Annotated in this window: 55 protein-coding genes and 2 pseudogenes (2 of these 57 only partly in view); 22 read left to right on the top strand and 35 right to left on the bottom strand. The window is 64.9% G+C overall.

The features are described from left to right. The 4 genes and pseudogenes from PEP31012_RS11980 to PEP31012_RS11960 form a co-directional block, all read right to left on the bottom strand. Positions 1-522, bottom strand: the 5' portion of a protein-coding gene (locus PEP31012_RS11980) for a DNA internalization-related competence protein ComEC/Rec2 (protein ID WP_484549314.1). It extends 2,337 nt beyond the left edge of the window; only the first 522 of its 2,859 coding nucleotides appear in the window; the start codon lies at positions 520-522; its stop codon lies beyond the left edge, outside the window. 423 nt (positions 523-945) lie between these two features. Then, a pseudogene (locus tag PEP31012_RS11970) lies at positions 946-1,731 on the bottom strand (TatD family hydrolase); the annotation flags it as partial. Positions 1,732-1,982: 251 nt separating this feature from the next. Further along, a complete protein-coding gene (gene lolD / locus PEP31012_RS11965) occupies positions 1,983-2,708 on the bottom strand; it encodes a lipoprotein-releasing ABC transporter ATP-binding protein LolD (protein ID WP_150589554.1) in 726 nt (241 codons plus the stop codon). Then, complete coding sequence (locus PEP31012_RS11960) at positions 2,701-3,954, bottom strand: lipoprotein-releasing ABC transporter permease subunit (protein ID WP_150589553.1); 1,254 nt, start codon at positions 3,952-3,954, stop codon at positions 2,701-2,703. Before PEP31012_RS11960 ends, lolD begins: the two co-directional genes overlap by 8 nt. 229 nt (positions 3,955-4,183) lie before the next feature. On the opposite strand from PEP31012_RS11960, the gene PEP31012_RS11955 reads away from it, so the two are divergent. The 5 genes from PEP31012_RS11955 to lysS all read left to right on the top strand — a co-directional run bounded on the left by PEP31012_RS11955 (position 4,184) and on the right by lysS (position 10,258). Next, positions 4,184-5,263 (top strand): regulator, encoded by a 1,080-nt coding sequence (locus PEP31012_RS11955; protein ID WP_150589552.1) that lies wholly within the window; start codon positions 4,184-4,186, stop codon positions 5,261-5,263. Continuing rightward, entirely contained in the window at positions 5,260-6,957 is a 1,698-nt protein-coding gene (gene recJ, locus PEP31012_RS11950) for a single-stranded-DNA-specific exonuclease RecJ (RefSeq protein ID WP_150589551.1), read from the top strand. Before PEP31012_RS11955 ends, recJ begins: the two co-directional genes overlap by 4 nt. A 152-nt stretch (positions 6,958-7,109) precedes the next feature. Further along, positions 7,110-8,214, top strand: a protein-coding gene (prfB, locus tag PEP31012_RS11945; protein ID WP_174978208.1) for a peptide chain release factor 2 whose coding sequence is annotated in 2 segments (ribosomal slippage) — positions 7,110-7,181 and positions 7,183-8,214 — 1,104 coding nt in all. Because the reading frame shifts where the segments join, the coding sequence is not laid out codon by codon here. A gap of 3 nt (positions 8,215-8,217) precedes the next feature. Beyond that, positions 8,218-8,697: an Ivy family c-type lysozyme inhibitor gene (locus PEP31012_RS11940; RefSeq protein ID WP_150589549.1), complete on the top strand. Its 480-nt coding sequence runs from the start codon at positions 8,218-8,220 to the stop codon at positions 8,695-8,697. A gap of 16 nt (positions 8,698-8,713) precedes the next feature. Then, positions 8,714-10,258: a lysine--tRNA ligase gene (gene lysS, locus PEP31012_RS11935; RefSeq protein ID WP_150589548.1), complete on the top strand. Its 1,545-nt coding sequence runs from the start codon at positions 8,714-8,716 to the stop codon at positions 10,256-10,258. Between the two features lie 32 nt (positions 10,259-10,290). Here the strand turns inward: lysS and PEP31012_RS11930 are convergent, their stop codons facing one another. After that, positions 10,291-10,893: a hypothetical protein gene (locus tag PEP31012_RS11930; RefSeq protein ID WP_150589547.1), complete on the bottom strand. Its 603-nt coding sequence runs from the start codon at positions 10,891-10,893 to the stop codon at positions 10,291-10,293. Between the two features lie 376 nt (positions 10,894-11,269). Between PEP31012_RS11930 and PEP31012_RS11925 the strand changes: the two genes are divergently transcribed. Beyond that, positions 11,270-11,971: a glycine zipper 2TM domain-containing protein gene (locus PEP31012_RS11925; RefSeq protein ID WP_150589546.1), complete on the top strand. Its 702-nt coding sequence runs from the start codon at positions 11,270-11,272 to the stop codon at positions 11,969-11,971. A gap of 124 nt (positions 11,972-12,095) precedes the next feature. On the opposite strand, the gene iscX is transcribed toward PEP31012_RS11925, so the two are convergent. The 12 genes from iscX to uvrB form a co-directional block, all read right to left on the bottom strand. After that, positions 12,096-12,287: a Fe-S cluster assembly protein IscX gene (iscX, locus tag PEP31012_RS11920; RefSeq protein WP_017234969.1), complete on the bottom strand. Its 192-nt coding sequence runs from the start codon at positions 12,285-12,287 to the stop codon at positions 12,096-12,098. A 53-nt stretch (positions 12,288-12,340) separates the two neighbouring features. After that, complete coding sequence (fdx, locus tag PEP31012_RS11915) at positions 12,341-12,682, bottom strand: ISC system 2Fe-2S type ferredoxin (protein ID WP_130025554.1); 342 nt, start codon at positions 12,680-12,682, stop codon at positions 12,341-12,343. A 23-nt stretch (positions 12,683-12,705) separates the two neighbouring features. Beyond that, positions 12,706-14,583: a Fe-S protein assembly chaperone HscA gene (hscA, locus tag PEP31012_RS11910; protein ID WP_150589545.1), complete on the bottom strand. Its 1,878-nt coding sequence runs from the start codon at positions 14,581-14,583 to the stop codon at positions 12,706-12,708. 86 nt (positions 14,584-14,669) lie between these two features. Beyond that, positions 14,670-15,200, bottom strand: a complete 531-nt coding sequence (hscB, locus tag PEP31012_RS11905) for a Fe-S protein assembly co-chaperone HscB (RefSeq protein ID WP_150589544.1) — start codon at positions 15,198-15,200, stop codon at positions 14,670-14,672. A 213-nt stretch (positions 15,201-15,413) separates the two neighbouring features. Further along, positions 15,414-15,659, bottom strand: coding sequence for a DUF3565 domain-containing protein (locus PEP31012_RS11900; RefSeq protein WP_150589543.1), 246 nt, complete (start codon positions 15,657-15,659; stop codon positions 15,414-15,416). Then, complete coding sequence (gene iscA, locus PEP31012_RS11895; protein WP_150589542.1) at positions 15,625-15,948, bottom strand: iron-sulfur cluster assembly protein IscA; 324 nt, start codon at positions 15,946-15,948, stop codon at positions 15,625-15,627. The genes PEP31012_RS11900 and iscA overlap by 35 nt, the downstream gene beginning before the upstream one ends. Positions 15,949-15,979: 31 nt before the next feature. Then, positions 15,980-16,387 (bottom strand): Fe-S cluster assembly scaffold IscU, encoded by a 408-nt coding sequence (gene iscU, locus PEP31012_RS11890; RefSeq protein ID WP_017234964.1) that lies wholly within the window; start codon positions 16,385-16,387, stop codon positions 15,980-15,982. An 18-nt stretch (positions 16,388-16,405) separates the two neighbouring features. After that, positions 16,406-17,629 (bottom strand): IscS subfamily cysteine desulfurase, encoded by a 1,224-nt coding sequence (locus PEP31012_RS11885; protein ID WP_150589541.1) that lies wholly within the window; start codon positions 17,627-17,629, stop codon positions 16,406-16,408. 32 nt (positions 17,630-17,661) lie between these two features. Beyond that, positions 17,662-18,189: a Fe-S cluster assembly transcriptional regulator IscR gene (iscR, locus tag PEP31012_RS11880; RefSeq protein WP_150589540.1), complete on the bottom strand. Its 528-nt coding sequence runs from the start codon at positions 18,187-18,189 to the stop codon at positions 17,662-17,664. A 116-nt stretch (positions 18,190-18,305) separates the two neighbouring features. Further along, positions 18,306-20,414: a site-specific recombinase gene (locus PEP31012_RS11875; protein WP_150589539.1), complete on the bottom strand. Its 2,109-nt coding sequence runs from the start codon at positions 20,412-20,414 to the stop codon at positions 18,306-18,308. A gap of 78 nt (positions 20,415-20,492) precedes the next feature. Beyond that, positions 20,493-20,969 carry a low molecular weight protein-tyrosine-phosphatase gene (locus PEP31012_RS11870; RefSeq protein WP_174978223.1) on the bottom strand — a complete coding sequence of 159 codons (477 nt, stop codon included), beginning with the start codon at positions 20,967-20,969 and terminating at the stop codon, positions 20,493-20,495. Next, a complete protein-coding gene (gene uvrB / locus PEP31012_RS11865) occupies positions 20,969-23,053 on the bottom strand; it encodes an excinuclease ABC subunit UvrB (protein WP_150589537.1) in 2,085 nt (694 codons plus the stop codon). The genes PEP31012_RS11870 and uvrB overlap by 1 nt, the downstream gene beginning before the upstream one ends. 319 nt (positions 23,054-23,372) lie before the next feature. On the opposite strand from uvrB, the gene PEP31012_RS11860 reads away from it, so the two are divergent. Both PEP31012_RS11860 and PEP31012_RS11855 read left to right on the top strand, forming a co-directional pair. After that, a complete protein-coding gene (locus PEP31012_RS11860; protein WP_150589536.1) occupies positions 23,373-24,572 on the top strand; it encodes an amino acid aminotransferase in 1,200 nt (399 codons plus the stop codon). A gap of 243 nt (positions 24,573-24,815) precedes the next feature. Beyond that, the gene (locus PEP31012_RS11855) at positions 24,816-26,057 is read left to right on the top strand and encodes a polyhydroxyalkanoate depolymerase (protein WP_150589535.1); all 1,242 of its coding nucleotides are present in this window, start codon (positions 24,816-24,818) and stop codon (positions 26,055-26,057) included. Between the two features lie 110 nt (positions 26,058-26,167). On the opposite strand, the gene PEP31012_RS11850 is transcribed toward PEP31012_RS11855, so the two are convergent. Beyond that, positions 26,168-26,806, bottom strand: a complete 639-nt coding sequence (locus tag PEP31012_RS11850; RefSeq protein WP_150589534.1) for a TetR family transcriptional regulator — start codon at positions 26,804-26,806, stop codon at positions 26,168-26,170. A 104-nt stretch (positions 26,807-26,910) separates the two neighbouring features. Between PEP31012_RS11850 and rsxB the strand changes: the two genes are divergently transcribed. Both rsxB and nth read left to right on the top strand, forming a co-directional pair. Further along, complete coding sequence (gene rsxB, locus PEP31012_RS11845; protein ID WP_150589533.1) at positions 26,911-27,816, top strand: electron transport complex subunit RsxB; 906 nt, start codon at positions 26,911-26,913, stop codon at positions 27,814-27,816. 55 nt (positions 27,817-27,871) lie between these two features. Next, a complete protein-coding gene (gene nth / locus PEP31012_RS11840; protein ID WP_150589532.1) occupies positions 27,872-28,516 on the top strand; it encodes an endonuclease III in 645 nt (214 codons plus the stop codon). Positions 28,517-28,625: 109 nt separating this feature from the next. Here the strand turns inward: nth and PEP31012_RS11835 are convergent, their stop codons facing one another. Both PEP31012_RS11835 and PEP31012_RS11830 read right to left on the bottom strand, forming a co-directional pair. Next, positions 28,626-29,219: a malonic semialdehyde reductase gene (locus PEP31012_RS11835; RefSeq protein WP_150589531.1), complete on the bottom strand. Its 594-nt coding sequence runs from the start codon at positions 29,217-29,219 to the stop codon at positions 28,626-28,628. 91 nt (positions 29,220-29,310) lie between these two features. Then, positions 29,311-30,207: a DMT family transporter gene (locus PEP31012_RS11830; protein ID WP_150589530.1), complete on the bottom strand. Its 897-nt coding sequence runs from the start codon at positions 30,205-30,207 to the stop codon at positions 29,311-29,313. 203 nt (positions 30,208-30,410) lie between these two features. Between PEP31012_RS11830 and PEP31012_RS11825 the strand changes: the two genes are divergently transcribed. After that, entirely contained in the window at positions 30,411-30,842 is a 432-nt protein-coding gene (locus PEP31012_RS11825) for a DUF1841 family protein (protein WP_150589529.1), read from the top strand. 195 nt (positions 30,843-31,037) lie between these two features. Here PEP31012_RS11825 and PEP31012_RS11820 read toward each other — a convergent pair whose 3' ends face one another. Both PEP31012_RS11820 and PEP31012_RS11815 read right to left on the bottom strand, forming a co-directional pair. Beyond that, positions 31,038-31,451 (bottom strand): c-type cytochrome, encoded by a 414-nt coding sequence (locus PEP31012_RS11820; RefSeq protein WP_246171257.1) that lies wholly within the window; start codon positions 31,449-31,451, stop codon positions 31,038-31,040. A 25-nt stretch (positions 31,452-31,476) separates the two neighbouring features. After that, positions 31,477-31,848, bottom strand: a complete 372-nt coding sequence (locus tag PEP31012_RS11815) for a c-type cytochrome (protein ID WP_425494951.1) — start codon at positions 31,846-31,848, stop codon at positions 31,477-31,479. A gap of 281 nt (positions 31,849-32,129) precedes the next feature. Here PEP31012_RS11815 and PEP31012_RS11810 point away from each other — a divergent pair, with 281 nt between their 5' ends. From PEP31012_RS11810 to PEP31012_RS11795, 4 genes are all read left to right on the top strand, one after another. After that, positions 32,130-32,972 (top strand): AAA family ATPase, encoded by an 843-nt coding sequence (locus tag PEP31012_RS11810; protein ID WP_150589528.1) that lies wholly within the window; start codon positions 32,130-32,132, stop codon positions 32,970-32,972. Between the two features lie 13 nt (positions 32,973-32,985). Next, positions 32,986-34,161, top strand: coding sequence for a vWA domain-containing protein (locus tag PEP31012_RS11805; protein WP_150589527.1), 1,176 nt, complete (start codon positions 32,986-32,988; stop codon positions 34,159-34,161). Between the two features lie 80 nt (positions 34,162-34,241). Continuing rightward, on the top strand, positions 34,242-35,438 hold the full coding sequence (locus tag PEP31012_RS11800) for a benzoate/H(+) symporter BenE family transporter (protein WP_150589526.1): 1,197 nt from the start codon (positions 34,242-34,244) through the stop codon (positions 35,436-35,438). A 94-nt stretch (positions 35,439-35,532) separates the two neighbouring features. Continuing rightward, a complete protein-coding gene (locus PEP31012_RS11795) occupies positions 35,533-35,871 on the top strand; it encodes a DUF2322 family protein (protein ID WP_150589679.1) in 339 nt (112 codons plus the stop codon). A gap of 112 nt (positions 35,872-35,983) precedes the next feature. Here the strand turns inward: PEP31012_RS11795 and PEP31012_RS11790 are convergent, their stop codons facing one another. Further along, the gene (locus PEP31012_RS11790; RefSeq protein WP_150589525.1) at positions 35,984-36,826 is read right to left on the bottom strand and encodes a class I SAM-dependent methyltransferase; all 843 of its coding nucleotides are present in this window, start codon (positions 36,824-36,826) and stop codon (positions 35,984-35,986) included. Between the two features lie 409 nt (positions 36,827-37,235). Between PEP31012_RS11790 and PEP31012_RS11785 the strand changes: the two genes are divergently transcribed. After that, entirely contained in the window at positions 37,236-37,916 is a 681-nt protein-coding gene (locus PEP31012_RS11785; RefSeq protein WP_150589524.1) for a type IV pili methyl-accepting chemotaxis transducer N-terminal domain-containing protein, read from the top strand. A gap of 43 nt (positions 37,917-37,959) precedes the next feature. Here PEP31012_RS11785 and PEP31012_RS11780 read toward each other — a convergent pair whose 3' ends face one another. From PEP31012_RS11780 to PEP31012_RS11765, 4 genes are all read right to left on the bottom strand, one after another. After that, the gene (locus PEP31012_RS11780) at positions 37,960-38,511 is read right to left on the bottom strand and encodes a DNA-deoxyinosine glycosylase (protein ID WP_150589523.1); all 552 of its coding nucleotides are present in this window, start codon (positions 38,509-38,511) and stop codon (positions 37,960-37,962) included. 8 nt (positions 38,512-38,519) lie between these two features. Beyond that, complete coding sequence (locus tag PEP31012_RS11775) at positions 38,520-39,116, bottom strand: chorismate--pyruvate lyase family protein (RefSeq protein WP_150589522.1); 597 nt, start codon at positions 39,114-39,116, stop codon at positions 38,520-38,522. Between the two features lie 208 nt (positions 39,117-39,324). Continuing rightward, on the bottom strand, positions 39,325-41,211 hold the full coding sequence (gene htpG, locus PEP31012_RS11770; protein ID WP_150589521.1) for a molecular chaperone HtpG: 1,887 nt from the start codon (positions 41,209-41,211) through the stop codon (positions 39,325-39,327). Positions 41,212-41,464: 253 nt separating this feature from the next. After that, positions 41,465-42,892, bottom strand: a complete 1,428-nt coding sequence (locus PEP31012_RS11765; protein WP_425494954.1) for an aminotransferase-like domain-containing protein — start codon at positions 42,890-42,892, stop codon at positions 41,465-41,467. Between the two features lie 268 nt (positions 42,893-43,160). Here PEP31012_RS11765 and PEP31012_RS11760 point away from each other — a divergent pair, with 268 nt between their 5' ends. The 5 genes from PEP31012_RS11760 (at position 43,161) to PEP31012_RS11740 (ending at position 47,181) form a co-directional block, all read left to right on the top strand. Continuing rightward, entirely contained in the window at positions 43,161-43,514 is a 354-nt protein-coding gene (locus PEP31012_RS11760) for a DUF2917 domain-containing protein (RefSeq protein ID WP_150589519.1), read from the top strand. Between the two features lie 54 nt (positions 43,515-43,568). Beyond that, positions 43,569-44,255 carry a VOC family protein gene (locus tag PEP31012_RS11755; protein WP_150589518.1) on the top strand — a complete coding sequence of 229 codons (687 nt, stop codon included), beginning with the start codon at positions 43,569-43,571 and terminating at the stop codon, positions 44,253-44,255. Positions 44,256-44,328: 73 nt separating this feature from the next. Beyond that, the gene (locus PEP31012_RS11750; protein WP_150589517.1) at positions 44,329-45,225 is read left to right on the top strand and encodes a DMT family transporter; all 897 of its coding nucleotides are present in this window, start codon (positions 44,329-44,331) and stop codon (positions 45,223-45,225) included. 141 nt (positions 45,226-45,366) lie between these two features. Beyond that, positions 45,367-46,557: an aminotransferase-like domain-containing protein gene (locus tag PEP31012_RS11745; RefSeq protein WP_150589516.1), complete on the top strand. Its 1,191-nt coding sequence runs from the start codon at positions 45,367-45,369 to the stop codon at positions 46,555-46,557. A gap of 168 nt (positions 46,558-46,725) precedes the next feature. Continuing rightward, positions 46,726-47,181: a RidA family protein gene (locus tag PEP31012_RS11740; RefSeq protein ID WP_150563077.1), complete on the top strand. Its 456-nt coding sequence runs from the start codon at positions 46,726-46,728 to the stop codon at positions 47,179-47,181. 201 nt (positions 47,182-47,382) lie between these two features. Here the strand turns inward: PEP31012_RS11740 and PEP31012_RS11735 are convergent, their stop codons facing one another. From PEP31012_RS11735 to PEP31012_RS11725, 3 genes and pseudogenes are all read right to left on the bottom strand, one after another. Further along, entirely contained in the window at positions 47,383-48,174 is a 792-nt protein-coding gene (locus tag PEP31012_RS11735; protein ID WP_150589515.1) for an SDR family NAD(P)-dependent oxidoreductase, read from the bottom strand. A gap of 75 nt (positions 48,175-48,249) precedes the next feature. Next, positions 48,250-48,567 (bottom strand): annotated as a pseudogene (locus tag PEP31012_RS11730) (SDR family oxidoreductase); the annotation flags it as partial. Next, on the bottom strand, positions 48,568-49,836 hold the full coding sequence (locus tag PEP31012_RS11725; protein ID WP_150589514.1) for an MFS transporter: 1,269 nt from the start codon (positions 49,834-49,836) through the stop codon (positions 48,568-48,570). Positions 49,837-49,967: 131 nt separating this feature from the next. Between PEP31012_RS11725 and PEP31012_RS11720 the strand changes: the two genes are divergently transcribed. Next, on the top strand, positions 49,968-50,891 hold the full coding sequence (locus PEP31012_RS11720; protein WP_150589513.1) for a LysR substrate-binding domain-containing protein: 924 nt from the start codon (positions 49,968-49,970) through the stop codon (positions 50,889-50,891). Positions 50,892-50,930: 39 nt separating this feature from the next. Here the strand turns inward: PEP31012_RS11720 and PEP31012_RS11715 are convergent, their stop codons facing one another. From PEP31012_RS11715 to PEP31012_RS11695, 5 genes are all read right to left on the bottom strand, one after another. Next, positions 50,931-51,383 carry a CopD family protein gene (locus PEP31012_RS11715; RefSeq protein ID WP_150589512.1) on the bottom strand — a complete coding sequence of 151 codons (453 nt, stop codon included), beginning with the start codon at positions 51,381-51,383 and terminating at the stop codon, positions 50,931-50,933. A gap of 12 nt (positions 51,384-51,395) precedes the next feature. Next, a complete protein-coding gene (parC, locus tag PEP31012_RS11710; RefSeq protein ID WP_150589511.1) occupies positions 51,396-53,732 on the bottom strand; it encodes a DNA topoisomerase IV subunit A in 2,337 nt (778 codons plus the stop codon). A gap of 237 nt (positions 53,733-53,969) precedes the next feature. Beyond that, positions 53,970-54,821 (bottom strand): lytic transglycosylase domain-containing protein, encoded by an 852-nt coding sequence (locus tag PEP31012_RS11705; RefSeq protein ID WP_246171256.1) that lies wholly within the window; start codon positions 54,819-54,821, stop codon positions 53,970-53,972. A gap of 94 nt (positions 54,822-54,915) precedes the next feature. Continuing rightward, a complete protein-coding gene (locus tag PEP31012_RS11700; protein ID WP_425494950.1) occupies positions 54,916-55,332 on the bottom strand; it encodes a DUF4399 domain-containing protein in 417 nt (138 codons plus the stop codon). A 109-nt stretch (positions 55,333-55,441) separates the two neighbouring features. Continuing rightward, positions 55,442-56,589, bottom strand: partial view of a DNA topoisomerase IV subunit B gene (locus PEP31012_RS11695; RefSeq protein WP_150589509.1) — the 3' portion only. It continues 832 nt past the right edge of the window; the window shows 1,148 of its 1,980 coding nt (coding positions 833-1,980); its start codon lies beyond the right edge, outside the window; its stop codon occupies positions 55,442-55,444.

Here is a 56,589-nt window from a genome sequence, read left to right as displayed (position 1 = left end):
TCGCTCCCCGGCGTGCGGACGCCCCGCCTCTGAGGCCGCTCCAGCGGCTCCAGCCGCTCTCGCCGCCATCCCGCCCCGATCCCGTTTGCCACCGAACCGCGATTGCCGCGGCCACACCAACTCGATGTGCTTCGGCACCTGCACCTGAGGGCAAATCGCCGCGTTGGCAGCCGCCTCACGTCGACCGTCGAGCACGTCGGACGTTGCACGCGCCATCGCCGATGCCGGCACCTCACATCCCTCACGCAGGGCGAATGCACGCTCCACGTCAAACGCGAATCGCCATCCATCACCGGTGGAAACAGGGAGCCCGGCAACGATTCCGATGACCGCCACATCGCGGCCCTCCAGCTCGACGGGCAGTCGATCACTCAATCGCGACTCCGCCCGAATCACCGCCCATGAGTAACCGAGGACGCCGGCACAGAGCGCCAGTACCGCCAACCTACCGCGGTGACGCCAGCCGACCCCGGCATGCCCGGCGCCATGCGCAAGGCGAGCGCCGTCTCGGCCCGCCGTCACGCTGGCCTCTGTGGCACCGGGATCGCGTCTTGCCACGGCCCAGATGGCGACACCGGCGCACACAGCAAACACGCTCGCGGCGACTCCGACCGCCGCACCGAACCCTCGCCCCCCAGGCAATACGGACGCCTGCTGCAACCACCAGACACCCGCGACCCACGCAAGCAGGACTAGTCTCACGACGTCACCACGTCATGTATCCACCACCCACGCGACGCCTTGGCCTCAGCGCGCGCGAACGGCAGAGATGTCGGAGTTGTCCGGGTTGTCCGGGTTGTCCGGGTTGTCCGGGTTGTCCGGGTTGCTGGAGTTGCTGGAGTTGCTGGAGTTGCTGGAGTTGTCGGGGTTTTCGGGGTTGTCGCGGTTGTCGGGCATATCGGAGATAAGCGAGACGTCGGCATCCGGCCCGTCGCCAGGCCCCATCGCCATGGCGCCCGACAGACGCGGCAGCACTCGCCATGCGTTATGGCAAGTCGCGTGGGCCAACACCTCAGGCGTCACACGGCGCAGATCCGCCAACACCTGCGCAATGCGCGGCAACTCGACCGGGCTGTTGCGCTGCTTGTAGCGCCATTGCGGCGCAATATCGGGCGCATCGGTCTCCAGCACGAGCGCCTCGAGCGGCATATCCGCCGCGAGACGTCGAATCTGCAAGGCACGGTCGAAGGTCATCTGCCCGCCGAATCCGAGGCAGAAGCCACGTTCGACGAACTTGTCCGCCTGCTGACGGCTGCCATTGAACGCGTGCGCGATGCCACCACGCGGCGTGAAAATGCGCAGTTGCTTGAGCAAGGCATCCTGCGAGCGGCGCACATGAAGGATGACGGGCAAATCGAAGTCGCGCGCGATCTTCAACTGCTCGACATAGAAGAAGTGCTGACGCGCCGGATCCAGCGTCGTGACGAAGAAATCGAGACCGATTTCGCCGATGCCGACAAAGCGCGGATCGCCCATCGCCCGCGCGACGGCACGGCGCAACGTGGCGATGTCCTCGTCGCGCGCACGCGGCGTATAGAGCGGGTGGATGCCGAGGGCATACGCGCCCCCGGGGATCGCACGGGCCGCGGCCCGCGCCGCGTCAAACGTTGCACACTCGACGGCGGGCACCACGAGCCCCGCCACACCGGCAGCAGCGGCATCAGCGATCACGGTCGCGCGGTCGGCGTCAAACTCGGCCGCATCGAGATGGCAATGGGTATCGATCCACATGGTCAAAGGTCCTTGAGCGTCAATTCTACGGGTCGATGACAAGGCTCGCACGCCGTTCTCCCCATGACCATCGGACGACGCCGCGTTACGGTCTAGGACGCAGCCGAAATCGACACGGGCCGGCGACGCGCAAAATGCAAAACGCCGGGGCATTCCCCGGCGTTTCGCTCACATCGTCTTTTACCTTCCGCTCAATTTACGCTCACCTCACCGACCGCTCGCACCAGCGCGCGACCACACTCGGTCAGCGATCATGCCGGCTCCAGTATGCCGTCGCGCAGTCGCAGGGCGCGATCGCAGCGCTTCGCCAGATCGATATCGTGCGTCACGATCACAAAGCTGGTCTTCAGCGTTTCCGACAATTCGAGCATCAGCTCGAACACGGTCTCGGCGGTATGCCCGTCGAGGTTGCCGGTCGGCTCGTCGGCCAGCACGCACGCGGGCTGCGTGACCAGCGCGCGCGCCATTGCCACGCGCTGACGCTCGCCCCCCGACAACTCCGACGGACGATGCTTCATGCGCGAGCCGAGTCCCACACGCTCGAGCATGGCCTGCGCCACCGCGCGCGTCTGCTCGGTCGGCATCCGGCGAATGCGCAGCGGCATCGCCACGTTATCGAGCGCCGAGAACTCGGCCAGCAGATGGTGGAACTGATAGACGAAGCCGAGCGACTGATTGCGCTGCGTCGTCTTCTCGCGCTCACGCAGCGACGAAAACGGCTTGCCGAGCAGCGACACCTCGCCACGCGACGGATCGTCGAGCCCACCCAGCACATGCAGCAACGTGCTCTTGCCCGATCCCGACGCGCCCACGATGGCCACCTTTTCGCCGGGGGCCACGTCGAGGCTGGCACCGTTCAAAACCGTCACATTGAGCTGGCCTTGACGGAACGTCTTGTGCAGATCGCGCGCGCGCAGCACGGGGCCGTCATAGGCAAGGTTTGGCACACCGGCCAACGATCGATTCGCGTTACTCATAGCGCAGGGCCTCCGCCGGTTTGACGCGCGAGGCGCGCCAGCTCGGGTAGATCGTCGCCAGTGCCGAGAGGATGAACGAAATCACCCCGATGCGGATCACGTCCGACGATTGCAGATCCGAAGGCAATTCGGAGATGAAATAGATGTCTTGCGGCAGGAAGTGGACCCCCAGCAAGTGCTCGATGAATGGCACGATGGTGCCGATGTTGACCGAGATCAGGCAGCCCAGCGCCACGCCGAGCAGCGCCCCGGCAAAGCCGATCGTCACGCCCTGCACGATGAAGATCTTCATGATCGAGCCGGGCTGCGCGCCCAGCGTGCGCAGAATGGCGATGTCCGCATACTTGTCGGTCACCGTCATCACCAGCGAGGACACCAGGTTGAAGGCCGCCACGGCGATGATGAGCGTCAGGATGATGAACATCATGCGCTTTTCGGTCTGCACCGCGATGAACCAGTTCTTGTTCTGCTGCGTCCAGTCGCGCACCCACATATTGCCCGAGAGCGTTTTGGCCAGTTCGCGCGCCACGAGCGGCGCCTGCTCCATGTCCTGGATCTTCAGGCGCACGCCGGTCGGTCCGTCGAGCCGGAAGAGCGTCTCGGCATCGTGCAGGTCGATGAGGGCCAGCGAGCTGTCGTATTCATAGTGCCCCGCGGTGAAGACGGCCACCACCGTGAACTGCTTGACGCGCGGCAGCACTCCGGCCGGTGTGATGGTCCCCTGTGGGGCGACGAGCGTGATCTTGTCGCCGATGGTCACGCCCAGCGCCCGGGCCAGTTCGCGACCGAGCACGATGCCGAAGCTGCCCGGTGTGAGGTTGGCGAGCGAGCCCTCGGTGATCTGCTTGCCGAGATCGGACACCTTGGCTTCCTCGCTCGGCACAATGCCACGCAACACCACGCCGCGCACGTTGTCCTCGCGCGTGAGCATGGCCTGCTCGCCCACGTAGGGCGCCGCCGCGATCACGTTCTTGTTCTGCAGCGCTTCGGCCGCCGTGCGGTGCCAGTCGGGCAGATTGCCGTCGACCGCGAAGACCTCGATGTGCGCGAGCACGGAGAGCATGCGGTCCCGAACTTCCTTCTGAAAGCCGTTCATCACCGAGAGCACCACAATGAGCGCCGCCACGCCCAGCGCAATGCCGGCCATGGAGATGAAGGAAATGAAGGAAATGAAACCGTTGCCGGATGATCGTTTGCCGGTGCGCGTATAGCGCCAGCCGATCTGCCATTCGTATGGGAATTTCAAACGGATTCCTGATTCTTGATAAGGATCGATCGGCGCGTACCGGTGCCGGTCTTCACCGGCGCCCAGGGCCCTTGGTACGACGCCGCCATCTGGCCAACACCTGGCCGAACTCCGGCCAGCCCGCGGCCTCCTGCCAATCTTGGCCCGGCCCGACGCACCGCACGTTCAACGCCTGACGTCAGGGTCACCCAACTGCCAGCGCGAAGTTTGCCATACAATTCGCCTCGACATGGATACACCTGCCCTGCACTTTCTCTTGCCGTTCGCGTTGCCCGCGTCGGCCCATTTGCCCGCACTGCTGGCCGACTTGGAGTTGCCTGCGCTCGAAAAGTTGCTCGCGCGCGGCGTCCAGGCGGCGCAGGACGTGCCGGCCGACCCGTTTGTCCCCACGCTGCCGCACGAGCGCTGGCTGACCGAAGCCTTTGGCCTGCCCCGCGGACCGTCGCGTGCCCCGCTCGCGCCGTACATGCGGTTCGAGGACAGCGGCATGCTCGACACCCGGTTCTGGTACTGCGCGCAACCCGCGCACATCCACATCGCCACCGACCATCTGGTGCTCACCGATCCCGCCGAACTGGCGCTGAGCCCCGAGGAATCTGCCGCCCTGTTCGCCACCGCGCATACCCTGTTAGCGGAGGTCGGCGGCGAGTTGCACGCGCCGCGTCCGGACCGGTGGTATCTGAGCGCGCCGGCGTTGGGCGACCTGCTGAGCGCGTCGCCCGCGCGCGCGGCCGGGCGCAACGTCGACATCTGGCTGCCGCAGGGCAAGGCCGAACTGACGTGGCGCAAGTGGCAGAACGAAGTCCAGATGGCCTGGTACGACCATCCGGCCAATCAGGCGCGCGAAGCCCGCGGCCTGCCACCGGTCAATGCGATCTGGCTGTACGGCGGCGGCGAACGCATCGCCGCGCCGCGCCTGAACCGGCCATGCGTGACGATCCTGGCGGACGCCCCCGCCACCCGGGGCCTGGCGAACCATCTGCAAATCGCGCTGCACGGCACGGACGCCGGCCTCGCCGCCGCGAACGGCAGAACCGTCGTGCAGATCGATACATTGACGCCGTACTTCCTGACGGAAGATTGGGCGCGCTGGCGCGATGCTCTCGTCGAGATCGACCGCACGTGGCTGGCACCGGCGCTCGCGCGCGTGAGCAAGGGCCAAGCCCGCGAAGTCTCGCTCACCCTGTGCGGCGACAGCCACAGCGTGACGATCCGCTCGCGCAGCGGCGACCTGCGCAAGTTCTGGCGCCGTCAGGCGCTCGCCAGTCGCGTGGCGGCGTTCTCCCGCCTGGGCGAGGACGTCGCATGACCGACATCGTCACCCGTCAGGTCGACGACGCGACGGCCGACGCCCTCGCGCGCGAGGGCATCCACCCGGTGCTCGCCCGCCTGTTCGCCTCACGCGGCGTGGCCGAGCATGCCGAGACCGAAACGGCGCTGTCTCGCCTGATCCCCCCGACGCAACTGAAGGGCGCGCAGGACGCCGCGGCCTTCCTTGCCGACGCCATCGCCGCCGGCAAGCGCCTGCTCGTGGTGGCCGACTACGATTGCGATGGCGCGACCGCCTGCGCCGTGGCCGTGCGCGGCCTGCGCATGTTCGGCGCCAAGGTCGAGTACCTGGTGCCGAACCGCTTCGAATACGGCTACGGCCTGACGCCGGAGATCGTGGCCCTGGCCGCGCAAGGCAAGGCAGGGCCGCCCGACGTGCTGATCACCGTCGACAACGGCATTGCCAGCCTCGACGGCGTGGCCGCCGCGCAGGCGCTCGGCATCGAAGTCGTGGTGACCGATCACCATCTGCCGGGCAATGAGCTGCCCAACGCACGCTGCATCGTCAATCCCAACCAGCCAGGCTGCGAATTCCCGAGCAAGAATCTGGCCGGGGTCGGCGTCATGTTCTACGTCCTGCTCGCGCTGCGCGCCGAATTGCGCACCCGCGGGGCGTTCGACGCGCGCGAGCAGCCGCGGCTCGACACGCTGCTCGATCTGGTCGCGCTGGGCACGGTCGCGGACGTGGTCAAGCTCGACGCCAACAATCGCATCCTGGTCGCGCAGGGCCTCTCACGCATGCGCGCCGGGCGCATGCATCCGGGCATCAACGCGCTCTTTCGCGCGGCCGCCCGCAACGCGCGGCAAGCGGGCAGTTTCGATCTGGGCTTCGGCCTCGGTCCGCGCTTGAACGCCGCCGGACGCCTCGCAGACATGTCGCTCGGCATCGAATGCCTGCTCACGGACGACGACGCCCGCGCCTGGACGCTCGCGCAGGAACTCGATGCAATGAATCGCGAGCGCCGGGAGATCGAAGCGGGGATGCAGCAGGAAGCGCTGGCCGACCTGGCGCGCTTCGACCCGCGCGCTGCCACCACGCTGTGCGCCTTCAACGAGACGTGGCATCAGGGCGTGATCGGTATCGTGGCCGCGCGGCTCAAAGAGAAGTTCTACCGTCCGACCATCGTGTTCGCCCCCGGCGACGACGCTCAGATCAAGGGCTCCGGCCGCTCGATCCCCGGCTTTCACCTGCGCGACGCGCTCGATCTCGTCACCAAGCGCGAACCGGGTCTCATCGCCAAATTCGGCGGACATGCGATGGCCGCGGGCCTCACGATCGCCGCCGACGCCCTGCCACGCTTCCAGGCGGCGTTCGAAGCCGTGGGACAGGCGTGGCTCGACGAGAAGGCGCTCTCGCGCGTGATCGAAACCGATGGCGATATCGGTGACGAGTGCTTCGTGCCGCCGTTCGTCGCCCTGCTCGACGCGCAAGTGTGGGGACAGGGTTTCCCGCCGCCCGTGTTCTCGGGGGAATTCGACGTGCTCTCGCAAGCCATCCTCAAGGACAAGCACCTGAAGTTGCAGCTCGGTCGCGGGCGCATGCGCTTCAATGCCATCTGGTTCAATCACGCCGATACCCTGCCCAGCCGTGCGCGATTTGCCTATCGACTGGCCGCTGACACGTTCAATGGCGTGTCACGGGTCCAGATGATCGTCGAGCACGCCCAGGGCTGAACGCCGGCCGTGTTGCGTACCGACACGAAATCTGTCCAGCGCGGCCGGCGGTGGGGGCTCCGGAACGCGCCAACCGCCCGGGAAAAGTGGGGGAACCGAGCCTTTGCTGCGCTATAATCGCGGTTTCCCCGAATTCGCACCCGTCATAGCTCATGGAAGCCGAACGCCTTAACGCACTTGAATCCCTGCTCGCCGACCTGCGCACCCGCGTCGGCGAGCTCAGGGGGTATCTTTGACTTCGATGTCAAGCAAGCTCGCCTGACTGAAGTCAACAAAGAACTCGAAGACCCCAACATCTGGAACGATTCCAAGCGCGCGCAGGCACTGGGCAAGGAAAAGAAGGCGCTCGACAGCATCGTCACCAACCTGACCGAACTCGACGCCGGCCTGTCCGATACGCAGGAACTGTTCGACATGTCCCGCGACGAGGGCGATGAAGACTCGTTGCTGGCGCTCGAAAGCGACACGCAGAGCCTCGCCGCGCGCGTGGGCGAGATGGAATTCCGCCGGATGTTCAACAACCCGGCCGACCCGAACAACTGCTTCATCGACATCCAGGCCGGCGCCGGCGGCACCGAGGCCAACGACTGGGCCGGCATGCTGCTGCGCCAATATCTGCGCTACTGCGAACGCAAGGGCTTCAAGGCCGAAGTGCTCGAAGTGTCGGACGGCGACGTCGCGGGCATCAAGAGCGCCTCGCTGAAGGTCACCGGCGATTACGCCTACGGCTATCTGCGGACGGAAACCGGCGTGCACCGTTTGGTGCGCAAGTCGCCGTTCGACTCGTCGGGCGGTCGCCACACGTCGTTCGCCAGCCTGTTCGTGTACCCGGAAGTGGATGACTCGATCGAGATCGACATCAATCCGGCCGACGTGCGCACCGACACGTATCGCGCGTCCGGTGCAGGCGGTCAGCACATCAACAAGACCGACTCCGCCGTTCGTCTGACGCACATCCCGACGGGCATCGTCGTCGCCTGCCAGAACGACCGTTCGCAGCACCGCAACCGTGCCGAAGCGTGGGACATGCTGCGCTCGCGCCTGTTCGAGCACGAGATGCGCAAGCGTCGTGCCGAGCAGGACAAGCTGGAGTCGAGCAAGACCGATGTGGGCTGGGGCCATCAGATTCGCTCTTACGTGCTCGATCAGTCGCGCGTCAAGGACCTGCGCACCAGCGTGGAAACCGGCAACACCGGCAAGGTGCTTGACGGCGATCTGGACGACTTCATCTCAGCGAGTCTCAAGCAGGGAGTGTAAGGAATGGCGTTTGTCCGCACGCTAGCCGTGTGGGTGGTGAGCGCGCTGTGCCTGCAGCGCGCCGCCGTGGCTGCCCCGGCCAGTACACCGGGCGCACCGGGTGCAAGTCCCGACACGGGACCGTACCTGCATGAATTGCTCAAGCGCCCGGACTTCTCGGGGGCCTATGCGCGCATCATCACGCCACGCAATGTTCCCGCGTGGGTGCGTCAGGGCGGGACATCGACGCCGTCGCAACGCGTGAGCGTCGCCGGCAAGCCCTGGTTGCTGGTGCAGAGCTGCAAGCCACACGATTGCCCGAGCGAGTATGTCCACATTTTGTATGAGCCGCGCTCACAGGCGATCGCGGCGCTGTTCGTGCGAGACCCGAGTGCGGCGGCCAATGCCGGTCCGCGTCAGGACCGCACCGAACTGATCTGGCTGGGTGCGCCCGATGGCGTGCTCAAGAATGCCCTGCTGCACACGCTGCGTTTTACCGAATAACCTCATCGCTCGCATCATGACCGATCAAAATACTCCGGCCCACACGGGCACCCCGGCTGGCGACCTGCCGCACGACGACAACAAGCTCATCGCGGAGCGTCGCGAGAAACTGCAGGCGCTGCGTGCCAGCGGCGTAGCGTTCCCGAACGACTTCCGTCCCGAGCAGCACGCCGGCGACCTGCAGGCGCGCTACCAGGATGTGGCGAATGAAGCGCTCGAAGCCGAGCCCGTTCCCGTGTCCGTGGCCGGTCGCATGATGCTCAAGCGTGTGATGGGCAAGGCCGCCTTCGCCACCGTGCAGGACGGCAGCGGTCAGATCCAGTTCTTCATCAGCACTACCGACGTCGGCGCCGATGCCATGACCGCCTTCAAGGGCTGGGACATCGGCGACATCATCGCTGCGAACGGCACGCTGTTCCGCACGCGCACCGGCGAACTGTCGGTCAAGGTGACGGAGCTGCGTCTGCTCGCCAAGGCGCTGCGCCCGCTGCCGGACAAGTTTCACGGCCTGTCCGACCAGGAAACGAAGTATCGCCAGCGCTACGTCGACCTGATCACCTCGCCCGAGACGCGCACCACGTTCCGCGCCCGCGCGAAGGCCATCGCCTCGATGCGCAAGTACATGACGGACGCCGACTTCATGGAAGTCGAGACGCCGATGCTGCACCCGATTCCGGGCGGCGCCGCGGCCAAGCCGTTCATCACGCACCACAACGCGCTCGACATGCAGATGTATCTGCGTATCGCGCCGGAGCTGTATCTGAAGCGCCTGATCGTCGGCGGCTTCGAGCGTGTGTTCGAGATCAACCGCAACTTCCGCAATGAAGGCGTGTCGCCGCGCCACAATCCGGAATTCACGATGATGGAGTTCTACGCGGCCTATACGGACTACCGTTGGCTGATGGACTTCACCGAAGCGCTGATCCGCAACGCAGCGGTCGACGCGCGCGGCACCGCGACCATCGAATACCAGGGCCGCGAACTGGATCTGTCAAAGCCGTTCCACCGCCTGACGATCGTCGAAGCGATCCGCAAGTACGCGCCCGAGTACACCGACGCGCAACTGGCCGATATCGAATTCGTGCGCGGTGCGCTGGGCAAGTACGGCGTGAAGGTCGACGCACCGCAGTTCAAGAACGCCGGCCTTGGCGCGCTGCAACTGGCACTGTTCGAAGAGACGGCCGAGAGTCAGTTGTGGGAGCCGACCTTCATCGTCGACTATCCGGTGGAAGTCTCGCCGCTTGCGCGCGAATCGGATACCGTGCCGGGCATCACCGAGCGCTTCGAGTTGTTCATCACCGGCCGCGAGATCGCGAACGGCTTCTCGGAGTTGAACGATCCGGAAGACCAGGCCGCACGCTTTCGCGCGCAGGTCGAGCAGAAGGACGCGGGCGATGAAGAGGCCATGTACTACGACGCTGATTACATTCGCGCGCTCGAGTACGGCATGCCCCCGACGGGCGGCTGCGGTATCGGCATCGATCGGCTGATCATGCTGCTCACCGACAGCCCGAACATTCGCGACGTGCTGCTGTTCCCGCACCTGCGTCGCGAAGACTGAGCCGGGTAGCCGGCATAAGCGACTCGGAAGGCTCAGAAGGCCGGAACGCCGCGATAGGCGGACGGCCACTCCCCATCGAGCCGCAGCCAACTGCGGGCGATGGGGAGAATCGCACCGCTCGACGCCCCCTCGACCAATTGCCGCAGCGCCAGCGACGACAGCGTCTTGGCGTCGGTCGGAAACGCGAGCAGCAGCGTGCGATTGACGGCGACGGCCGCAAAGTCCGTCACCTCGAAATGCTCGACCATCGACTGGTAGAGATTTCCCAGCACCAGGCCCCCGGCTGGTGCCATCCAATTGCCGCGACAACCAGCGATCGGTGTGCCGTCGTCGAGCCGCGCAATGCCGAACTCGAAGTGACGCGCCGTCCATGCGCGCGAGAGGTTGGATGCGGCTTGCGTAAAGGCTTCCTCGAACGTCAGGCCGGCCGCACATAGATCCTCGCGCTGCAGCCGGCGCAACCCAGCCGGACCGTCGAACACGAGCGTCACGAAGACATCGTCGGAAAACGGCTCGCTGACCTCCCCTTGCGGATCGTGCGCGTCGACCCACGCGCGTTGCACCACGTACGGATAGAGACGCGAGTGGCTTGAGGCGTCGAGCGGGGTGTCCAGCGGCGGCAGCGTATCGATCATGGCGTGGGGTCGCGTCGGCGAGAAGGAGGACGTTGACGGGCAATGCGCGCCATTATGCGCGCGCCTTCCCTGCATGCCCAGCATACGCATCGCCCGCTCGCCGTCTGGCGCAACTTGTTTCATTTGTTAGGACAACCGGGCGCGAGCATGGTGCATGCGCGCCGCCAAACAACAAAAAATTCCATATCTTTCATTGACTTAGAAAGATATCGAAGGACACTCACCCTGCGCCGCCGCGATGCAGACCTTACATCGCGTTACACAATGAAACGGATGATGCGCTTGCCATGGCGGAGACTTGTCTCATGCGAAACCTCCCGTGCACGCCAGCACGCCGAAAGGAGGTCGCGACAACCGCACGATGGAGAAAAACCACATGGATAACGATCTGCAACCGCGCCGCATGCATCCGCTGGTCGCTGCCGCCGCCGGCAGCATCGTGGTCGTCAGCCTGCTCGGCGTTGCCGCCATCACAGGCGTGCTCCCTGTCGCCAAGAGCACCGACGGCCCCACACCGATCGTCGATCATTCGCAGTACGCGCTGACGTCGACGCCACAGCCGTCGTCCAGCGCCATGCGCAGCCCGCAAACGTCAGAGGCACAACAAGCCCCGCAGCAGGCACAGTACACGCCACAGCAAGCGCAATACGCGTCGCAGCGGGCGCCGGCACAACGGGCCCCTGCCCCGCAGCCGTCCTATGCGCAATCGTCGGCAGCCCCGGCACAGCGCCAGGCTGCAACGTGCTCGACCTGCGGCACCGTGCAGTCGGTGGAACCGATCAGCACGCAAGGCCAGGCCTCGGGCCTGGGTGCCGTCGGCGGTGCCGTGGCCGGGGGGTTGCTCGGCAACCAGTTCGGCGCGGGTAACGGCCGCACGGCGATGACGGTGGTCGGCGCACTGGGCGGCGGCCTGGCCGGCAACGAAGTCGAGAAGCGCGTTCGCGCCGAGACCGTGTATCGCGTCTACGTGCGCATGGATACCGGCAAGACGCGTTACTGGACGTATCAATCGGCACCCGGTGTGCAGCCGGGCGATCGTGTGCGGCTCGAAAACAACGGGCTGGTGCGCGCCGGATAAGCCCCCCCCGTTCGGGCCGCGACTGGCCTCGCGTTAACGCAAAAGCCGCTCGTCAGGAGCGGCTTTTGCGTCTGCGGCAGCGTCGCGCGCCAGGCGCGATCCGTCGATTCGTCGATTCGTCGGGTCAGACCTCGTCGATCCACGCCATCTGGATCGCTTCGAGCACCTTCTCACCGGCACGGTCGGGCGCGTCGTCGAAGCCGTCGAGCGCCATCACCCATTGATGCAGGTCGGTAAAGCGCACGTATTGCGGGTCGATGTCGGGATGTGCCTCGGTAAGGGCAATCGCGATGTCCTGAATGTCGGTCCATTTCATGGGCAGGGTCCTCTTCTTCTCACGTGTCGCCACGCAACGCCAAACGGCGCCGCTCAGTGGCTTTCCTTGGCGTGGTTGATCGTGTACTTCGGAATCTCGACGACCAGATCGGTGTCGGCGGGCATCTTCGCCTGGCACGACAGGCGCGACGTCGGCTCCAGGCCCCAGGCCTTGTCGAGCAGATCCTCTTCCTCGTCTTCGGCCGGCTCCAGTGCCTCGAAGCCCTCGCGCACGATCACGTGGCACGTAGTACACGCGCACGACAACTCGCACGCGTGTTCGATTTCAATGCCGTTGTCCAGCAACGCTCTGCACACGGTGGTTCCCGTCGGAACGTCCAGCACCGCGCCTTCAGGACACAGCTCGACGTGAGGCAATACAACGATTTGAGGCATGACTTTGGCTTTCCGTGTGTGTCTTACAGTTTGTCGATGTCCGCCACGCGCCGGCCGGCCAGCGCTGCGCGGATGCTCTTGTCCATGCGGCGTGCGGCAAACGCATCGGTCGCGTGCGAGAGCGTTTCGGTCGCCGTCTTGATGGCGAGTTGATCGTCACCGGACGCCTTCTGGCGCAAGTCGTCCAGCAAGCCGTCGATCTGCGCGCGCTCGTCGGCGTCGAGCAGTTCCGGATCGGCCTGCAAGGCGCTGTCGATCGCCACCAGCAAACGCTCGGCTTCCACCTGCTGCTCACGCAGCGCACGCGCACGCATGTCCGCCTCGGCCGCGCCAAAGCTGTCTTGCAGCATGCGCGAGATATCGTCGTCCGCCAGGCCGTACGACGGCTTGACTTCGATGGAGGCCGCCACGCCCGAGTGCAACTCCTGCGCGGAGACCGAGAGCAGCCCATCCGCATCGACCTGGTACGTCACGCGAATACGCGCCGCGCCGGCGGTCATCGGCGGAATGCCGCGCAACTCGAACCGGGCCAGCGACCGGCAATCGGACGCCAGCTCACGCTCGCCTTGCAGCACATGAACGGCCATCGCCGTCTGGCCGTCCTTGAATGTGGTGAACTCCTGCGCGCGCGCCACAGGAATCGTGGCGTTGCGCGGAATGATCTTCTCGACGAGGCCGCCCATCGTCTCGACCCCGAGCGACAGCGGAATCACGTCGAGCAGCAGCCAGTCGTCGCCTTCGGCCTGATTGCCGGCCAGCAGGTTGGCCTGCACGGCGGCGCCGAGCGCGACCACCTGATCCGGGTCGAGATCGGTCAGCGGTTCGCGACCGAAGAAGCTCGCCACGGCCTCGCGCACTTGCGGCATGCGCGTCGCCCCGCCAACGAGCACGACGCCCTTGACGTCTTCCGGGCCCATGCCGGCATCGCGCAGCGCCTTGCGCATCGGGCCGATCGTGCGTTGCACGAGGGGCGCGCCCAGCGCCGTGAATTGCTCGCGCGTGAGGGTCAGCGCGAGCGTGCGCTCACCGGACAGCGTGAGGCCGATCGTCGTTTGCGCGGCGTCGGTCAACGCTTCCTTGGCGGTGCGCGCGTGATCGAGCAAGCCACGCACGTCTTCAGGCGTGAGCGAGGCCGCGTCAAGACCGGCCGCCGCCACCGCCCAGCGATAGATCGCCTGATCGAAGTCGTCGCCGCCGAGCGCGGAATCGCCACCCGCCGCAAGCACTTCGAACACGCCCTTTGTCAGGCGCAGGATCGAGATGTCGAAGGTGCCGCCGCCCAGATCGTAGACGGCGTAAAGCCCTTCCGCGGCATTGTCGAGACCGTAGGCGATCGCGGCCGCCGTCGGCTCGTTGAGCAGACGCAGCACGTTCAGGCCGGCCAGACGCGCGGCGTCCTTGGTGGCCTGACGCTGCGCGTCGTCGAAATATGCGGGCACGGTGATCACCGCGCCCACCAGATCGTCGCCGAGCGTGTCTTCGGCGCGCTGACGCAACGTGGCGAGGATTTCGGCGGACACTTCCACCGGGCTCTTGACGCCACCCGCGGTCGTCATCTGCACCATGCCCGGCGCGTCGACGAAATCGTACGGCGCGTTGTCGGCATGGGCGACATCGGCCAGGCCCCGGCCCATGAAGCGCTTGACGGAGACGATGGTGTTGCGCGGATCGCTGGCGGCGGCCGCACGGGCGTCGTAGCCAATCTGGGTACGGGGACCGCCCAGATAGCGCACGACGGACGGCAGCAGCACGCGGCCCTGTTCGTCCGGGAGCACTTCAGCGACGCCACTACGGACGGAGGCCACGAGCGAATGCGTCGTGCCCAGGTCGATGCCCACGGCCAGTCGCCGCTGGTGCGGCGCGGGGGACATGCCGGGTTCGGAAATTTGCAGAAGGGCCATGACTTTGCAATGCGGGCGACGCGCTCGCGCGGGCGCCCTGTTCTCAAGCAGTTCTCAATGACATGTGACGGCGCCGCACCGGGCCGTCACGCGTTTTCCAGCATTTCGATGCGCTGCGCAATGTCTTCGTCGGCGCGCGCAATGAACATCAGTTGCCGCACAGCTTCGGCGGCGGGTTGCCATGCCTGACTCTCGAGCCAGTCGCCCAGCTTGGCGAGCCGCACGCGACGATCGTCGCGCAACGACTTGGCGAGGGCCTCCAGGGCGCCGATATTGCGCGCGTCCACGGCGTCGTCGATGGCTTCGCGCCACTCCATCTGCTGCATCAGGAAATCGGGGGCCATCGCGGTGTTATTCTCCGCGCCCACATCGATGCCCTGGAGCGTGAGCAGATACGTCGCGCGCTGCAGCGGATCGCGCAGCGTGCGGTAGGCGGCGTTCGCCTGCGCGGCCCATTGCATGGCCACGCGGCGCTCGGCATCGCTCGCACTCGCGAATCGATCCGGATGCACGCGCGATTGCACGGCCCGGTAGGCCGCGTCGAGCGCGTCGCTGTCGAGCGTGAAGCGCTGCGGCAGATCGAACAGCGTGAAGTAGTTCTCAGTCAATGCACTCATCGCGCACTCATCATCCATCTCGGGCGTCGATGCAGAGGACGTCGCGCCATTCGCGCCATGCCATCCGCCTTCGGCCCGTAAAAAAAGCGGCTCGCGCCGCCTGGTTGCCTACGCTGCTGCTGGGCTGCCGAACCGTCCGCCGATTCGACGACCTATCGACCTATCGCTCCCATCCTGCGGCCACGTCTGCCGCCGCCGAGCGGGGCGAGCGCCTCACGCATCGGGCGGCTCGCCGCGTTCACATTTGCGGCAGCGCAACAGCGTGCCGAGCATCGCGTCGCGGCCCGCCTCGCTTTGCGTCCATGTCCGGATCTGCCACGGGGGAAGATGCCGGACATGTTGCCCGTGCCCGCACGCCAGACGCGCGACCCATTGGCCTTCGTCGTCCTGCCGGAACCCGACGATCGCGCGCAACGGCGCGGCGTCAGATGCGGAACGACTCGCCGCAGCCGCACTCATCCTTGACGTTCGGATTGTTGAAGCGAAATCCTTCGTTCAAGCCTTCGCGTGCGAAGTCCAACTCGGTGCCGTCGATATACGGCAGACTCTTCGGATCGACGATCACCTTCACGCCGTGGCTCTCGAAGACCGTGTCCTCGCCCGCCACTTCGTCGGCGTATTCCAGCTTGTAGGCCAGGCCCGAGCAGCCGGTCGTCTTCACGCCCAGCCGCAGGCCCACGCCCTTGCCGCGCCGCGTCAGATAACGCGAAACGTGCTGCGCGGCCTTCTCGGTCAAAGTAATGGCCATGGTTGCCTGATTCCTTTATCCGTCGTGCCGATCACGCAGCCTTGGCCGGCTCGGCCGTCTGGCCGTGCTTCTGCTTGTAGTCGGCCACGGCCGCCTTGATGGCGTCTTCGGCCAGGATCGAGCAGTGAATCTTCACCGGCGGCAGCGCCAGTTCCTGCGCGATTTGGGTGTTCTTGATATCGAGCGCCTGATCGAGCGTCTTGCCCTTGACCCACTCGGTGACCAGCGACGACGAGGCAATCGCCGACCCGCAGCCGTAGGTCTTGAACTTGGCGTCTTCGATCACGCCGGCTTCGTTCACGCGAATCTGCAGCTTCATGACGTCGCCGCACGCCGGTGCGCCGACCATGCCCGTGCCGACGGCGTCATCGCCCTTTTCGAACGAACCGACGTTGCGCGGGTTTTCGTAGTGATCCAGAACTTCCTTGCTGTACGACATGGCTAACTCCTTGAATGCTCAGTGTGCGGCCCACTGGATCGAATTCAGATCGACCCCGTCCTTGTACATTTCCCACAGCGGCGAGAGATCGCGCAGCTTGCCGATCTTGGCCTTGAGCAGGTCGATTACGTAGTCGACTTCCTGCTCGGTCGTGAAACGACCCACGGTGAAGCGAATCGAGCTGTGCGCCAGTTCGTCGTTGCGACCCAGGGCACGCAATACGTACGAAGGCTCCAGCGAGGCCGACGTGCACGCCGAACCCGACGACACCGCGACATCCTTGATCGCCATGATCAGCGACTCGCCCTCGACAAAATTGAAGCTGATGTTCAGGTTGTGCGGCACACGCTTTTCCATGTCGCCGTTCACATACACTTCTTCCATTTCCGTCAGACCGCGCAGCAGGCGATCGCGCAGCATGCGCACGCGCTCGTTTTCGGTCGCCATCTCTTCACGCGCCAGACGGAACGCCTCGCCCATACCCACAATCTGGTGCGTGGCGAGCGTGCCCGAGCGCATGCCGCGCTCGTGACCGCCGCCGTGAATCTGTGCCTCGATACGCACGCGCGGCTTGCGACGCACATACAGTGCGCCGATGCCCTTCGGGCCATACGTCTTGTGCGCCGAGAACGACATCAGGTCGACCTTCAGCTTGGCCAGGTCGATGGGCATCTTGCCGGTGGCCTGTGCGGCGTCGACGTGGAAGATGATGCCCTTTTCGCGGCAGATCTCACCGATCGTCTCGATGTCCTGGATCACGCCGATCTCGTTGTTCACGGCCATGACCGACACGAGGATCGTGTCCGGACGCAGCGCGGCCTTGAAGACGTCCAGATCGAGCAGACCGTCGTCCTTGACGTCCAGATACGTGACTTCGAAGCCTTCGCGCTCCAGCTCGCGCGTCGTGTCGAGCACCGCCTTGTGCTCGGTCTTCACCGTGATCAGGTGCTTGCCCTTGCCTTGGTAGAAGTGCGCCGCGCCCTTGATGGCGAGGTTGTTCGACTCGGTGGCGCCCGACGTCCAGACGATTTCGCGCGGATCGGCGTTCACCAGCTTGGCCACTTCCTCGCGCGCCTCTTCCACGGCCTGCTCGGCAGCCCAGCCGAACGAGTGGCTGCGCGACGCCGGGTTGCCGAACTGCTCGCGCAGGTACGGCAACATCTTGTCCACGACGCGCGGGTCAATCGGCGTCGTGGCGCTGTAATCCATGTAGATGGGGAGGTTGAGGGTGTCGTTTTTCATGGGGTGCTCCAGGATCGTGCCGTGGCGCCAGTTTAGGAACGGGCCATATCGAAGACCGAATTGGGAATGCGCGTGGCAATGGTCTGGTTGGGAGTGCCGGACTCGCGCGTGTCGCGCAGCACGGCCTGCTGGGCCTGCTTGCTGCGCTGCTGCTCGACGAGGTCGCGCAGCGAAACCGAATCGAGATACTCGACCATCTTCTGGTTGAGCGTCGCCCACAGCTCGTGCGTCATGCAGTGGCCGCGATGGCCGTCCTGGCCCTTCTCGCAATTGCCCTTGCTGCCGCACTGCGTGGCGTCCAGCGGTTCGTCGACCGCGATAATGATGTCCGCGACCGTCACCTCTTCCGCGCGACGCGCCAGGCTGTAGCCGCCGCCCGGCCCGCGCACGCTCTCCACGATCTCGTGGCGGCGCAACTTGCCGAACAACTGTTCCAGGTAAGAGAGGGAAATCCGCTGACGCTGACTAATGCCCGCAAGCGTCACGGGACCCGCGTCCTGGCGCATGGCCAGGTCGATCATCGCCGTGACGGCGAAACGGCCTTTCGTGGTAAGTCTCATGATGATGCTGGGGATTAATCTCGACTATTTTCGTCAAGTATAAATTCCCTACGATTTCAGTCAAGTACTTCTGGCCCATTTTTTGCGAAAGTTCCCTCGCCCGCTTGGGAAATTTGTTAATTTTCGGGACGCGCCTTCGCCTGCGGGGGGCGCAGGGGGAACAGCAGCACCAGAGGATTGCGCAGCACGGCGCGCCAGAGGGCACGGTGGATTTGCCGGCGGTCGCCCAATCGCAGGGGACGCGATCTGAGCGCCATGTGGAAGGCTAACGCAAAACTCACGCCGACGTTGAGCAGCGCCATCGACCCGACGCCAGCAACGGCCAGCCATAGCGCCGGATCGCGCAGCACCGGCATGCCCAGCACGCCGATCGACGTTGCGATCGAGCCGGTCGACAGCGTCACGTGACGCACCTCGAACGGCAACGCGAACGCCGTGAGCACCGCCGGCACGAGTCCCAGCATGAAGCCGAGCGTCAGATTCCCGAGCACTGGCGCGATGTGGCGGCGGCACGCGTCCGCCAGCCGTGCCGCCCCACTGCGGCCGAGGACGAAGCGCAGGCGCCGGTTGTACGCCAGGACATCCCCGATGCCGTGCAGCGCGAACCAGTTGTCGGCCCAGCCCGAAATCAGGCTGGAGAACCACAACAGCACCGCCGTCATGGCCGCAAACACGGGGGTGACGCCCAGAATCGAGAACGACGTCAGCGTCGCGTGCGCCTTTTCGGGCGGGATCGTGTTCATGCCGAGCGCCGCCGACACTGTCCACTGCACCAGCAGGCAGAACGGGAACACCACCGCCAGATTGCCGAAGATGGCGGCCGCTTGCGTACGCACGAGCGCAATGACTTCGCCCACGAAGGCATCCATGCCGGCAGGTGTATCGACATCGTCGAGCTTGCGGGCAATGGCCGGCGCCGTCATGGCCGGCTGCTTGGTCGCGAGCGTGAAATGGCAGAAGTGCATGAAGAGGAAGCAGAGCGCGTAGTTCGCCCCGGCCAGGAAGCCCTCCACGACGGTCGGCAGGTGCGCGCCAGCAATCAGGAATTTGACGTAGACGGTCACCACCGTCACCAGCCCGCCGCCGCACGCCATCTTCAACATGGTGAAGTATTCGCTGCGGTTGCGGGCGATGTAATGCTCGCCCGTCTCGGCGCTGCGCTCGACGACCTTGCGCGCGAGCAACCCGAACGACGTGCGCGCCAACTCACCCACGCTCTGGCTTGCCCGGTTCGCGCGCACCAGGTCGGCGAGGAGCCGCACCCGCGCCGCGGTGCGATCGCCGCGCTCGCCGTGCGTCAGCCACGCTTCGAGCAGACGCTCGAGCCGACGGATCCGCGCCTTGGTGCGCTCGACCTGAAACACGATGTCCACGCTCACGCCGTTCTCGTCCAGGTGGGCATAGACCTGACGCGCCGCGCGCGCGCAGTCGTCGATCAGCGCGCGGAACACGTTGATCTGCTGCACGAAGGGCTGCGACGGCGGGGCGCCGCGCGCAAACGCCTGCCCGGCCGATTCGAGCGCCTGCATGGCGCGTCCGAGCTGGTAGAACGGCGATTCGGTGGCGCGCGGATACGTCAGACGCGAGCGCACCGCCTGCGACAGCCCGGTCGAGGCAATCTGGTCGACGAGGTGGTGCATCGCCACGAGCAAGTCTTCGCCGAACGGGTTCCAGTCGGCGTTGTCATCCGCCTCCTCGCCCTCATGCAACAGCGCGATGAGGTCGGCCAGCAATTCCGGTGGCATGGCGGCGATCCAGTCGGCGGCGTCGCCATCGGGAAACATCAGCGAGCACAGCGCCGAGAGATCGCGCCGCGTCGGCGGTGGCGGGATCAGCGCCGTCTCGATACGCTCGACCAGCGCGCCCCAGAATCCCGGGCGCACCGGCATGCCGGTATCGCACAGCAGTGAAATGGCGTCGCTCTCGGCGACGACGCTGCGCAACGTGCGCGCCACCGGAAGTCGCCATGCGGGGTTGCGCTCGAGCATCTGCAATAGATAGCGCAGCCGCGTGTGCGGGCGATAGCGTGCCGCCTCCCCGGCTCCGCGTGTCTCGTTGACGAGCGCGCCGCGCTTTTGCACCCAGTGCGCCAATTCGATCAGCCATTGGTTTCGGACAGCCAGCGGCGCCGCCGGATCGGCGTGCGCGAGCAGTTCGTCGAGTTGATGGCCGGCGTGACGCGAAGCGCGCCATTTACGCCAATACGAAATGAGCGAGTTGAACATCGATGGCAAACGGGGTGGAAAGAAAGGAGAGAAGCACAGTACTACAGGATCTACCGCGCCAACCGGCTTTGCCGAACGTCAGCGGTGCTTTTCCAGATGCGCCAGCAGGCCGTCGAGCCCGTCTTCGATATAGTCGAGCACGGTCTCGAAGCCTTGCGCACCGCCGTAATACGGGTCGGGCACTTCGGTGGCGTCGTGCCGCGTCGCGAAGTCCATCAGACGCACGATCTTGTGACGATACTCAACCGGGCAGCGCGCCATGAGTTCGGCAACATTGGCATCATCCATCGCCACGATCCATTCGAAGCGCACGAAGTCGTCGGCCTCGACGCGGCGCGCGCGCAGGGCGCTCAGGTCATAGCCGCGCCGCTCGGCAGCGGCCTGCGTGCGTTCATCTGGCGCGTGACCGAGGTGATAGCTGTGCGTGCCCGCCGAATCGACGGCGATCGCGTCCGCGAGCCCAGCCGTGGCCAGCCGGTGACGAAAGATGCCATCCGCGCTTGGGGAGCGGCAAATATTGCCCATGCACACAAAAAGAACCGATGTCGCTCTCATCATTTCGGCCCCAATTCCGCCTCGCTCGCCCCATCGGTGCCGAACACCAGCGCCTTGACGTGCAGCAACTGGTCGCGCACCTTGGCGGCCTTCTCGAACTCCAGGTTGCGGGCATGCTCCTGCATCTGCTTCTCGAGCTTCTTGATCTCGCGCGCCAGTTGCTTTTCCGACATGTCCTGGTAGTGCGCCTGCTCCTTGGCTTCAGCCAGTTCCGCCTTGGCGTCCTGCGGGTCGTAGACACCGTCGATGATGTCCTTGATCCGCTTCTTCACGCCCTGCGGCACGATGCCGTGCGCCTCGTTGTGCGCCATCTGCTTGGCACGGCGACGCTCCGTCTCCCCGATCGCGCGCGTCATCGAATCGGTCATCTTGTCCCCATAGAGGACGGCCGTCCCGTTGACGTTACGTGCCGCACGCCCGATCGTCTGAATCAATGATCGCTCGGAACGCAGAAACCCCTCCTTGTCCGCATCGAGGATCGCCACGAGCGACACCTCGGGAATATCCAGCCCCTCGCGCAGCAAGTTGATCCCGACCAGCACGTCGAACGCGCCCAGACGCAGGTCGCGGATGATCTCCACGCGCTCGACGGTATCGATGTCGCTGTGCAGATAGCGGACCTTCACGCCGTTATCCGACAGATAGTCGGTCAACTGCTCGGACATGCGCTTGGTGAGCGTGGTCACGAGCACGCGCTCTCCCACGGCCACGCGCTTGTTGATCTCGCTCAGCACATCGTCGACCTGCGTCTGGGCCGGACGCACGATAATGATCGGGTCGATCAATCCGGTCGGACGCACCACCTGCTCCACCACCTGCCCGGTGCGCTTTGCCTCGTAATCGGCAGGCGTCGCCGACACGAAGATCGCCTGGCGCATCTTGCGTTCATATTCCGCAAACTTGAGCGGACGGTTATCGAGCGCCGACGGCAGGCGGAAGCCGTAGTTGACGAGGTTTTCCTTGCGCGCCCGGTCGCCGTTGTACATGCCGTTGAACTGCCCGATAAGGACGTGCGATTCGTCGAGAAACATCAACGCATCGGGCGGCAGGTAGTCGACGAGGGTCGGCGGCGGCTCGCCCGGCGCCGCACCTGACAGATGCCGCGAGTAATTCTCGATGCCCTTGCAGAACCCCAGCTCCTGCAGCATCTCCAGATCGAAACGCGTGCGCTGCTCAAGGCGCTGCGCCTCGACCAGCTTCCCTTCCTTGTAGAAAAAGTCGAGGCGCTCGCGCAACTCGTCCTTGATCGTCTCGATGGCGCGCAGCACCGTGTCGCGCGGCGTCACGTAGTGCGACGACGGATAGACCGTGAAGCGCGGCACCTTCTGTCGGACTCGTCCCGTGAGCGGATCGAACAGTTGCAGCGTATCGACTTCGTCGTCGAACAGGTCCACGCGCAACGCCAGTTCGGCGTGTTCCGCGGGGAAGATGTCGATGGTGTCGCCGCGCACGCGGAACGTGCCGCGACCGAAGTCGGTTTCGTTGCGCGTGTACTGCATCGCGATCAGGCGCGCGATGATCTCGCGCTGCCCAAGCTTGTCGCCCTGCCGCACGGTCAGAATCATCCGATGATATTCGCTCGGATTGCCGATACCGTAGATCGCCGAGACGGTCGCCACGATCACCACATCCCGCCGCTCCAGCAGGCTCTTCGTCGCCGACAGACGCATCTGCTCGATGTGTTCGTTGACGGACGAATCCTTCTCGATGAAGAGATCGCGCTGCGGAACGTAGGCTTCCGGCTGGTAATAGTCGTAGTACGAGACGAAGTACTCCACCGCATTGCGCGGGAAGAACTCGCGGAATTCCGAGTAGAGCTGCGCGGCGAGCGTCTTGTTGGGAGCGAACACGATGGCCGGGCGGCCAAGGCGCGCGATGACATTCGCCATCGTGAACGTCTTGCCGGAGCCGGTCACGCCAAGCAAGGTCTGGAAGGCTAGCCCGTCCTCCACGCCCTCGGTCAACTGGGCGATGGCCGTCGGCTGATCACCAGCCGCGGGGAACGGGCAGTAGAGCTGATAGGGCGAGTCCGGAAACGTCAGGAACTTGCTTTCGTCGAGATCGTTGTCAGCCGCAGGAGTCATGGCAAGCGCGCAAGCATGTGGGACGTAATCGAGCATTCTAGCGCGTCGGACGATTCCCTGAGTCCCATCGGTGACAGCCGGTCGGGCATCGGCGACAGGGGCACCCGATGCGCCGCCCCACCGCTCCCCGCCTCGGCAATGTCGTCAAATTCTGGCAATCCGTGGCAGTTTTCGTGCCGAAATAGCACGATTTCGCGCGGTGCGGCCGGTGTTTCCCACAAGCGCGGGGAATCTTCGCTAAAATATCGCGTTGCGCTGGTCGCGCGTCGAATACCGCCGATCCGCCGCGTTTTCCCACTACCTGCCTCGAGCCGTCGAAATGACCCTGTTCTCCGCTGTCGAACTCGCCCCGCGCGACCCCATCCTTGGCCTGAACGAAGCCTACAACGCCGATCACCGCACCGAGAAAGTGAACCTGGGCGTGGGCGTGTACTTCAATGCGGAAGGCAAACTGCCGCTGCTCAAGGCCGTGAAGGCAGCCGAAGAACAACGCGTGGCCGCCGGTCTGCCGCGCGGCTATCTGCCGATCGAAGGCATTGCCGCCTATGACAAGGCCGTGCAGGAAATGCTGTTCGGCAAGGAATCGCCCGTGCTGGCCGAAGGCCGCGTGGTCACCGCGCAAGCCCTGGGCGGCACCGGTGCGCTCAAGATCGGCGCCGACTTCCTCAAGCAACTGAACCCGAACGCCACCGTGGCCATCAGCGACCCGAGCTGGGAAAACCACCGCGCGCTGTTCATGCAGGCCGGCTTCAATGTCGTCTCGTACCCGTACTACGACGCCGAAACGCACGGCGTGAACCTGACGGGCATGCTCGACATGCTCGGCAAGGAACCCGAAGGCACCATCGTCGTGCTGCACGCCTGCTGCCACAACCCGACCGGCGTCGACCTGTCGATGGACCAGTGGGCGCAAGTCGTCGAGGTCGTGAAGGCCCGCAAGCTGGTGCCGTTCCTCGACATCGCCTATCAAGGTTTCGGTGACGGCATCGACGCCGACGCCGCCGTGGTGCGCCTGTTCGCCACCGCCGGCCTGGACTTTTTCGTGTCGAGCTCGTTCTCGAAGTCGTTCTCGCTGTATGGCGAGCGCGTGGGCGCCCTGTCGATCGTGACGGGCAGCAAGGACGAGTCGGCGCGCGTGCTCTCGCAGCTCAAGCGCGTGATCCGCACCAACTACTCGAACCCGCCGACGCACGGCGGCTCGGTCGTCGCCGCCGTGCTGGGCAGCGCCGAACTGCGCGCCCTGTGGGAAGAGGAACTGGCGGAAATGCGTGAGCGCATCCGCGCCATGCGTCTCGCCCTGGTCGAGAAGCTGCGTGCGCATGGCGTGGAACGCGATTTCTCGTTCGTGATCAAGCAACGCGGCATGTTCTCTTATTCGGGCCTCACCGCCGACCAGGTTGAACGCCTGCGCGAAGAATTCGGTATCTACGCCGTGAGCACGGGCCGTATCTGCGTGGCAGCGCTCAACGACAAGAACATCGACCGCGTCGCTTCGGCCATCGCCCAAGTGCTGCGCTAAGCGCCCTAAGCGCCCTAAGCGTCTCAAGCGTCTCAAGCGTCATCGATGACGAGCCCGCCACCCGGCGGGCTTTTTTTCGTCCCAAATTGTTGCAGTGCAGCAACGATAATTGAAAACAATTGTCAAAATAGTCAAAACCTATGGGCAAGATTCCAAAATCCGATATATCAGGGTTATGCTGCGTTGCACAGCCGCGATAAACGGTTGCATAATTCCCCAATCATCCGGGTCAGGGCACACAACATGCTGTATCAGATTCATGAGTACAACCGTGCGTGGTTGAATCCCCTCACCACCTGGGCCAAGGCGGCGGCGACCACGTTCGTCAACCCGGGCAGCCTGCTGGCCATGATGCCGGGCGCCCCACGTATCGCCGCGGGATACGAGCTGCTCTACCGGCTCGGCAAGGACTACGAAAAGCCCGAGTTCGATATCAAGGCCGTCAACGTCGACGGCCATAATATTCCGGTCGTGGAAATGACGGCGATGGAAAAGCCGTTCTGTCGCCTGCTTCGCTTCAAGCGTTACGCCGACGACGCCAGCGCCGTCGGGCAGCTCAAGGACGACCCTGTCGTGCTCGTGGTCGCGCCGCTCTCCGGTCACCACGCCACCTTGCTGCGCGACACGGTCGCCACGCTGCTCAAGGATCACAAGGTCTACATCACCGACTGGGTCGATGCCCGCATGGTGCCGCTCGAGGCCGGCGCGTTCCATCTGGACGACTACGTCGCCTACATCCAGGAATTCATTCGCCACATCGGCGCGGAAAACCTGCATGTCATCTCGGTGTGCCAGCCGACCGTGCCGGTGCTCGGGGCGATCTCGCTGATGGCATCGAATGGCGAAACGACGCCCAAGACCATGACGATGATGGGCGGCCCGATCGACGCGCGCAAGAGCCCGACGTCGGTCAACTCGCTCGCGACGAACAAGTCGTACGAGTGGTTCGAGAATCACGTGATCCACCCGGTGCCCGCCAACTATCCGGGCTCGGGGCGGCTGGTCTACCCGGGCTTCCTGCAGCATGCCGGGTTCGTGGCGATGAATCCCGACCGTCACCTGACTTCGCACTGGGACTTCTATCTGGATCTGGTACGCGGCGACAACGACGACGCTGACTCGCACCGTCGTTTCTACGACGAGTACAACGCGGTGCTCGACATGGCCGCCGAGTACTACCTCGATACGATCAAGACCGTTTTCCAGGACTTCAGCCTTGCGCGCGGCACGTGGGATGTGGCCGGCCAGCGGGTTCGTCCGCAAGACATCAAAACCACGGCGCTCTTCACCATCGAGGGTGAGTTGGACGACATCTCGGGCAGCGGTCAGACGCAAGCCGCACATGAGCTGTGCATCGGCATCCCCGCCAAGCACCGGGCGCATTTCACCGCCCCGGCGTGCGGTCATTACGGTATCTTCTCCGGCAGCCGCTGGCGCAACGTGATCTATCCGCAGATTCGCGACTTCATCGCCAAGCACGCCTGAACCGGCGCCGGTTACGCGAACCAAGATGACAAAACCGCCGCGGGGCTTCGGCCCACGCGGCGGTTTTGTTTTGACGGGCGATGCGGCAAGCGCCGTACGCGCTCACCCGATCATCGCGTGCGCAATGAATCCAGCAGCATTTGCGTGTTGAAAGCCGAATGCGACTGGCGCACGTCGCTGGCCATGAAGTCGCGTCCCATCACGATCGACAGCGTGTGGCGGTTCGACATCACGTAATACCCCATGGCCGAGATCGTCACGTACAGGTCGACCGGATCCACGCCCTGTCGGATTTCGCCGCTGGCCTCGCCGCGCTTGAGCGTCTGCGCGAGCAGTTCGACAATCGGCGAGACCTGCTGACGAATCTCGGTCGACTGACGCATCGACTTTGCGTCGTGCAGATTCTCGTTGTTGATGAGCCGGATCAGTTCCGGATGGTCGGCGTAATAGTCCCAGACGAAGTGGGCCAGCTCGGCCACGGCGTCGAGCGGCGCCAGCACGTCGAGCTTGAGCGCATGTTCCGCGCGGTTGAACTCGCCATAGACCTCTTCGAGCACCGCCAGGTAGAGCTGGTCCTTGTTGCCGAAGTAGTAGTACAGCATGCGTTCGTTGATGTCGGCTCGGCGTGCGATGCTGTCCACGCGCGCACCGCTTGAACCCCGCTCCGCAAACTCCTCGATCGCCGCGGCAAGAATGCGCTGGCGAGTGCGTTCGGGGTCCCGTTTGATCTTGGTTTGAGGTGTTGTCATGATCGGCCGGTCGTTCTCATCGGGCGGAATTATGGCACATCGGTTTCAGTGTTTCCGGAAAATGCAGGATAATTCGACTTTCCGCCGAATCCCCCTCAAACGACGTGTCCGAAGTTAGCGCGCTCGCGCAGCGCATCGATGCCCTTTTGCCCCAGACGCAGTGCACCAAGTGCGGTTACGCCGGGTGCCGCCCATATGCCGACGCCATCGCCAGCGGGCAAGCCAGCTACAACCAGTGCCCGCCGGGTGGTGCCGAGGGCGTCGCGCGTCTGGCCAGGCTGCTGGAGCGCCCCATCATTGCGCTGAATCCGGACAATGGCACCGAGCGCCCCCGCCCGCGCGCCGTCATCGACGAATCGCTGTGCATCGGTTGCACGCTCTGTATACAGGCCTGCCCCGTGGACGCCATCGTCGGCGCCGCCAAGCTGATGCATACCGTGATCGAAGATCGCTGCACCGGCTGCGATCTCTGCGTGCCGCCCTGCCCCGTCGACTGTATCGACATGGTGCCGGTCACCGGCGAGCGTACCGGCTGGGACGCGTGGTCGCAGACGCAAGCCGACGACGCGCGCTCGCATTTCGAGGCGCATCAGGCCCGTCTCGCGAAGGACCGGGCGGCGCGCGAAGCGCGTCTGGCCGCTCGCGCGGCGCGAGTGGCACCCGGCGCGCCCTCGGCGCCCTCGAAATCCACCACCGAGCACGACGCGTCGCCGGTAGCGCAAACCGCTGACGTGGCGCCGGCCGCCTCCCCCGCAGCCGACGAAGCCGCCGCTGCGACGGCGCGCAAGCAGGCCATCATCCAGGCAGCCTTGGCGCGTGCGAGAGAGAAGAAAGCCGCACTGGCGGCACAAGGGCTAGGACCGAAGAACACGGAGCATGTCTCCGCCGCCGTGCAGGCGCAGATCGACGAAGCGCAAGCGCGCCGCAAGCGCCTGGGCCTTGCGGCGGACGACGACGCCTCACCCTCGGGTGCCGATAGCGCCCCGCCGGAAGGCCAGTCACGCGGCTGAACGCGCCGTCACCCCATAACAAGACAGACACGCCACCATCCACGCGCCACCTGCCATGAACGACGCCAAACGCCGCGCCCTGTTCGAAACGCTGCAGCAACTCAATCCGCATCCGACGACGGAGCTGGAGTACACGTCGCCGTTCGAGTTGTTGATTGCCGTGCTGCTCTCTGCCCAGGCGACCGACGTCTCGGTGAACAAGGCCACTCGCAAGCTTTACGCCGTGGCGAACACGCCGGCGAAGATGCTCGCGCTGGGCGAGGCCGGTGTCGCCGATTACATCAAGACGATCGGGCTGTACCGCACCAAGGCCAAGAACGTCGTCGCCACCTGCCGGTTGCTGCTCGATGCGTATGGCGGCGAGGTGCCTCGCTCGCGCGAAGCACTCGAGGCGCTGCCAGGCGTCGGCCGCAAGACAGCCAACGTGGTGCTGAATACCGCGTTTGGCGAAGACACGATTGCCGTCGATACGCACATCTTTCGCGTGGCGAACCGCACTGGCCTCGCGCCCGGCAAGGATCCACTGGCCGTGGAGCTGGCGCTGGAGCGCGTTATCCCGCGCGAGTTCAAGCACGACGCCCATCACTGGCTCATCCTGCACGGCCGCTATGTGTGCAAGGCGCGCAAGCCCGAGTGCTGGCATTGCGCCATCGAGCCGCTGTGCGATTTCCGTCCCAAGACGCCCGCGCCGAAGGCCTGATTTGCTCGCCCGGTAACGAGGGCACAAACGACAACGGGCGGCCCGACACCGGGACCGCCCGTTTGTTCGGTACGCGCTGCGCGTGCGCGCAGCGCGCGGCAAACCCCGCTTAGATAATGCGTGCCGCCTCGTCGAACGACAGGCGCGGATTGCGCGGGAACAGCTTGCCGTGATCGCCGTAGCCCAGGTTGCAGATGAAGTTCACGCGCCACTCGGTGCCGGCGAAGAACGTATCGTTGACTTTCTGGGCATCGAAGCCGGCCATCGGACCGCAATCGAGGCCCAGCGCGCGCGCGGCGAGGATGAAGTAGCCGCCTTGCAGCGAGCTGTTCATATGCGCGGCACCGGCGGCCTTGGCGGGGTCGCTCGAGAACATCGGCACCATCTTGTCGGCACCGTTCGGGAACAACTTGGGCAGGTGCTCGTAGAACTTCAGGTCGTAAGCGATGATCGCCGTCACGGGGGCCGAGCGGGTCTTGTCGACGTTGCCCGGTGCCATGCATTCGAGCAGTTGGTTCTTCGCTTCCGGGCTCTTCACGAAGACCACGCGCGCAGGCGTGGTATTGGCCGACGTCGGGCCCCATTTGACGAGGTCGTACAGCTCACGCAGCGTGTCATCGCTGACCGGCTTGTCGAGCCACACGTTATGCGTGCGGGCATCGGTGAAAAGTTGGGCGATGGCTTCTTTGGCGATGATGCTCATGACAATGGACCTCGGGAGATGAGTAGCGAATGACCGGCGATTGTACCGTTGCCGCGCGACACGCGCTGACGCTGCAAAAATATCTTCAAGATCATGGGGTTGCCGCAGCACCGCGCGCCGACAGCCAGACCACCCCGGCCAGAATCAGCACGCCGCCGCCCAACTGTGCCGCCGTGAGCGTTTCGCCCAGCAGCATCGCGGCGAGCAGCACCGTGACGACCGGCTCCAGCGTCGAGAGCATCGAGGCGCGCCCCGCGCCCAGCCGCTGCAGGCCAGCGAAGAAGGTCAGAATGGCAACGACCGTCGAACAAACGGCAATGGCGGCGAGCGCCGCCCAGCCCCCGGTGCCCGTGGGCCATTGCAGCGGCAGCCCTTGAGAGGTTCGCACCGCCGCCATCATGCCGAACGAGACCGTGGCTGCCAGGCAGACGAGCGTGGCGGTCGCGCGGGCGTCGACACCGCGTGTCAGCCGTGCGCCGATCACGATGTAGCCCGAATAGATCAACGCCGCCGCCACGGCCAACGCCATCCCCAGCGGTTGCCCCTGCCCGCCACCAACGGTGAGCGCCGTGCCCAGCGAGCAGAGCACGAGTGCGCCGAGCGTCACGGGCGTGAGGCGTTCATGCAGGAAGATCGCCGCCAGGATCGTCACAAAGACCGGGTAAAGATAGAGCAGCAGCGCGACAAGCGACGCCTGCGCATATTGCAGCGCCCCGAAATAGCAGAGCGACTGGCCGACGTAGCCGATGCCGCCCATCAGCGCAATGCCGAGCGCCTGACGGCGCGACGGGAAGCGCACCCGCTGCAACCGGCACCAGGCCAGCAACAGGACGGCGGCGACGAAGAAGCGAAACAACAGCATCGCGAAGATGTCCGCGCCGGACGCCGCTGCCGCGCGCGCGAAGATCGCCATGGCGCCGAACGCCGATGCCGATACGGCAATCAGCGCGACGCCGGTCCAGGCCGAGGGACGGGGTGGCGGTGGCATGACGGCGACGTTGCCGGAGGGCGCGTGTGCGCGAGGGCTTTGCGACATGATTGGACAAATTGAGCGACAATACGGCGTGATTTTCAGGCGTTGGCGACGCGTTTCGCCCGCGCCTGGCCCGACGCACAGCGGCCATCGATCCGCCATTGTAGTCAAGGCGCGGCGCGCCGCAAGCGGCGACATCAGAACCCCACGGAGTCCCCATGTTCAATCCGAGCCGTGACGAAGTCCGGCAATTCTTCTGCACCACCTGGCAAAAGCAGCGCAGCGGCAGCATCCTCACGCCGCTCGAGACCATGGCCGCCGACTGGATCCAAGCCCACCCCGAGTACCACGACGCGCTGTCCGACACCGAAGACGCCAGCGCGCGCGATTACTCGCCCGAAGCCGGACAGACCAACCCGTTCCTGCATCTGTCGATGCACCTGGCGATCAGCGAGCAGGTCTCGATCGACCAGCCGCCGGGCATTCGTGCCGCCTACGAGAAACTGAGCCAACGACTGGATTCGCCCCACGAGGCGCAGCACCGCATCATGGAGTGCCTGGGACAAACGCTCTGGGAAGCGCAACGCAGCGGCCAGCCGCCCGACTCGGACGCCTACCTGCAGCGCATCGAGCAGCAAGCTTCTCGCTGAGCGCCGACGTCGACGTCGACGTCGACGGGCCAGTGTAACGACGGATCGGTGGATCGGCACATCGGCATGCAGGCATATCGGCGGTTCGTCAACGACGAACGCTGGTCGGCAGCCCCGATGCAGCGACGACGATTCCCCCTGAGGGTCGCCGTCGTCCCTCCCTGATGCCGAGCCCGAATATCGTGGCCGGACCGCTTACTTCTTCGTGACGAGATCGCCGGGCAGCGATTCGACATAGACCGAAATGTCCCGCAGCTCCTGCGAGGTGAATGGACGCGGCTTGCCGTCCTTACCGACCGTGGCGGGATTGGACATGACCTGCGCCTTCATGATCGCGTTGCTGCGACCGTAGATCAGGCTGGTTTCGTTCTGATAAGCCCGCAGCGCGTTGTACACGTAATCTGCGTATTGACCAGCCAGCTTCGGATACTCGGGGCTGATCGGCGCGTTCAGATTGGCGCCATGGCAGCTGGCGCACATGCCTTTCTCGACGAGCGCGCGTCCATTGGCGACATCGCCGGCGGCAAACGCCGAGCCGACCCCACCCGCGAGCACGGCGCCGAGCGCCAGGGATGCCGCCGCGGCGGCCTTTACCATCGAATGCTTCATCGTGATCTCCTCAGCCACGCACGTTTTACTTCTGGGGATTGACCGGCGTCGACGCCGTCTGTGCCGCGTAGTAGGCGGCAATGTCGACGATGTCCTGCTCGGTCAACGTGGCTGCGATGCCATGCATCGTCTGGAACTTGCGGTCGCCCTTGGCATACTCCTTCAGGGCGTTTTCAAGGTACTTCGCATTCTGTCCGCCGATCCGGGGCACGTGATAGACCTCGGGAAACGCGGTGCGATAGTCGGGAATGCCGTGGCAGCCAATACACATGGCGACCTTGTCCTTGGCCGCGTCGAGATTGGGCTTGAGATCGGCCGCATGCGCTGCACCGAGCGACATGAACGACGTGCTGCCGAGCGCCAGCGCCAGCGCCATCATCGTGAGGAACTTTTTCATGGTCTTCTTGGGAACGTTTTTGGTTGGAATACCGGCCCGCAACACGCAGGACGGCGTCCCGACTCCAAGGCCGCCGTCCTGTGAAAAAAGCAATCGATTGTAACCCACACCCTTCGTAGCGCAAACTCGGGGCTGACCCGCACAGTTCTCCGAAGTTTTTCCGCAAGCCCTTGATGTCACAGTCAATTTTCACCGCGCGAGCGAGCCGTATGCGCAATGTCTTATACTGAACTTTTTCCCTGCCCGGCCGGTAGGCCGGCTGTTTGCGGACGGCTCAGACAATGCGCTTCGAAGGCTCTTCCCAGTACGTCGCGACCGACGACCTCAAGCTCGCCGTGAACGCGGCGGCCACGCTGCAACGACCGCTGCTCATCAAGGGTGAACCCGGCACCGGCAAGACGATGCTCGCGGAGGAAGTCGCCGCCGCGCTCGACATGCCGCTGCTGCAATGGCACGTGAAGTCCACCACCAAGGCCCAGCAAGGCCTTTACGAATACGACGCCGTCTCGCGCCTGCGTGATTCGCAACTGGGCGACGAGCGGGTGCGCGATATCGCCAACTACATCGTCAAGGGCGTGCTCTGGCAGGCCTTCGAGGCCGACCAGCCCGTCGTGCTGCTGATCGACGAGATCGACAAGGCCGACATCGAATTCCCCAACGACCTGCTGCGCGAACTCGACCGCATGGAGTTCTATGTGTACGAGACGCGCCAGCTCGTGAGGGCACGCCACCGTCCGCTGGTCATCATCACGTCGAACAACGAAAAGGAACTGCCCGACGCGTTCCTGCGGCGCTGCTTCTTCCACTACATCAAGTTCCCCGAGCCGTCGACGATGCAGTCGATCATTGACGTGCATTTCCCGAACATTCGCCGCGAGCTGGTGAACGCCGCGATGGCGACCTTCTTCGAGGTGCGCGATATTCCCGGACTCAAGAAGAAGCCATCGACCTCGGAGCTGATCGACTGGCTCAAGCTGCTGATGGCCGAGGAGATCGGCCCGGAAGCGCTGCGCAGCGCCGACAACAAGCTCGCGATTCCGCCGCTGGCCGGCGCCCTGCTCAAGAACGAACAGGACATGCATCTGTTCGAGCGCCTCGTCTTCATGAATCGCGCCAATCGGTAAGCGCGCCTCCGTCATGCTGATCGACTTCTTCTATACCTTGCGCGCGGCGAAGCTGCCGGTCTCGGTCAAGGAATACCTGACGCTGCTCGAAGCGTTGCAGCGTCAGGTCATCGCGCCCTCGCTCGACGAGTTCTACTATCTGGCGCGCCTCTCGCTCATCAAGGACGAGAAGCACTACGACAAGTTCGATCAGGCTTTCGGCGCGTATTTCAAAGGCGTGCAACAAATCGTCGACGCCTCGGGCGAGGTGCCGCTCGAATGGCTCAAGCAGCGCATGCAACGCGAATTGTCGCCCGAAGACAAGGCGCGCATTCAGGCGTTGGGCGGGCTCGACAAGCTCATGGAACGCCTGAAGCAACTGTTCGACGAGCAGAAAGGCCGCCACGAAGGCGGCAACAAGTGGATCGGCACCGGCGGCACCTCGCCGTTCGGCAATGGCGGCTTCAACCCCGAAGGCATCCGCATCGGCGGCGAGAGCAACGGCAATCGCACAGCGCTCAAGGTGTGGGACCAGCGCACCTATCGCGACTACGACGACGCCGTGGAACTCGGCACGCGCAACATCAAGGTCGCGTTGCGGCGTCTGCGCAAGTTCGCGCGCGAGGGAGCGGCCGAGGAGCTGGATCTCGACGACACCATTCGCTCGACGGCGGCCAACGCCGGCTGGCTTGACCTGAAGCTCGTGCCGGAGCGTCACAACAACGTGAAGGTGTTGATGCTGCTCGACGTGGGCGGCTCGATGGACGACCATATCGCGCGCACCGAGGAGCTGTTCTCCGCGGCGAAATCCGAATTCAAGCATCTCGAGTTCTACTACTTCCACAACTGCGTCTACGACTACCTGTGGCGGCAGAACCGACGCCGCCACAATGAACGCTTTGAGACGTGGGACGTGCTGCGCAAATACCCGCCCGACTACAAACTGATCTTCGTGGGCGACGCCACCATGAGTCCGTACGAAGTGCTGCAGGCGGGCGGCTCGGTCGAGTACAACAACGCCGAAGCCGGGGCGGTGTGGTTGCGCCGCTTCATCGATCGCTACCCGCATCACGCCTGGCTCAATCCGGAACCCGAGGCGATATGGCAATATCGCCAGTCGATCTCGGTCATTCGCCAGCTATTCGCGGGGCGCATGTATCCGATTACGCTCGCCGGGCTGGAGTCGGCCATGCGCGTGCTGAGCAAGTAAGGCTCGCCGCCCGCGATAGCAAGGCGCGGCAGCACCAACGCACCAATAACGCAACACGAGACAAGAGACCGCTTCCCATCATGACGTCCAGCACGACTCCCCTGCCGCCGCTTCGACCGTTGGCGGACACGTCGCCATCGGCCATCGTCGCCGGCTTCGTGGCCATGATGACGGGCTACACCAGCTCGCTCATCCTGATGTTCCAGGCCGGACAGGCCGCCCACCTCACACCGGCACAGATTTCGTCCTGGATCTGGGCGCTGTCCATCGGCATGGGCGTGACGACCATCGGGCTGTCGCTGCGCTATCGCACGCCAGTGGTCGTGGCGTGGTCGACGCCGGGCGCCGCGCTGCTGATCACGTCGCTGCCGGGCGTGCCCTATGGCGAGGCCATCGGCGCGTTCATCGTCTGCAATGCGCTCATCGCCCTGTGCGGGTTGACGGGGGGCTTCGAGACGATCATGCGCCGGGTGCCGCCCGCGCTGGCGTCCGCGCTGCTCGCGGGGATCCTGTTTCGCATTGGGCTGGAGATCTTCGTCGCCGCACAGCACCAGACGGCGCTCGTGCTCGCGATGTTCTTCACGTATCTCGTCGTCAAGCGCTTCGCATCGCGTTACGCGATTCTGGTGGCGCTGATCGTAGGCACCGCCGTGGCGGGCGGGGTCGGCCTGCTCGATTTCAGCCACTTCCACGTCTCGCTCGCGCAGCCCGTGTGGACCACGCCGTCGTTCTCGCTGTCGGCGACGATCAGCATCGCGATCCCGTTGTTCGTGGTGGCGATGGCCTCGCAAAACGTGCCCGGGCTCGCCGTGCTGCGCGCCGACGGCTACAAGGTGCCGGCCTCGCCGCTCATCTCGACGACGGGCATCGCCTCGGTGCTGCTCGCGCCGTTCGGCTCGCACGGCATTCATCTGGCGGCCATCACGGCGGCCATCTGCACCGGACGCGAAGCCCACGAAGATCCGGCCAAGCGTTACACGGCGGCCGTGTGGTCGGGGGTGTTCTATCTGATCGCGGGCACGTTCGGGGCGACCATCGCGGCCTTGTTCGCGGCGTTTCCGAAGGCGCTTGTGGTCTCGATTGCCGCTCTCGCGCTGTTCGGCTCGATCATGAACGGCCTGGCCAATGCCATGCACGACACCCGCCAGCGCGAAGCCGCGCTCATCACGTTCATGGTGACGGCGTCGGGCCTGACGCTGCTGTCCGTCGGCTCGGCGTTCTGGGGTCTGATCGCGGGCGTGCTGACGCTGACGATCCTGCAATGGCGGCGCGCGTGAGCCTGGTATGAAACGCAGAGGGCCGAGGTGGTACCATTCGGCCCGCAACATTTTTCGAACGCAACGTAACCGCAGGAGCCGCACTACCATGGCAGTGATCGAACCGACCCCGGTCTTCAAGGACAACCTCGCACGGATGGCCGCCATCGGCAGCATCGAGGGTATCGCGCGCATTGCGCTGCGCGACGGCACGGGCGCGGTCGTGGCGACCATAGAGAACGCACCGGGCAAGCAAGGCTCGCTCGCCGTGTACCACTACCTCAAGCAGGCCTTCGGCACGCTCGACGCCAAGGCCGCCGAGCATGGGCTGGCTGTCTTCGGCGAGCACACGGCCGATGCGCGCAACCGCCCGGGCGCGCATCCGAACGTCGACCACCTGCTGGCGATTGTGGCAGGTGGCCAGCCACTGAGTATCGAGGAAGTCGCGGCCTGAGACGGCCAGTCCGTCGCGCCCAATGAAAAGCCAGCCTCGCGGCTGGCTTTTTTTGCATCCACGACAAGCATCGCCGCGCCGAGACGCGCAGAGGTGCCCTGACGCCGTGACGTCAGATCGTCAGCACCGGACCGCCGTCGCCGTTGGCCGAACGAAGCTGCTTGACCCAACGCTTGGCCGGCAGGCCCGTGGCGGCTTCCACCACCTTGGCGCGGGCTTCCACGTCCTTCCACTCGACCGACAGCAGCGGGCCGTTGAAGGCCAGCGCGATGACGTTGCCGTCGTGCACTTCCGGGAACTCGATCACGCGATTGTCGAAGGCCTGACGCAGACGTCGGATGTTCTTCGGATAGCTGTCGTGATCGCCGAACAGGTTCATCGTCAGCATGCCCGGTTCACGCAGCGTCGCGCGGCAGGCCTTGTAGAACGCAGGCGTGTCGTGCACGGGGCCGCGCGCGGTCGCATCGTAGAGATCGACTTGCAGCACGTCGACCGTGCCGTGCGTCGCGGTGTCGGTGACGAAATCCCACGCATCCGTTTCGAGCACCTTCAGTCGACGCGAGTCGTCCGGCAGGCTGAACATCGTGCGCGCGGCCACGACCACGGCCGGGTTCAGCTCCACGGCGGTGACCTGCGTGCGCGGGAACTGGCGATGCGAGAACTTGGTGAGCGAACCCGTGCCGAGGCCCAGTTGGACCACGTGCTTGGGTGCGCGCATGAACAGCAACCACGCCATCATCTGCTGCGCGTATTCCAGCTCGATCCGGTCAGGCTTGGACAGACGCATCGCCCCTTGCACCCACGGCGTGCCGAAATGCAGGTAACGCACGCCACCCATTTCGGAGAACGTCACCGGCGCAAAGCGCGGCTTGTACGCGGGACGGGGAGAACGGGCGGTGCGCTCGTCGCTGACGAACGCTTCGGCTTCGATGGATTTGCGTTTGATGAGGGTCATGTGTCCTTCGATGAAACTCGGGAGATTCCGATGGGAACGCATTGTACCGGGTTCGCTTCCCGCCCCCGTCGAGACGCCGCAACGCACGCGTCGTGATGACGCATCTGGCACAAGATCGGTGCCCTGGCCGGTGCCGCCGCACCATTTCGTTGCGCCCCGACGCCCGATGCCGCGGCTACGCGTGATGGCATGGATATTGCTGAAGTGAGGCACAGGCCAACGGCGGCCTGAAAACAAACTGGCAAGTCGCGATGACACGCTCCGACATGGAGTGTCCCGGGCAATGGCGCCCCGAAGCGAGAGGATCCCGCACCGGACCACCGGTTTGCAGGCCTCTCGCGTCGGGGCGCTTTTTCGTTGCCGGTCAGCGCGGTGCGCATCCGCCTCGACACTCCCTGTAAGGCATGGCATGAACGCTTTCTCTACTCAGTCAACCGAGGCCGAAGTGTCCGCCGAAACCATCGGCACCCTGATCAACCTGTCCGGCAGACAGCGCATGCTGTCGCAACGGATCATCCTCCAGTTGCTACTCGCTTCGCGTGGCGACACGGCTGCGCGCGATATCGCACGCCAGTGTCTGTCGATGTTCGAATCGGCGCATTCGGATCTCGCGGCGGGCAATGAGCGCTTTCCCGGCGCATTCTCGAACGCCTTGCAGCAGCTTTACTTCGGGAGTTCGCGCGCCGATGCGCGTATCCGCGACTTCATTGCTCAGGTCAGGATGGCAATAGATGCGCCCGCGGCGGGCACCAGCTCGCATGCGTCCTCCCTCGATGGACTGGTCGCGCAGGCCACGCCAATACTCGAACTGCTGCAGACCGTCACGCAGGCCTATCAGGAGGAATTGCACCGCTGCGAAGTCGCGGTACGCAAGCGTCAGGCCAATCTCGTGGAGCGCCTGAGCGGTATTTCAATGCAAGCGAACATCGTCGCCATCAATGCGCGCATCTCGGCGGCACGGGCCGGAGAGCATGGCAGGGAGTTCGCGGTGATCACGCAGGTGCTTGCGGACATCATCAAAGAGATGGATCAGTTGATCCGCAACGTCGTCGGGTCGACGGACGCGTCCAACGGCGCACCTCGTGCCTGATGCGCTAACGCCGCTGAAACGCTATCCCGGGCTGCGTTTGACGTCACGTGGCGACATGTCCTGGCGATGCCGGACGCGGTTCGCCAGACAACCACGCCTGCAATGCCTGCCACGTGCGAAGTTTTTCCGCGTATGCCAACGTGTAGGCCGGGCTGCTTGAGGGCAGCATCACGATCCGGTACCGATCCGCATGGCGGGCGAGCGCTTTCATGCCCAACCGGGCCGCCGTGCCGCCATTGAATGCAATCACCTCGAGACCCGGCAGCGTCTCGATAAGTCCGATCAGATCGTTGCCCGTATGGTCGCGGATATTGCTGTCGAGGCTACCCTTGCGTCGAGCCTCGGCAACCACGTCCCACAACCCGATGCGATGGGCGAGCAGCGCCCGCAGCTTCGCATCGTAGTCGAGCGACGGCAGGTCTTCGCGGATCGTATCGCCCACCAGATGCCAGAAGCGATTCTGCGGATGTGCGTAATACTGCTGGTGCGCCAGCGAGACGTCGCCGGGCAGGCTGCCCAGAATCAGGACGCGCGTTTGCGCATCCACCACCGGGGGAAAGTTGCGTTTGCGCTCCGAAATGGCAGCCGTCGTCATGGCATCCGTCAGGCGTAAGCCCGCGCACCCTGCGCCGCTTGCAGATGCCGCCAGAAACGCGGCAGGAACGCTTCGGTGACAAGCAACGGCGCCCCACGACGCACGAAAACCGAGCGACGCGCCCACAACCGCGCACGCGGGTTCGCACCGACGAGCGGGTCGCGCGCGTCATGGCGTGCACGGCCGTGCAGCAGATGGCGCGGCCCGAGCGGGCACGACACCAGCACGGAGCGCGTGACAGTGGGATCGTGATAGAGCAGATCGGCCAGCGGGCGTGTACGCAAGCGACGCATGGCCTGCCAGATCGAGCGGCTATAGGCGAGCGGCGTGACGCTGTGCGCCACGACCACCGGCTCGCCGTCAACCAGCAGAATGACATCGCGTGCCCACATCGGCGTGCGCAATGGCACACCGATGGCGCGGCACTGATCCGCGTCGGCCGGCATCACGCGCTCGGCCACGACACGCACGCTCACCCGGCCAAGGGTAGACAGATGACGCGTGAGCGCGCCGCCCCGGGTGAGCCAGTCTTTATGACGACGCGAGAGCGCCGGCGCCGGGACAGCCTGCCAGCGCCGCCCGCTTACATCGAATCGGAAAGTCATGGCTCGGCATTATAAAGGCGCAATGTCACTGCGCGGCGTCCGCGCAACGCGCCGTAGCTGCATCGCGGACAGCCGCCGGACACCCGCTCGGCACTGCCGATCCACCGCCCAGCAACGCTCGCGCCAACAACAAAAAGGCCCCCGCGACATGTCGACGCAAGGGCCCTCCAGCAACGCCGTCAGCGCTGCGCTGTCAGCACTACCGCCCTCAATGCGCGGCGAGCAGCAATGCGTTGGTGCGCTTCACATACGCCGCCGGATCGTCCAGGCTGCCGCCTTCGGCCAGCAGCGCCTGATCGAACAGCAGTTGCGCCCAGTCCGCCAGATCGGCGCGCTCGGCCGTCAGACGCTGGATCAACGCGTGCTCCGGGTTGATTTCGAGAATCGGACGGAATTCCGGCATCTTCTGCCCCGCCGCCTTCATCAAGCGCTGGAGCGTGCCGCTCATATCGTTCTCATCCGACACCAGGCACGACGGCGAATCGGTCAGACGGAACGTCACGCGCACGTCCTTGGCCTTGTCGCCGAGCACTTCCTTCATCTTTTCGATGAGCGGCTTGAGGTCGTCGCTCGTCTTCTCCTGCGCGGCCTTCTCCCCCGCATCTTCCAGCGCCCCCAGATCCAGGTCGCCACGCGCCACGCTCACGAGCGCCTTGCCGTCAAAGTCGTGCACGTACGAGAGCATCCACTCGTCGACGCGATCGGTCAGCAGCAGCACTTCCACGCCCTTCTTGCGGAAGACTTCCAGATGCGGGCTGTGGCTTGCCGCCACCCAGCTCTCGGCCGTGACATAGTAGATCTTGTCCTGACCGTCCTTCATGCGGCTGACGTAGTCGGCCAGCGACACGTTCTGCTCGGCCGAATCGTTTTGCGTGCTGGCGAAGCGCAACAACTTGGCAATGCGCTCGCGGTTCGCCTGATCCTCGCCCGTGCCTTCCTTGAGCACCTGCCCGAACGCGCCCCAGAACTGCGTGTACTTGTCCTTCTGGTTCTCGGCCAAATCTTCGAGCAAACTCAGCACGCGCTTCGCGCAGCCCTCGCGGATCGCCTTCACATCGCGGCTTTCCTGCAGAATTTCGCGCGACACATTGAGCGGCAGATCGGCGGAGTCGACCACCCCGCGCACGAAGCGCAGGTAGTTCGGCAACAGTTGTTCGGCGTCGTCCATGATGAACACGCGCTTGACGTACAACTTCAACCCGCCCTGCGAATTGCGGTCCCAGAGATCGTACGGCGCATGGCCCGGGACATACAGCAGTTGCGTATATTCGCTGCGGCCTTCGACGCGGTTGTGCGTCCAGGCCAGCGGCGCCTGCATATCGTGCGCGATGTGCTGATAAAACTGTGTGTACTGCTCGTCGGTGATCTCGCTCTTGCTGCGCGTCCACAGCGCGCTCGCCTGGTTGACGGTCTCGTCCGTCTCGGCAGGCACCATGGCCTTCTTCTCGTCGTCCCACGTCTCGCCGCGCATGACGATCGGCAGCGAAATGTGATCCGAATACTTGCGGATGATCGACTGGAGTTGCCACGACGAGAGCAGTTCGTCTTCGCCGTCGCGCAGATGCAGCGTGATGGCGGTGCCGCGCGGGGCGCGCTCGATGGTCTCGACCGTGAAGTCGCCCTCGCCCGCCGACGACCAGCGCACGCCTTCCGAGGCCGGCAGCCCGGCACGGCGCGACTCGACCGTCATGCGATCGGCGACGATGAAGCCCGAGTAAAAGCCCACGCCGAACTGGCCGATGAGCGCGGCGTCCTTCTGCTGATCGCCCGACAGGCGCGAGAAGAACTCCTTGGTGCCGGACTTGGCGATCGTGCCGAGATGCGCAATGGCTTCCTCGCGGCTCATGCCGATGCCGTTGTCCTCGATGGTGACGGTGCGGGCGTCCTTGTCGAACGACACGCGAATCTTGAGTTCCGGATCCTGCTCGTACAGCGCGGCGTTGTTGATCGCCTCGAAGCGCAGCTTGTCCGCGGCATCCGAAGCGTTGGAGATCAGTTCGCGCAGGAAGATTTCCTTGTTGCTGTACAGCGAATGAATCATCAGTTGCAGAAGCTGTTTGACTTCTGCCTGAAAGCTCATGGTGTCTTGCGCCATGGTCGGGAATCCTCGTGAATCGGTGAGATGGATGGAATATCGACGCGGACCGCCGGCCGACGCGCTTGCGCGCGCGCCGCCGAGCCGGGCGGTACCCGATGGAAATAGGGACGGCAGGACGGCATTTCAAGGCCGGCGGAAGGGTTATTTCGCGGCAGCTTGCGCAAAGATGGGCAGCATGGCGTCGAAACGTGGGGCAGCACCGTCGCGACAGCACGGGGAAGCCCCCCCGACGGGCGCGGGTTCACCCCGTTCAGGCGGCCAGTTCGAGCTGGCGCGAGAGGAACGTCAACATGGCGGGATCGCTGGAACAGGCGATATTCATGCGCATCCACGTACTCGGCGCCTGACGCGGCGAGAACAACGCCCCCGGCGCAAACAGGAAGCCCGCTTCGTGCCCGGCGGCGGCGACCGCGCTGGTGTCGACGCCCGTGTCGACCCAGAAGAACATCCCCGCCGTCGGTTCGCCGAACATGCGCAGGCCAATGCGCTCCAGATGCCGGCGCGTGCTGTCGCGCACCTCGTCCAGACGCGTGCGCAAGCGTTCCACGTGACGCCGGTAATGCCCCTCAGTCAACGCCTTGTAGACAATCCGCTCGTTGATCTCGGGCGTCGTCGACCCCGACAGCATCTTGTGATCGACGAAGGTCTTCGCCAGCGCCGGCGAGCACGCCACGAACGCCACCCGCAGGTTCGCGGCGAGCGTCTTCGAGAAGCTGCCCATGTAAATCACGCGCTTGAGCTGATCGAGACTCGCCAGACGCGCCACCGGCTGATGCGACGGGCACAGGTCGCAGTAGATGTCGTCTTCGAGCACCATGAAGTCGTACTGCTCGGCCAGACGCAGAATCTGGAACGCGCGCGCGGGCGTAAGCGACGTTCCGGTCGGATTCTGCAGGATCGAATTGAGGATCAGCAACTTGGGGCGATGCTGCTGCACCAGCCGCTCCAGCGCTGGCATGTCAATCCCGTCGGGGGTGTACGGCACACCGACGGTGTGCGCGCCTTGCGACGCGATGCGGCCGAACATGACGAACCACGCCGGGTCCCCCACCAGCACCGTATCGCCCGCGCGCACGTACAGACGCAGCAAAAAGTCCACCGCCTGCGTAATGCCCGATGTCAGCACGATCTGATCGGGCCGCGCCCCGATCTCGAGTTCCGCGAGTTGCGTCTGCAGTTGCACCCGCAGCGGCAGGAAGCCGTGCGGGTTGCCGCTTTGGAGCAGATGCGCGCTCGACTGACGGCTCATCGAGCGCATGGCCGAAGTCATCATGTCGGCATCGAGCCAGCTCGGCGGCAGATAGCCCATGCCCGGGCCGCGCTCCGGCGCGACCGAGTGAAGCATGCTGCGCACGAGCCAGGCCACATCGATGGGCCCCTGCGCGACCATCGGCGCTGCCGCGTTCTGCGGCGGCATCGCGGGCCGCTCGCGCACGTAAAAGCCCGAGCCGCGCCGCGCTTCGAGATAACCCTGCGCGACGAGCCGCTCATAGGCCTCGACGACGGAAAAGCGCGACACGCGTTTGTCTTCGGCGAGCGAGCGGATCGACGGCATGCGCATGCCCGGCAGGAAAACACGTTCCTCGATGCGCAGACTCGCCCAATGGACGAGCTGATCGACCAGCGTCATGCGCGACGTGTCGAGCGCGGCGTTGTCCGCCAGCACCAGCGGAGAAATGGGAGTCGGGGTCGTCATCGTCTATCCACCTGGGCCAATGTGACTGGCGCGTCGCGGTCAAAGTGTCTGCTGCGTTGGCGGCTACGCGGCGGTTCGGAATTTCGGGTACACCAGGTATGCCGGGTATGCCGGGCGTTACGCATCGGTCGCCACTGTACGCCTGCCAAAATCCCTGTCAATCCCGAACTGTACCGAAGATTACTTTGCCATCTGTACCGGTACTGTACCGGGATTAACCGATAAAGTGTCCTCTCAACTGGAGACCGCCATGCGTGAAATCCGACTCTTCGAACTGGACCCGGGACAGACCGTCTTCTGGCAGGCCCCGGCTGCCGAGCTACCGCAATCGCTTCAGGTGCTGCAAGGCGTCCTGTGGCTGACCGTGGAAGGCGAGCCCGCCGACCATTGGTTGCACGCCGGCGAGAGTTTCGAGATGCGAGCCGGTCAGCGCGTATGGCTCGGCACGTGGGAAGACGGCGCACGTCTGCGCGTGAGCCAGCCGGCGACGGCACGCTCTGTGTTCGCCGGCAAGCCCGCCCCGCGCGTCGGTTGGCGACTGGCGTGGCGCGATGTCGCCGTGCGCATGGCCAATCGGACGATGACGCGACTCTCGCGTGGATGACCCGAGGAAGGAACGAGGCGGAGTAAGCTATCGATTTTGCCGCCGGAACCCGCCATGACCGCACCCCACGCCCTGAAACTGGATCATCTCGTCGTTGCCGCGCAGACGCTGGAGGCGGGCGAAGCCCACGTCATCGCGCAGCTCGGCCTCACCGAGGTCGTGCCGCAGCGTGGCGGCAAGCACACGCGCATGGGCACGCACAACAGTTTGCTGGGGCTGTGGGGAGGTGCCTATCTCGAGATCATCGCCATCGATCCGCAGGCCCCGCCGCCGAGCCGCCCGCGCTGGTTCGGCCTCGACGACGACGCCGTGCAGGCGCGCCTCGCTCGCGGACCGTACCTTGCGCACTGGGTGGCGCGCGTGGATCGTCCGCGCTCGTTGCCGCGCTGGCAGGCCCAGTATCCGCAGCGGCTGGCTCCGGTCATGGCGATGCAGCGCGGCGCGTTGTCGTGGCAGATCGGCGTGCCCGACGACGGCAGCCTGCCCGCCTGGCAAGGCGCCGGACAAGGTCTCCTGCCGACACTGATTCAATGGGACGCGGCGCAACACCCAAGCGATGCGCTGCCGAGCGCCGATTGTGCCGTCACCGCATTGCGCGGCTTCCATCCGCAAGCGGCAGCGATCCAGGCGCAGTTGCAGTGGCTTGGGGCTGACACGCTTCTCAATGTCGAAGCCACGCTGGTCGAGCCGTCGCTCGCCGCGGAAATCGACACGCCTGACGGCCCGCGCACGCTGCGCTAGGCCCGTTGTACCGAACGCCCGGCGCACCGCAGGGCGGGCGGATGAACCAGAACGAGACACACGAGGCGACACCATGAATTCGCGCGAATCCCGGGGCATGCTGATCGGACTGATCGGCGTGCTGATCTTCAGCCTGACGTTGCCGATGACACGCATCGTCGTCGCGGAAGTCAACCCGCTGCTCAACGGACTGGGGCGCGCGCTGGTCGCCTCCGTGTTTGCGGGCGCGCTGCTCTGGTGGCGTCGTGAGGCGTGGCCTACGCGTCGTCAGATTAAGAGTCTCGCGATCACTTCGCTGGGCGTGATCATCGCGTTCCCGGTGTTCTCGGCTTGGGCGATGAAGACGATTCCCGCGTCGCACGGCGCGGTCGTCAACGGCTTGCAGCCGTTCTGTGTCGCGATCTACGCCTATTGGCTTGGCGGGGAACGGCCGTCGCGCGGGTTCTGGGGCTGCGCCCTCGTTGGCAGCGTGCTGGTGATTGCCTTCGCGCTGCGCGCCGGGGGCGGCAGCCTGCACGCCGCCGACGGGCTGATGCTGCTCGCGGTGGTCATCGGTGCGCTGGGCTATGCCGAAGGCGGCAAGCTCGCCCGCGAGATGGGCGGCTGGCAGGTGATCTGCTGGGCGCTCGTGGTGTCGGCGCCGGTGCTGGTGCTGCCGGTGGGCTGGCTAGCATGGCACCAGCCGTGGCCCGTCAGCGGCAAGGCATGGGGCGCGTTCGCCTATGTCACCCTGTTCTCGCAATTCATCGGCTTCTTCGCCTGGTATGCCGGTCTGGCCATGGGCGGCATCGCACGCGTGGGCCAAGTACAATTGCTGCAGATTTTCTTCACGATTGCGCTGTCCGCCCTCTTTTTCGGCGAACACGTCGACACGGCAACTTGGCTCTTCGCCGCCGGCGTCGTCCTGACCATCGCACTCGGCAAGCACATGAAGATCGGCGCCTCGCGACTCACGGGCAAACCGGTCTGAAGACGCGTCACGGCGCATGCGATCCCTGCGCCGCGACACGTCTGCCCCCCGGCGTTTGCGCCTGCCCCCACGCGCTCGGCACACGCAACGCCCGATACTCGCGGCCGCTCGATCCGGCCGCTTTCTCAAAGCGAGACCCTCATGCATGATTGGCAATATTCCGAACGTGCCCGCCATCTGACCAGCTCGGCGATTCGCGAAATCCTCAAGGTCACGGAGCGCCCGGACGTCATCTCGTTCGCCGGCGGCCTGCCGTCGCCCGCGACCTTCCCCATCGAGCGCATGCGTACGGCCGCCGAGCGCGTGCTGACCGAATCGCCGCAGGCCGCCTTGCAATACAGCGCCACCGAAGGCTTCGCCCCGCTGCGCGAATGGATCGCGAAACGCTACTCGCGCGACGGCCTGACGCTCGCCCCCGAGAATGTACTGATCACCACGGGGTCGCAACAGGGCCTCGATCTGATCGGCAAGATTTTCATCGACGAAGGCAGCCGCGTGCTCGTCGAAGCGCCGAGCTACCTGGGTGCGCTGCAATCGTTCTCGCTGTTCGCCCCGACGTATGTGCCGGTGCCCACCGACGAGCATGGCTTGCTGCCCGAGGCGCTCACGCCCGAGCAGACGAAGGGGGCGCGCTTCCTATACGCCATGCCCAACTTTCAGAACCCGACCGGACGCCGTCTGCCGATGGCGCGCCGCGAAGCGCTGGCCGCTGTGGCCAAGCGCGACGGTCTGGCGATCATCGAAGACGATCCCTACGGCGAACTCGACTACGAAGGTCAGCGCCTGCCAAGCCTCATGTCGCTCGCTCCGGAGCACGTGCTTTACATGGGGTCTTTCTCGAAGGTGCTCGCGCCAGGACTGCGCCTGGGATTCATCATCGGCCCGCAGGCGGTGATCGCCAAGCTCGTGCAGGCCAAGCAGGCCGCCGATCTGCACACGCCGAGCCTCACGCAGCGTATCGCCTACGAGGTTGTGAAGGACGGCTTCCTCGACACGCACATCCCATCGATCCGCACGCTCTACGCCGCGCAGGCCAACGCCATGCTGGCCTCGCTGGCGAAGCACATGCCGACAGGCACCACCTGGACCCCGCCGGCCGGCGGCATGTTCATCTGGTTGACATTGCCCGCCGGCATCGACACCATGCTGTTGCTGGAAAAAGCGATTGCGCAGAATGTGGCGTTCGTGCCCGGCGCGCCGTTCTATGTCGGCACGCCGCCCGCGAATACGCTCCGGCTGTCGTTCGTCACGGTGCCGCCCGAGAAGATCGAGGTCGGCGTTGCGCGCCTTGGGGCGCTCGTCGCCGAAGCGCTCGCGCGGCGCGCTGCCTGACGCGTTGGCCGTTTCCGCCAGCCTGGCGGTGCGCCAGGCTGGGCGCTGTGGCGATCGACGTGATCGACGTGATCGACGCGATAGGTCAAAATCGCCACACCAGCCTCTCACCTCACCTTTCGAACCGATGGTTCGGTCCGATTCAACGCCTCTGCAAGGAAGCCGTACATGTCCGTCTATGACAAATTGAAGCAACTGGGTATCGAACTGCCGACCGCGGGCGCGCCTGCCGCCGCCTACGTGATGAGCGCGCAGACCGGCAACACCGTTTTCCTCTCGGGCCACCTGCCGAAGAAGGATGGCAAGATCTGGACCGGCAAGCTCGGCCAGGACGTGAGCGTCGACGAAGGCAAGGCCGCGGCGCGTGCCGTCGCCATCGAGCTGATCGCCACGCTGCACGCGCACACGGGCGACCTGAACAAGGTCAAGCGCGTCGTGAAGCTGATGAGCCTGGTCAATTCGACGCAGGACTTCACCGACCAGCATCTGGTGACGAACGGCGCGTCGGAACTGATCGCCGAAGTCTTCGGCGATGCCGGCAAGCATGCGCGTTCGGCATTCGGCGTCGCGCAGATCCCGCTGGGCGCGTGCGTCGAAATCGAGCTGATCGCCGAACTCGCCTGACGAGCGTGCGATGACCGCCTGATGGCGTCGTGCATGGAGGCGTCGTGCATGGAGGCGTCGTGCATGGAGGCGTCGTGCATGGAGGCGTCGTGCATGGAGGCGTGCCGCATTGCGGCCGCCTCCAGCCCCCAACGTCAACGCCCCCCTCCAAACACGCATCGGGAAAACACGGGAAAAGCCGGCCGCAATGCCGGCGCAGACCTAGAAGGCGCTCTTGATCACGCCCCCGTCGGCTCGCAACGCCGCACCGGTCGTGGCCGATGCCAGCGGACTGGCGATATAGGCCACGAGGGACGCAATTTCCTGCGGCGAGGTAAATCGCTTGATGAGCGAGGTCGGGCGAACCGTCTCGAAGAATTCTTTCTCGAACGCTTCAAACGATTTGCCGTCGGCCTTTGCAAGCGTCTCCACGAATTCACCCACACCCCGCGATTTCGTCGGCCCCGGCAGAATGCTGTTGACGGTAATGCCCGTGCCGGCAACGGCCTCGGCCAGCCCACGCGAGACGGCAAGCTGCGCAGTTTTCGTCATTCCGTAGTGGATCATTTCCGTGGGAATCTGCACGGCACTTTCGCTCGAAATGAAAATAATGCGCCCCCAGTTGGACTGCCTCATCGCCGGCAGATACAAGCGGGCCAACCGTACGCCACTCAAGACATTGACGTCGAAGAATCGTTGCCAGTCCTCGTCGGGAATGGCTTCAAACGACTTGGGCTCGAAGATGCCCAGGTTATTCACCAGAATCTCCACCCCCGGATAGCGTCGCGCAAGTTCGTCCGCTGACGCGGCCGTGCTCAGGTCGCCCGCAAATCCGTAAACGTCGCCGCCAGTGTTCGCCCTCAGTTGCGTCACCACATCGTCGACCGATGACTGGATGCGGCCATTGACGATCACGCGCGCGCCTTCTTGCGCCAGTGTGCCGGCAATGGCGAGACCGATGCCGGCCGTGCTGCCGCTGACCAGTGCGAGTTTGCCCTTCAAATTCAGGTCCATGATGGATTTCCCTTTCCGTGAAAGACGTTGAGATGGCGACACGCCGTATCGAGCGACGCGATACCGCCAATGGACTCACGTACGCATGATCGAGGCACCGCCATCCACCAGCGCAGCCGTGCCCGTCACGAACGACAACTCGTCCAGCGTGAGGCAGAGCACCGAACGCGCCAGTGCTTCAGGCTTCGCGACGCGCTTGCGCGGATGCCGCCCCGTCACGAGCGCCTACGATGCATGGGTGTCGTTCATGTCGCGAGACATTTCCGTGTCCACGGTCCCCGACAACATGACGTTGACACGCACATCTTGCGCACCGTACCCGGCAGCAAGCGTCCGCGTCAAGCCGATCCGTCCGGCCTGGCTCGCTGCGAAGACTGCCGTGCCGGGAAACGATCAGCGAGGCTTGGCGCTGCCGTAAGCGCGGCGCATGGCGATCGCGACGGCGAGCGACAGCACGACCGCCACGGCCAGCAGGGCAATCACGCCATGCCAGCCGTGCGACTTGAGCATGACGCCCGAGTAGCTGCCGAGCAGGCTGGAGCCCATGTAGTAGAAAAACAGGTACAGTGCCGAGGCAATGGCCCGACCTTCGGTCGCGCGGCGTCCGACCCAACTGCTCGCGACGGTGTGCGCACCAAAGAAGCCGAACGTCAAGATCGCCAGCCCGATCACCACCCCCATGACCTGCGACGCCAGCAGCATCATCAGCCCCACCAGCGCCAATGCCACCAGCCCCCAGAGCAGCCGGGGACGTCCCACGCGGTCCGACAGCGGCCCCGCAATGAACGAGCCGATCACGCCGATCAGATACATCGCGAAGATCGCCCCGATGGCGGCGTGCGGCAGATGGAACGGCGGCGCCGACAGGTGGAAGCCCAGATAGTTGTAGACGCTCACGAAGCTGCCCATCATCAGGCCGGCAAACAGGTACAGGCCGAGCAGCGCCGGGTCGGCCAGATGGCGGCGCGCATGTCCGATCGCTTCGCGCACCGTCATGTCGCGCGGCGCAAAACGACGCGAATGCGGCAGGCTGCGAGCAAACTCCAGCCCCATCGCCAGACAGACCAGCCCGATCACTGCCACCGAGACGCGCCACGAGAACAGGTCGGCGATGAACGCGGACATCACGCGCCCGGCCATGCCCCCGAGAATGTTCCCGCCAATGTAGAGCCCCATCGACATGCCGAGCGAGCGCTGATCGATTTCCTCGCTCAGGTACGCCATCGCGATGGCCGGCAGTCCGGAAAGCGCCAGGCCCTTGAGCGCACCGAGAATCACGACCGTCTCGAAGTTGGTGGAGAAGGCGCTCGCGAGGGTCAGCACCGAGGAACTGAGCAGCGCAACCGTCATCATCCGCTTGCGGCTCACACGATCGGCGGCAACACACGTCACGAGCAGGCCGAGCGCCATCATCATCGTGGCGCCCGAGACCGACCAACTGGCCTGCGCCGGCGTGATGTCGAACGTGGTGGTCAGCAGCGGCAACAGCGACTGCATGCAGTACAACTGCGCAAACGTTGAAAAGCCGCCGAAAAAGAGCGCCCGACTGATGATGGCGTACTCGCGTGTGCCGCGGGCCACGCCCGCCGGAAGTTTGGCGGTCGGGGCGTTGCTACCTGCGGCCAGGCCGTTGGGAAGAGGAAGAGAGTTCGTTGATGCCATGACGCTGGATCGCCTCGCGCGAGCCTGGGGGGAAATGTATACAACGCATCATAGGTTTGCCGTTACCCCACGTCCAATATATATTTAAGTGATATTTCCATATATAAAAAGGATCAATCAAGGACTGATCGATGGAACTGCGTCATCTCCGCTACTTTGTTGCCGTCGCCGACACGTTGCACTTCAGCCGTGCAGCGCAAAAGCTCAATATCGGGCAGCCGCCGTTGTCCATGCAGATCCGTGCGTTGGAAGACGAGTTGGGGGTTCCCCTTTTCGAGCGCTCGCAGCGGCGCGTGTTTCTGACCAGCGCCGGACGGACGTTTCTCGTGCGGGCGCGACAGATCCTCGCCGACGCCGAAGCCGCACGCCTGGAGGTGCAACAGATTGCCGGACTCGATGCCGGGGAGTTGCGCATCGCCTTCACCACCTCAGCGCCGATGACGAATCTGATGAAGCGGGTGCTCACCGGCTACCGCCAGCGTTATCCGCGCGTGACGCTGACGTTGAGCGAACTGCCGTCCGAGCGGCAGCGAGACGCGCTCACCGAGCGCACACTCGACATCGGCCTGGTGCGCCAGGCGGAGGATGCGCCACCGATAGCGGGATTGAGTTTCGAGACGTTGATCGACGAAGCGCTGGTGGTCGTGCTGCACCAGGGACATGCGCTATCGGGACGCGCAAGCCTGTCCATGGCCGACCTGGCCAACGAGGCGTTCATCATGCATCCGCACGATGTCGGCACGGCCATCGACGGGAAAATACGGCGGATGTGCGAGCGCGCGGGGTTTACGCCGCGCGTCGTGCAGGAAGCCCGTGAGTCGACGACGATTGTCGCGCTTGCGGCGAGCGGGCTGGGCGTGGCAATCCTCCCAGCCGCCGTGAGATGCATTCAGATCGAAGGGGCATGCTTCATGGACCTTAGTGAGCCTGACGCCCACACGCCCCTGCTGCTGGCCAAGCGCCGCGACGACACGAGCCCGTTAGTGCAGGCGTTCGTCACGATTTGCCGCGAGGTGGCGGGTCGCCTTCACGAGACGCCGCCGCCTGGGGCATGATGCCCCACGACGCGCTGCCCCCTGCCCCCTCCCCTACCGTCAGCCGCGCAGTGACGCCGCCAGCCCGATGACGACAACGCCCAGTATGAGATTCAGAATCACGAGCCGCCGGATCCCATTGACGGCGGCAGCGCCGTCCGGCCACGACTGCGCCTGCACCGCGCGTTGCAGACGCGGAAACAGCGCAAAGCGAATGTGACCGAAGACCAGCATCATGACGACGCCGATGCCGGCCATCGCATGCACAGGCCAACGGGCGTGTGCACCGCCCATGGCAAGCATCATTTGACCGCCAGACAGCAGGATCAGCACGATGGCCACGCCCACCCAGGTGAAAAAGCGCGAGAGCGCCGCTTCCCATAACGGCAGGCGTTGCTGCGGCGAGAGTTCGGAGGATGCCGGCCGCAGACAGGCCAGCGCAAAGAACATCCCCCCGATCCAGACCGCCACGCTCACCAGATGCAGGAACAAGCTCAAGGCATAAACATTCATGCGTGACTCCCGTCAGGATGCCGAAGGGGCGGCCGGCAACACCGGCTCGAGCGAACGCGGCTTGAACGTCGCGAACTTGACTGCCGGCGCGCGTCCCTTGCGGGCGCGCTTGCCGATGTTCGGGGCGAGCGAGGCACCCGAGAGCGTCTCGGCCTGAAGCTTGCCGCCACGCACTTCGCCATACACGGTAACGCCCGCTTCGCCGATCGGCACGACCGACACCAACGTCTGCTTGTCGTCGAGGCCAATCAACGTGACGCCGCGTCCACCGCCCGAGAGCGACTTCATCTCGTCCATGCCGAACACGAGCAGACGCCCGTCGCTCGACAGACACGCCACCGCGCTGGCGCCCTGCCAGATCGGCGTGGGGGCCAGCGGCTCGGCCCCCTCGTCGATGGTCATGAACGACTTGCCGGCCTTCACCCGGCTGACCATATCGCCCAGCTTCGTCGTGAAACCGAAGCCCGTCGATGTTGCCAGCAGCAGCGGTTGCTCGCCCGACGCCGCGTAGTAATGCAGCAGGCGCGAGCCCGATTCCAGTTCGATCAACGACGTGAGCGGCACGCCATCACCTCGCCCGCCCGGCAGTAGCGCCACGGCCACCGAATAGACGCGGCCATTGCTGCCCCAGGCGATCAGCGGATCGATGGTGCGACATTCGAACGCGCCGTACAACGCGTCGCCCTGTTTGAACGAGAAGCCTTGCGCGTCCAGGCCGTGGCCCTTGAGCGCGCGCACCCACCCCTTGGCGGACACCACGACCGTCACCGGTTCGTCGACCACGCGCGCTTCGGCGACCGCACGCTTCTCTTCCTGAATCAGCGTGCGGCGATCGTCACCGAACTGCTTCGCGTCGGCTTCGATTTCCTTGATGATCAAACGCTTCATCGCGCTGTCGTTGGCGAGCAGCTCTTCGAGCTTCGCCTTTTCGTCGCGCAACGACACCAGTTCCTGTTCGATCTTGATCGCTTCCAGACGCGCCAACTGACGCAGACGAATTTCCAGAATGTCTTCCGCCTGCCGCTCGCTCAACCCGAACGCGCTCATCAGCGCGGCCTTCGGCTCGTCAGCCTCGCGAATGATGCGGATGACTTCGTCGATATTCAGGAAGACGATCATCCGGCCTTCGAGAATGTGAATCCGGTCGTCGACCTTGCCCAGACGATGGCGCGAGCGGCGCGTCACCGTCTCGAAGCGGAAGCCGATCCACTCGGTGACAATGTCGCGCAGCGACTTCTGCGCCGGACGGCCGTCGGCGCCGACCATCACGAGATTGACCGACGCGCTCGACTCCAGGCTCGTGTGCGCGAGCAGCATCGTGATGAATTCCTGCTGGTCGATGCGACTCGACTTCGGCTCGAATACCAGGCGCACCGGGGCGTCCTTGCCCGATTCGTCGCGAACCGCGTCGAGCATGCCGAGCATCGACTGCTTAAGGGTCTGCTGCTCGGGGGTGAGCGTTTTCTTGCCGAGTTTGACCTTCGGATTGGTGATTTCCTCGATTTCCTCGAGCACCTTCTGGCCCGACGTGTTCGGCGGCAGCTCATACACCACGGCCTGCCACTGGCCGCGCGCCATCTCTTCGATCTTCCAGCGAGCCCGCACCTTGAGGCTGCCGCGACCGCTTTCGTAGGCCGCGCGGATTTCCGCCGCACTCGAAATCAACTGGCCGCCGCCGGGGAAGTCCGGGCCCTGCACGTGCGTCATCAATTCGGCGTCGTCGAGCTTCGGGTTGCGAATCAGGGCCACCGCCGCCGACGCGACTTCGCGCAGATTGTGCGACGGAATTTCCGTCGCCAGGCCCACCGCAATCCCCGAGGCGCCGTTGAGCAGCACGAACGGCAGACGCGCCGGCAACAGCCGCGGCTCCTGCGTCGAGCCGTCGTAGTTCGCCACGAAGTCCACGGTGCCCGCATCGATCTCGTCGAGCAACAGCTTCGCAATCGGCGTCAGGCGCGCTTCGGTGTAACGCATGGCCGCCGCGCCGTCGCCGTCGCGCGAGCCAAAGTTGCCCTGGCCGTCGATGAGCGGATAGCGCATGGAGAAGTCCTGCGCCAGACGCACCAGCGCGTCATACGCCGACTGGTCGCCATGCGGGTGAAACTTGCCGAGCACATCGCCGACCACCCGCGCCGACTTCACCGGCTTGGCGTCGGCCGCGAGGCCCATTTCGTTCATCGCGAACAGAATCCGGCGCTGCACCGGCTTCTGGCCGTCGCACACATCCGGCAGTGCACGGCCTTTGACCACACTGATCGCGTAGTCCAGATAAGCACGCTCGGCATACGCGCCGAGCGTCAGCGTGTCGTCATCCGACGGTTGCGTAAAGAGATCTTCTACTTGTTCCATAAAACCTGTGGGTTTGCTGCGAACGTTTGACGAGAGTTCGGGGTGACGTTGACCGCGAGATCATACCAAGCTCGTCGGCACATTTCGGCAAAAACACGTCCGATTGGCAAAGCGGGACGTGTTTTCGGATCAGAGGCGGCCGGAATCGGCACGATTGTGCCTGCGTTTCGGAGGATTCCGAGCGTCAATTCGGGGGAGTCGGCATGCGGCAGCGCCGCCGGCAACGCCGGCGGCGCCTCAATCAATCGTTGGCGAGGAAGACAGTGCCCCTTGCGTCGATTCACGGACCGACGCATTCGGCAACGTCGCAGGCACGACGGGCAAGCCAGACGGCGCACCCAGAATGACGTGGATGCGACCATCGCGCGAGCCGCCCACGCGAGCACCGCCGGTTCGCCCCACGTGAGCGCTGCCGCCACTCGACCCGCTCACGCGTATCGCCCCGCCGCCCTGTCCGAGGACGGGGGCCTCGGGATCGAAGCGTCGATACAGTTCCAGCACGGTCGCCACGTAGTCGCGCGTCTCGGCATACGGCGGGATCTGGTTGTCGTGACGCGCCACGGCCCCCTCACCCGCGTTGTACGACGCGAGCACCAGTTCGAGACGATCGGGATAACGCGCTTGCAGATCACGCAGATAGCGGGCTCCAGTCAGCACGTTGGTCCGCGGATCGGTGAGCTTGTCGGCCACCGTGCGCCGTGCGTCGGCACGCACGCCGTAGCGCTCACCGGTCGCCGGGAGCACCTGCATCAAGCCGACGGCACCCTTGGGTGACACGGCCGCGCTATCGAATCCCGACTCCGCGGCGATGACCGCCTTGAGCAACGCCACGTCGACGTGATAACGCTGCGCGGCCTGCGCAATCACGGGCGCCAGCTTTTTCAAATTGGGATGACGGGCAAGGGCATCGTAAAGTCGCGAGCGATCCGCCCCACTGACCGTATCGCCCTGCGGCGCGCGCAGGTCGACATTGCCGCCGGCCCCGACGACCTGGCGATAACGCGCATCGAGCTTGCGTGCCGCGAGGTGGGCGACGCCGTTCTCATCGACGTAGCCGTAGAGTTCGGCGTGAGCGAATGGCGTCGCCACGAGTAGCGCGGCGGCGAGCCAGGCCCTGGCGAAACGTCGCGGCGCGTACTGTCGGCAAACCGCTCGCACGCGGCTTGCCGTAAAAACGTTAGGATTACCGACCTTTGACATGCACCTTGATGGTCTGGCTCATGGCCGGACCGTACGATTGGTGAGCACCGTTGGCGAACTGCAACGTCAACGTGTGATCGCCGGGCGTCAGATTGACGCTCGTCTCGGTCTGGCCTTTGCCAAAATGCAGGTGCGTGTCGTCCGTGGGAACGACCTGACCTGCGGGAACGGGATCGCCGTCGATGATGAGATGGTGATGACCAGTGTTGGACGTCATGTCGCCCGCCGGTTTGATCGCCATGCCCTCGACGCCGAACTTGACCACCACCGGGTTCGACACGGTTGCGCCATCGGCAGGCGCCACAAAGAAGACACGAGGCGCCGTCGACTGGGCCAACGCGGTGACGCTGGCGCCCGCCAGCAGCAACGGCACGAAAATGTAACGCACAGAACGCAACATAACGCGACTCCCGGTAGGGTGAAGGCTGGATTATCCCACGATGTGAGCGCTCACGCTGATCTGCCCCTGCGCGACGCACCCGCCATCCCCCCGATGCCCGGCCATTCGCTCAGATGTCGGCTTCCACTTCGTTGCCCTTGGCCTCGAGCCAGCTGCGACGCTGCGCCGCCTCGCCCTTGCCCATGAGCATGTTCATGCGCGCCACCGTCGCCTCGAAATCGAGTCCGCCGAGCGCCACGGGGCTCAACCGCCGCGTGTCCGGATTCATGGTGGTTTCCCACAACTGCGCGGCGCTCATTTCGCCCAGCCCCTTGAAGCGGCTGATCGACCATGCGGTCTCGCGCACGCCGTCCTTACGCAGCTTGTCGAGAATCGCTTCGAGTTCGCCCTCGTCAAGCGCGTACAGCTTCTGCGCGGGCTTCTTGCCGCGGGCCGGTGCGTCCACGCGATACAGCGGCGGCCGGGCCACGTACACGTGCCCCTTCGCGATCAATTGCGGGAAATGGCGGAAGAAGAGCGTGAGCAGCAGCACCTGGATATGCGAGCCGTCGACGTCGGCATCCGAGAGGATGCAGATCTTGCCGTAGCGCAGATTCGACAGATCGGGCGTGTCGTTCGCGCCATGCGGATCGACACCGATGGCCACGGCGATATCATGCACTTCGTTGTTCGCGAAGAGTCGGTCGCGCTCGGTCTCCCAGGTATTCAGCACCTTGCCGCGCAACGGCAGAATGGCCTGAAACTCCTTGTCGCGCCCCATCTTCGCCGAGCCGCCCGCCGAGTCGCCTTCGACGAGGAACAGTTCGTTGCGCGTGATGTCTTCGGTCTCGCAGTCGGTCAGCTTGCCCGGCAGCACGGCCACACCGGAACTCTTCTTCTTCTCGATCTTCTGGCCAGCACGCGTGCGCGCCTGCGCCTGACGAATCACCAGCTCGGCCAGCTTCTTGCCATGCTCGACATGATGGTTGAGCCACAGCTCGAGCGCCGGACGCGTGAACGACGACACCAGACGCACCGCATCTCGGCTGTTCAGGCGCTCCTTGATCTGTCCCTGGAACTGCGGATCGAGCACCTTGGCGGACAATACGAACGACACGCGCGAGAAGACATCTTCCGGCAGCAGCTTTACGCCCTTGGGCTGCAGATTGTGCAGCTCGATGAAGCCACGCACGGCCTGGAACAGCCCTTCGCGCAGCCCCGATTCATGGGTGCCGCCCGCCGGCGTCGGGATCAGGTTGACGTACGACTCGCGCAGCG

This window comes from Pandoraea eparura, from assembly GCF_902459725.1.
In the GTDB taxonomy this organism is placed as follows: Bacteria; Pseudomonadota; Gammaproteobacteria; order Burkholderiales; family Burkholderiaceae; genus Pandoraea; species Pandoraea eparura.
Note: the sequence above shows the minus strand (reverse complement) of the source record. Positions and strands in the feature narration are given on the sequence as shown.

Coding starts and splice junctions, on each gene's coding strand:
- lolD (WP_150589554.1), bottom strand. CDS start 2,708: ATGAGTAACGCGAATCGATCGTTGGCCGGTGTGCCAAACCTTGCCTAT.
- PEP31012_RS11955 (WP_150589552.1), top strand. CDS start 4,184: ATGGATACACCTGCCCTGCACTTTCTCTTGCCGTTCGCGTTGCCCGCG.
- recJ (WP_150589551.1), top strand. CDS start 5,260: ATGACCGACATCGTCACCCGTCAGGTCGACGACGCGACGGCCGACGCC.
- PEP31012_RS11940 (WP_150589549.1), top strand. CDS start 8,218: ATGGCGTTTGTCCGCACGCTAGCCGTGTGGGTGGTGAGCGCGCTGTGC.
- lysS (WP_150589548.1), top strand. CDS start 8,714: ATGACCGATCAAAATACTCCGGCCCACACGGGCACCCCGGCTGGCGAC.
- PEP31012_RS11930 (WP_150589547.1), bottom strand. CDS start 10,893: ATGATCGATACGCTGCCGCCGCTGGACACCCCGCTCGACGCCTCAAGC.
- PEP31012_RS11925 (WP_150589546.1), top strand. CDS start 11,270: ATGGATAACGATCTGCAACCGCGCCGCATGCATCCGCTGGTCGCTGCC.
- iscX (WP_017234969.1), bottom strand. CDS start 12,287: ATGAAATGGACCGACATTCAGGACATCGCGATTGCCCTTACCGAGGCA.
- fdx (WP_130025554.1), bottom strand. CDS start 12,682: ATGCCTCAAATCGTTGTATTGCCTCACGTCGAGCTGTGTCCTGAAGGC.
- hscA (WP_150589545.1), bottom strand. CDS start 14,583: ATGGCCCTTCTGCAAATTTCCGAACCCGGCATGTCCCCCGCGCCGCAC.
- hscB (WP_150589544.1), bottom strand. CDS start 15,200: ATGAGTGCATTGACTGAGAACTACTTCACGCTGTTCGATCTGCCGCAG.
- PEP31012_RS11900 (WP_150589543.1), bottom strand. CDS start 15,659: ATGAGTGCGGCTGCGGCGAGTCGTTCCGCATCTGACGCCGCGCCGTTG.
- iscA (WP_150589542.1), bottom strand. CDS start 15,948: ATGGCCATTACTTTGACCGAGAAGGCCGCGCAGCACGTTTCGCGTTAT.
- iscU (WP_017234964.1), bottom strand. CDS start 16,387: ATGTCGTACAGCAAGGAAGTTCTGGATCACTACGAAAACCCGCGCAAC.
- PEP31012_RS11885 (WP_150589541.1), bottom strand. CDS start 17,629: ATGAAAAACGACACCCTCAACCTCCCCATCTACATGGATTACAGCGCC.
- iscR (WP_150589540.1), bottom strand. CDS start 18,189: ATGAGACTTACCACGAAAGGCCGTTTCGCCGTCACGGCGATGATCGAC.
- PEP31012_RS11875 (WP_150589539.1), bottom strand. CDS start 20,414: ATGTTCAACTCGCTCATTTCGTATTGGCGTAAATGGCGCGCTTCGCGT.
- PEP31012_RS11870 (WP_174978223.1), bottom strand. CDS start 20,969: ATGAGAGCGACATCGGTTCTTTTTGTGTGCATGGGCAATATTTGCCGC.
- uvrB (WP_150589537.1), bottom strand. CDS start 23,053: ATGACTCCTGCGGCTGACAACGATCTCGACGAAAGCAAGTTCCTGACG.
- PEP31012_RS11860 (WP_150589536.1), top strand. CDS start 23,373: ATGACCCTGTTCTCCGCTGTCGAACTCGCCCCGCGCGACCCCATCCTT.
- PEP31012_RS11855 (WP_150589535.1), top strand. CDS start 24,816: ATGCTGTATCAGATTCATGAGTACAACCGTGCGTGGTTGAATCCCCTC.
- PEP31012_RS11850 (WP_150589534.1), bottom strand. CDS start 26,806: ATGACAACACCTCAAACCAAGATCAAACGGGACCCCGAACGCACTCGC.
- nth (WP_150589532.1), top strand. CDS start 27,872: ATGAACGACGCCAAACGCCGCGCCCTGTTCGAAACGCTGCAGCAACTC.
- PEP31012_RS11835 (WP_150589531.1), bottom strand. CDS start 29,219: ATGAGCATCATCGCCAAAGAAGCCATCGCCCAACTTTTCACCGATGCC.
- PEP31012_RS11830 (WP_150589530.1), bottom strand. CDS start 30,207: ATGCCACCGCCACCCCGTCCCTCGGCCTGGACCGGCGTCGCGCTGATT.
- PEP31012_RS11825 (WP_150589529.1), top strand. CDS start 30,411: ATGTTCAATCCGAGCCGTGACGAAGTCCGGCAATTCTTCTGCACCACC.
- PEP31012_RS11820 (WP_246171257.1), bottom strand. CDS start 31,451: ATGAAGCATTCGATGGTAAAGGCCGCCGCGGCGGCATCCCTGGCGCTC.
- PEP31012_RS11815 (WP_425494951.1), bottom strand. CDS start 31,848: ATGAAAAAGTTCCTCACGATGATGGCGCTGGCGCTGGCGCTCGGCAGC.
- PEP31012_RS11810 (WP_150589528.1), top strand. CDS start 32,130: ATGCGCTTCGAAGGCTCTTCCCAGTACGTCGCGACCGACGACCTCAAG.
- PEP31012_RS11805 (WP_150589527.1), top strand. CDS start 32,986: ATGCTGATCGACTTCTTCTATACCTTGCGCGCGGCGAAGCTGCCGGTC.
- PEP31012_RS11800 (WP_150589526.1), top strand. CDS start 34,242: ATGACGTCCAGCACGACTCCCCTGCCGCCGCTTCGACCGTTGGCGGAC.
- PEP31012_RS11790 (WP_150589525.1), bottom strand. CDS start 36,826: ATGACCCTCATCAAACGCAAATCCATCGAAGCCGAAGCGTTCGTCAGC.
- PEP31012_RS11785 (WP_150589524.1), top strand. CDS start 37,236: ATGAACGCTTTCTCTACTCAGTCAACCGAGGCCGAAGTGTCCGCCGAA.
- PEP31012_RS11780 (WP_150589523.1), bottom strand. CDS start 38,511: ATGACGACGGCTGCCATTTCGGAGCGCAAACGCAACTTTCCCCCGGTG.
- PEP31012_RS11775 (WP_150589522.1), bottom strand. CDS start 39,116: ATGACTTTCCGATTCGATGTAAGCGGGCGGCGCTGGCAGGCTGTCCCG.
- htpG (WP_150589521.1), bottom strand. CDS start 41,211: ATGGCGCAAGACACCATGAGCTTTCAGGCAGAAGTCAAACAGCTTCTG.
- PEP31012_RS11760 (WP_150589519.1), top strand. CDS start 43,161: ATGCGTGAAATCCGACTCTTCGAACTGGACCCGGGACAGACCGTCTTC.
- PEP31012_RS11755 (WP_150589518.1), top strand. CDS start 43,569: ATGACCGCACCCCACGCCCTGAAACTGGATCATCTCGTCGTTGCCGCG.
- PEP31012_RS11750 (WP_150589517.1), top strand. CDS start 44,329: ATGAATTCGCGCGAATCCCGGGGCATGCTGATCGGACTGATCGGCGTG.
- PEP31012_RS11745 (WP_150589516.1), top strand. CDS start 45,367: ATGCATGATTGGCAATATTCCGAACGTGCCCGCCATCTGACCAGCTCG.
- PEP31012_RS11740 (WP_150563077.1), top strand. CDS start 46,726: ATGTCCGTCTATGACAAATTGAAGCAACTGGGTATCGAACTGCCGACC.
- PEP31012_RS11735 (WP_150589515.1), bottom strand. CDS start 48,174: ATGGACCTGAATTTGAAGGGCAAACTCGCACTGGTCAGCGGCAGCACG.
- PEP31012_RS11725 (WP_150589514.1), bottom strand. CDS start 49,836: ATGGCATCAACGAACTCTCTTCCTCTTCCCAACGGCCTGGCCGCAGGT.
- PEP31012_RS11720 (WP_150589513.1), top strand. CDS start 49,968: ATGGAACTGCGTCATCTCCGCTACTTTGTTGCCGTCGCCGACACGTTG.
- PEP31012_RS11715 (WP_150589512.1), bottom strand. CDS start 51,383: ATGAATGTTTATGCCTTGAGCTTGTTCCTGCATCTGGTGAGCGTGGCG.
- parC (WP_150589511.1), bottom strand. CDS start 53,732: ATGGAACAAGTAGAAGATCTCTTTACGCAACCGTCGGATGACGACACG.
- PEP31012_RS11700 (WP_425494950.1), bottom strand. CDS start 55,332: ATGTTGCGTTCTGTGCGTTACATTTTCGTGCCGTTGCTGCTGGCGGGC.